The sequence below is a fragment of the Ideonella benzenivorans genome, assembly GCF_020387415.1.
In the GTDB taxonomy this organism is placed as follows: domain Bacteria; phylum Pseudomonadota; class Gammaproteobacteria; order Burkholderiales; family Burkholderiaceae_C; genus Ideonella; species Ideonella benzenivorans.
In genome coordinates, this window is sequence record NZ_JAGWCB010000008.1 from 1 (window position 1) to 56,214 (window position 56,214).

Here is a 56,214-nt window from a genome sequence, read left to right on the forward strand (position 1 = left end):
GCTGTAGCCCTGCTGGCGCAGCGCCGCCAGCGTCACGCGGTCTTCAGCTTGCAGCTGCCTGTATCTCATCTTCATCTTCACACCTTACCGGAGGGGCAAGGTGTTGCACTTCGGATTTGAGAACGCCCCACAAAAAGACAGACCCGCGGCGCGAATCTAGGGATTCGTTTGGCTTGACGGACGGGGAAGCCCTTGTGGTTTAACATGAGGGGTAACAAGACAGCGCCGCCGACTTGGCATCCCCTCGATGGAATGTAGGCCTCTGCGCACTCACGATTGGGAAGGGTGCAGCAGCCTTAGGAACGACCAGTTTAGGAAGATTATGGCTAGGCCTGCTGCTTCCTCTGGACCCTTTGCCAGCGCGGCAGCGTACGCTTGCTTCTGTATGGGCACCCAATTGATCTTCAGTGCGTTCAGCTCTTCAACTGAGAGCTTGTGATCTTCGCGGTGAGCGTAGGCGTTTCGAATGTTGTTCAACGCCTTCGCCGCGCTGACATATGGCGGGGGTAGAACACCAAGAGCATCTGCTAGATCGACCTTCATCTCGAAGGTGACGCGATGGTTGTGGAAGAACTTCTTTGGCTTCTCTAGCTTTCGCGAGACCAACGTCTCTATCGTCCGTTCTATCAAGAGATGGCCGCGCAACACCTTTGACAGCTCTGGCGCTTCTTCAAGCGCGAGTAAGCCCATTCCGTACTCGTCCAGTTCCTCATGAGTTGCCGTGTCGAAGTCAATTGCTCGTGGCTGTCGGCGTGTGCGCATAGAGGTCACCCAGAGGCCTAACGTTTGAGCTCAGGCCGCGGCCCGTCAGGGCCGTCGTGCCTGCAGCGAATTGTTAGGCGAATCCGAACTGCTCTTGGCGCAGCGAACTGAAGATATCAGATTGCCAATTTCATCACCGAAAAGCGCAATGTAGCTATCACTCAACCCTCGCGAACTGCTGGGGTGCGGCAGGGACACGACGCTACACCTCTGAAAGCTCTGGAACCCAACCTTGAATCTGCGGCCAGGAAACTCCTTCTGAACTTTCCGTAGCGGATTGGTCTCCCGGCCTACAATCGCAGAGAACCGAGCCAAGATCGACGAATTCTGCAGAACGTCAATCATTACAGACCCCATGAAGATGATTAAGGCCGGATCCAGCTCCGATATGTGGAATAGGAAGTTATCTACCTGCGCAGGATCAGAGAGCTTGGCGTAATAGCTACCTTCAATGTGGTGGCCCTCCGTATTACACCAGTTGGTCTGCACAATGCATTTCTCAAGAACTCCACCAAGTCCCTCGCGGTTTAGCGGATTCCCCCATAGCTCGAACCACCGATGTATGCGATTGTCATAGCGCCACCCCAATGCGCGATCTCCATGCGCCGGTGTTTTATTTGAGAAGGTTGTCTCCGCATACTTATCAAAAAATGGCGCCGGATTCCCCGCCGCAAAGAGGCGCTGATCATCTAGGCTGAACCCCCACTCGTAGCCGCAGATTAGAATCCCGCGCTTATCGTTGAGCCCAGGGAAGACACTGTTTGCGAGGTTCAGTTCTTTGGCCACCGCAGCCACCTCCAGATTCGCCTAACTAGTTATATACGTCAAAATTGACGGATAACACCCCGACGTGATGGATAACATTCCAGCGCATTGCAGGCCAAGTGCTTGTCGGGATTGATATTTTTCGCTTGCGTGCAGGATAACATTCCACGCAGCGGCGTCAAAAGCGGCGAAATCCCCCCATTTGGGGGTGAGCAGGGGGCACGGCTTGATCGTGTTCTGGCCGCGGCTCGGCCTGCGCCGGCGGTGATGACCACCGGCCGGAGCAGCGTCTTGTGGGAGGAATTTGGGGAGGCGCCTTCCCAGGCGCCCACGGTCACAGCCCCAGCTTCGCCGGATCCCCGCGCCCGGCCCGCACCAGCGCCGGTTCGTCACCGGTCAGGTCGATCACGGTGGAGGGCTGGCCGGGGCAGCCTGGCGCACTGATGACGCCGGCCAGTTGCTTCTCGAAGCGGGTGCGGATCTGGTCCGGGTCGTTCAGGGAGTCGGTCTCGCCCGGGGGGATGAAGGTGGCGGCCAGCAGGGGCTGGCCCAGTTCTTCCAGCAGCGCCTGCATGACCGGGTGGTCGGGCACGCGCAGGCCCAGGGTGCGGCGCGAGGGGTGCGAGAGCCGGCGCGGCACTTCCTTGGTGGCTTCCAGGATGAAGGTGAAGGGCCCGGGCGAGCCCAGCTTCACCAGGCGGAACTGGCGGTTGTCCACCATCGCGTAGGTGGACAGCTCAGACAGGTCGCGGCACAGCAGCGTCAGCAGGTGCTTCTCGTCCATCTGGCGGATGCGGCGCAGCTGGTCGACGGCGTTCTTGTCGTCGAGCTGGCAGACCAGCGCGTAGCTGGTGTCGGTGGGCACGGCCAGCACGCCGCCCTTCTGGATGAGCTGGACGGCCTGCTTGATCAGCCGGGGCTGCGGGTTTTCGGGGTGAATGTCGAAATACTGAGCCATGCCGACATTGTGTCAGCCTGGGGCGCCGCCGGGCGCTGGGGGCTCAGTGCTGGGCCAGGCTGGCTTCGTAGCGTTCGGCCAGCCGGTCGGCCCACAGCGACCAGATCGGCGTGACCTGGCCGGGCAGGTCGGGCAGGGTGCCCAGTTCGACCCGGCTTTCGCCCGGGGCGTGGAAGTCGCTGCCGCGCGAGGCCAGCAGGCCGAATTCACGCGCCATCTCGGCGTACTTGGCCACTTCGTCGGGGAAGTGGCTGGCGCAGGTCACTTCGACCGCCCGGCCGCCGTGTTCCCGGAATTCGGAGAACAGCGCGTACTCGGCCGTGGGGCTGAAGTGGTAGCGCGCGGGGTGGGCGATGGCCGCCACGCCGCCGGCGGCGCGGATCCAGCCCACCGCTTCGCCCAGGCCGGCCCACTTGTGCTCGACAAAGCCGGGCTTGCCTTCTTTCAGGAAACGTTGGAACACCTCCTGCACGTTGGCGCAATGGCCTTGTTCGACCAGGAAGCGGGCGAAATGGGTGCGGGACACCAGCTCCGGGTTGTCCGCGTAGGCGATGGCGCCTTCGTAGGCGCCGGGGATGCCGGCCTTGGCCAAGCTGTCGCCCATGGCCCGGGCGCGGCCTTCGCGGCCGGCGCGCAGCGCGGCCAGGCCTCGAACCAGGCCAGGGTGTTCGGGGTCCACGTCCAGCCCGAGGATGTGCACGGTTTCACCGGCGAAGGTGACGGACACCTCCACGCCGGGCACATAGGCCATGCCCAGCGCCTTGGCCGCGGCGGCGGCTTCGGCTTGGCCGGCCAGTTCGTCGTGGTCGGTCAAGGCCCACAGCACCACGCCACCCTTGCGGGCGCGTTGGGCCAGTTCAGTGGGGCTGAGGCTGCCATCCGAGGCGGTGGAGTGGCAGTGCAGGTCGGCGTTCAGAAGATGCACCCGTGTATTGTAGGAAAACCCTCATCCACGTGCGGGCAGTGGGGTCAAGCCCGGCCGGCCGGGCGTCGGGCCAGGCCGGTGTGGATCAGCGTGGCGTCGTTGGCCCGGAATTGCTGGACCAGGTCGCGGCGGTTCAGGGCCTTCCAGTCTGGGTGGGCCAGGTCGACCACCCACCAGTCCAGCGGCAGGGCCTGGGCCAGCCGGGGCGCCAAGGCCGCGCCCCAGCCCTGTGGCTCGGGCTGCACCAGTGTGCGGGCGCGTTCGATCACCAGCAGGTGCAGGGCCCAGCCTTTGGCTTGGGTGCTTGTCTTGCACCACAGCCAGGCCCGGCCGACCGCATGTTCGCCCTGCAGCAGGGCCTGCACCGGCTGCAGCACCGAGGCGGGCAGGTCCGCCGGTCGCAGCGTCTGTTCGCCGTCGAAGTCGCGCAGCAGGGCCAGGGCGTGGCGGGCTTCGTCTTCCAGGGCGTGCAAGCGGCTGCGGGCGGCCTGCAGGCGAAGGAAGTCCTCGCGCAGCGCCAGTTGCTGCACCAGCAGACGGGCGGCCGGCACCCGCCAGCGGGGATCGGCCGCCAGGGTCTCGGCATAGCTGGCGGATGCGCGGCCCTCGTCGGTCAGGGTCTGCAGCAGCGCCAGGGCTTCGGCCTGCGCGGGGTGCAGCGCCGGCTGGCGCCCCGGGGGCTGCAACGGCGGCTCGCCGGCCAGCAGCGCACGGGCCAGGCCCAGCCGGGCCTCGGCCGGGGCCGCGTGCTGGGCGATGACCTCGCGCCACCGCGCGGCGCTGTCGGCCGGGGCGCGCAGGGCCTGGGTGAGCCGGCCTTGCCACAGCGCCTCGGCCCGGGGCAGGCGGCCGTGCTCGGCGGTGGGGGCGGCAGTGTCCAGCGCGGCCAGCCATTGCGTCTGCAGGCGGTGGGCCTGGTGCTGGGCCAGCCAGTCGTCGGCCACGCGCTGCTGCCAGGCAGCATCCAGCGCCGTGATGGCCGCAGGCAGGGCGGCGCCCAGCAGCACCTCGGCCGCGGCGGCACGAGGCGGCGTGGGCGTGGGGAGGGTCTCCGTCAGGGCTTCCAGGCGTTCGCGCAGGCTGGCCTGTCCTGCCCCGGGGCGAGCCGGGGTGCGCAAGGCCTCCTGCAGCCAGTGCGGGGCATCCGGGTGTTGCAGCGCCTGGCGCAGCAGCACCCGCAGGTCCCGCATCGGCTGGGCCGTGGGGCGGCGTTCGGTGGCGGTGGTGGCCCAGACCTGGGGCCAGAACTGTTGCTGGAGAAATCGTTCCAGCATGGCTTGGGCGAGCAGGCCCTGGGCCAGCTGCTCAGCCCCCGTTGGGCCGGCCCAGCGCGCGGCCCAGGCGTCAGCCGCCAGGCCCTGGGCGCGGGCCAGCACCTGCGCCCGCGCCTGGAAGGGGCGCACCCCGCGGGCAAAGACCCACAGCAACCAGCCGGTGGCGCGCGGTCCGGGGGCGGCCGGCCGTCGGGCTTGCAGCACGGCCTGCCAGCGCGCGTGCCAACGGCAGACCCAGGCGGCCAGCGAGCGCTCTTGCCCCTGGGCGAGCTCCCGGGCCAGCAGCGCGGCCGCCTGCGGGCCGTCCAGCCCCATCAGCAGCGGCAGGCCGATCGACAGACGCGGGCGCCCGCCGCCCAACAGGCCCCACCGGGTGCCGGGGGCCAGGCCCACCGTGGGCGGGTCGGTCAGGCACAGGTCCGGCCGTGTGCGGCTGCCAAGGGCGCTGCCCAGCCGGCGCAGCAGTTCGGCCAGCCGGGGATGCTCGTCGGCCGCCACAGGGATGCCTTCGGCTGGCGGCGCCAGCGGCAGCCAGGCGGCGGCCCCCAGCCACAGCGCGGCCCCGCAGGGCAGGGCGAGCAGCCCCCACAGCGCCGAGCCACCAGCCACCCAGCGCCCGATGGCCCACAGCAGGCCGGCGGCGGGCAGCAGCAGGGCCAGGCCCAGCCCGGCCAGCAGCGCGGCGGCCAGCAGGGCCGTTCCGCGGGTGAAGCGTTGCGGGTGTTGGCGCCAGGCCTGTTCCAGGCGGCTGGCGTGGCGAAGATCGGCGGGCGTGTTCACGGGGTTCCTGTCGGCGTGGTCCGGATTCTCTCTGCAGCCCGGCCCACCTATCATTGGCGGGTCACCACTTGGGGTTTCGTTTCATGCTGCCGCTGTCCCGTCCCGCCACCCAGCAACTGCGCGATGCGCTGGCCGGTGAGCCTGTGCGCCTGGTCGAATGCGTGTTGGGTGATTTCACTTCCGTGGCGCGGGGCAAGCTGGTGCACGCCGATGATTTCGTGGGCCTGGGCGGTTGCCGCCTGCCATCGGTGGTGATGGGGCTGACACTGACCTCGGGCGAGCCGGAGGCCGTGTTCGGCCCCTTGCTGCCGGACACTTACGACGACATGCACCTGGTGCCGGATCTGCACACGCTGGCGCCCCGCCCGGGCCGGCCGTCCGAGCGCACGGTGATCTGCGAGCCCACCGGCCCGCTGCGCACCGCTGCCGGCATGGTCGATGCCTCGGCCTGGTCGCCACGGGCGGCGCTGCGCCGCGTGCTGGCCCGCTATGCCGAGGCCGGCTTGCAGGCCCAGGTGGCGCCGGAGCTGGAGATGTTCCTGCTGACGCGCGACGCGCTGGACGGCACGCTGAAGGCGCCGGCCGGCCACGCCGCCGCGCCCACGCGCGAGCGTGCCTGCGAGGCGCTGTCGCTGGAGCGCCTGTCCCACTTCGAGGCCTATTTCGATGCGCTGTACGCGGCCTGCGACGCGCTGGGCATCCCGGTCAACGGCCATGCCCATGAATCGGCCTTGTCGCAGTACGAGGTCAACTTCCGCCACGGCGAGCCGCTGGCGATGGCCGATGCGGTGTTCCGCTTCAAGCGGGTGGCCCGGGAGATCGCCGCGCGGCACGGCTTCCTGTGCAGCTTCGCGCCCAAGCCCTTCCCGGGCGAGCCGGGCACGGGCATGCACTGGCACTTCAGCGTGCAGCGCCGCGGCGCTGAATGGCCGCATCTGTTCGCTGAGCCCGATGGGCGCGACAGCGTGTCGCTGGGGCGCTTCGTGGCCGGGTTGCAGTCCGAGGCGGCGGGGGCCATGGCCTTCTTCGCGCCGCACGACATGTCTTATGTGCGCATTGCGCTCAGCAATGCCTCACCCTCGCACGCCAGCTGGGGGCCGGAGGAGCGTTCGCTGGCCTTCCGCATTCCGGCGTCCGGCCCGTCCAGCCGCCGGGTCGAGAACCGGCTGCCGGGCGGCGATGCCAACCCCTACCTGACCGTGGCGCTGACGCTGGGCCTGGGCTTGCATGGCCTGCGTTCGGGGCTGGTGCCGCGCGCCGGCGCGGACGAGGACCTGGCGCTGCCGCGCGACCTGCCCAGCGCGCTGGACGCGCTGGCCGGCAGTGCCGTGCTGCGGGAGTTGCTGGGGGCGCCGCTGGTGGACACCTACGTGGCCATCAAGCGGCATGAACATGCCGAGCGGGCGGCGCTGGCCGACCCGCGCGCCGCCTGGGACCTGACCCACCTGCTGGAACTGGCCTGATCAGCCCCAGATCAGCCAGGCCACCACGGCGGCCACCAGGGCCAGCTTGGTCAGCTGATAGACCGTCTTGTTCCAGTTCTTGAAGCGGCGGCGCCACTGGCCCATCACCGCCGAGATGATGAACAGCCGGTTCACCAGGCCGGTCTTGTCGCCCTGCTCGTTGGGCGAGGCGGCGGCGGCCACCAGATGGCGGCCGAACCAGTGGTTGAAGGCGCGGGCGAAGCCCCAGCGCTGCGGCCGCTCGATGTCGGCGAAGAAGATCAGCCGGTTCTGGTCGGTGTTGTTCTCGACGTGGTGGATGTAGCTCTCGTCGAAGATCACGCCTTCACGGTCGCGCCAGCTGTAGCGCTGGCCGTCCACGTCGATGAAGCAGTCGTCGCTGTTGGGCGTGGCGATGCCCAGGTGGTAGCGCAGCGAACCCGCGTACGGGTCCCGGTGCGGGCGCAGCGTGGCGTGCGGCGGCAGCTCGGTGAACATGGCGGCCTTGATCGACGGGATCTGCTGCAGCAGCTCGGTCGTCTTGGGGCACAGGCGCTTGGCCGAGGGGTGGGCGTCGTCGTACCACTTCAGGTAGAAGCGCTTCCAGCCCGACTTGGCGAAGGAATTGAAGCCGGCGTCGTCGTTCTGATCCGGCCGGCGCAGCTTGGTGGCTTCCATCAGCGCCAAGCCTTCGGCCTTGATGATGTCGAAGTTCTTTTCGATCAGTTCCAGCTCGGGGAAGGTGCTGACCGGCAGGTAGGGCTTGTTGGGCACCGCCGACGTGGCATACAGGAACACGTTGACCGGGGCCAGCAGGCCGGAGTGGTCGAAGACCTGCTTCCAGAAGGTGTGGCGCACGCGGCCACGCAGGTGCACCACCAGGATGGAGGCCAGGAAGATGACCGGAATGGCCCACTTGAGCAAGACATGGCTGAGCATCCCGCCATTTTCCCCAAGATGGGCTCAGCCTGCACGCGATGGGGCGGTGGCCTTGATGGCGGTCAATTGCCGGTCGTGCCAGCGCCGCAGCAGCGTCAGTGACAGCAGGGCGCCCAGGCCGGCACAGGCCATGTCCTCTTGCGTGTCCCAGGGGTCGCCTTGGGTGCCCAGGAAGGCATCGGCCCCCTGCTGCAGGGCCACGGCGGCCCCCCATTCAAGCAGCTCGTACCAGGCGCTGATGGCCTCGGCCACGCACAGGCACAGAAAGCCCAGCAGCCAGGGGCCGGCCTGCAGGCCGCGGCGCACCAGGATTTCACGGGCGATCAGCGCCGGCACGAAGCCCTGCGCCAGGTGGCCGATGCGGTCGTAGGGGTTGCGGCTGCCGTCCCACAGCGACTGCAGCCAGTGGCCCAGCGGCACCCGGGCGTAGGTGTAGGCGCCGCCGTAGATCAGGATCAGCGCATGCACCGCGATCAGCGTGGCCAGCAGCGGGGTGAGTGGAAAGCGCCGGTGGGTGGTGATCAGCAGCGGCGCGGCGATCAGCACCGGCGCCACCTCCAGCCACCAGGTGGCGCGGTCGTAGGGCTGCCAGCCCGACACCAGCAGGGCCAGCGCCACCGGCAGCAGCAGCCAGGCGTTGTGGCGCGCCGGGTCGGCGGCGGGCGGCGTGGGGGGCATGGGTTCAGCCCTCCCGCACGTCGCCGATCGGGTTCTGGCCGAAGTTGGGGCGGTCCAGCCAGCTCAGCAGTTGACGGGCGGTGGCGTCCGGGCTGCTCAGCTGGCCGTTCTGCCACAGCGATTCGAAGCGGTTCTGGTCGGGGAACGCGGCCGGGTCGGCACCGCGCAACTGCACCTGCATGTCGGTGTCCACCACGCCGGGGGCCAGCGAGACCAGCCGGGCGCCGTTGGGCTGATTGGCTTCTTCCAGGGCCACGGCGCGGGTGAAGTGGTCCAGCCCGGCCTTGGCGGCGCAGTAAGACGCGCTGCCGGCCATGGCGCGGCGGCCCAGCCCGGAGGAGATGCTCAGCACCTTGCGTGCGGCGCTCCAGTCACGGGTGCCGCGCAGGAACAGGCCGGTCAGCAGCATGGCCGCCTCCAGCCCGACCCGCAGCACCCGGCGGGTGTCGGCCGGCTCGCTGTCGGCCAGCGACTGCGGCGGGGCCAGCGCGCCGGCGTTGTTGATCAGCGTGACCTGGGTGAAGCGATCCAGGGGCTGGGCCTGCAGCCATTCCAGCAGGGCCCAGGCGGCGGGCTCGGGCTCGCTCAGGTCGTGTTCCCACTGCTGCAGCGTGGCGCCCTGGGCGGTGGCGAAGGTGTCCAGGTCTTCGCTGCGGTGGCGGGCGATGCCGATCACCTGGTGGCCGGCCTGCAGGCACTGGGTGGCCAAGGCGTGGCCCAGGCCACGGGACTGGCCGGTGAGGATGGTGAGGGAGGTCATGCGCCAGAGCATACGCAATCCCGCCCGGCACGGCGAGAATCGCGCGCATGACCGATGTTTCCGTCTCCAAACGCGCCCCCTCGTCCTGGTGGCGCAGCCCGCCGATGCTGGCACTGCTGATCACCGTGCTGCTGCTGGCTGCGGCCTTGGCGTGGCCGCTGCTGCGCTGGCGTCTGTCGCCGCCGGCGGCCGTGCCTGCCGAGCAGGGCCTGCCCTGGCAGGTGCGGGCCGATGACGGCGGTGGCAGCACCGTGTTCGGCCTGCACCTGGGCACCGCCACGCTGGCCGATGTGGAGCAGCACTGGGGCCAGGACCTGAAGGTGGCGTTGATCTCGTCGCAGGGCCAGGCGCCGGCGCTGGAAGCCTATGTCGAGAGCTTCCAGGCCGCCTATGTGAGCGGCAAGCTGGTGCTGACGTTGGCGGCCGACCCGGACTGGTGCCGCCGCGCCTGGGACCGTTCCCCGCGCGGCGCGGTGGACGCGGGCCGCGACGCCGCGGTGCGCCGGCGTGAGCTGAGCGCCGAGGACCTGGACCAGGCCCGGCGCCTGCCCATCGCCTCGCTGGCCTTCATTCCGGCGGCCCGGCTGGACGAGGCCACCGTGGTGCAGCGTTTTGGCCCGCCAAGCGAGCGCCACACGGACTCCGACGGGGTGCTGCAGCTCTTGTATGCGGCCCGCGGCGTGGCGGTGGCGCTGCCACCCGCCGAGGGCGACGCTGCACGCGCCAAGTCGGTGATCCAGTACGTGCCCCCGCGGGATTTCGTGCGCCTGCTGCAGGCGCCGCTGCGGGCCGCTTCCGCCCCCTGAGGCGGCGCTGCGCGCCTCAGCGCGCGTCCAGCGGCTGGCCGATGGTCAAGAAGTGGCCGCCGGCCACATGGTGCAGCGTGCGCAGGCCGGCCGGGGCGGCTTCAAAATCCCAGCGACCGTTGCGAAAGACGGCGTCATCGGCCCAGGCGGCCCGCACCTCGCCCAGGAACAGGTCGTAGCGCGCCTCGGTGGCGGGTTCGGGCAGGCGCACGCAATCCAGCCAGGCCACGCAGCCGGCCACCAGCGGCGCCAGGGCCGCCGGCTCGTCGAGCAGTTGCAGGTCCGGCTGGGCGAACTTGTCCACCTCGCGGCCGGTGGTGCTGCCCAGGCGCTGCACCAGGTCGACCTGGGCGGCGCAGGGCACGGCCAGCGCGAAGTGGCCCGAGCCTTCCAGCAACTCGCGGGTGAGGGTGGCCTTGTCCAGAACCACCGCCACCTTGGGCGGGTCGAAGTCCAGCGGCATGCACCAGGCGGCGGCCATCACATTGGCGCGGCCGGCATGGCGGGCGCTGACCAGCACCGTGGGGCCGTGGTTGAGCAGGCGGTAGCACTTGGCCAGTTCGACCGGTTGACGCATGGCGCGGGGGGATCGGTGGAAACCTGGATTGTCGGAGGATCCGGGGCCGCGCTCAAGTTGAAGGCCAGGGTGCCGAAAGTCCCGTTCATGGGGCAAGGCCATGCTGGCCTGCCGTTGCCGATGGGAAAGATCAACAATGAGATTCAGTGCCCGCCTGACCCTCACCACCGTGGTGCCGGCCGTGTTGTTCACCGCCGCCCTGGGGGTGTCGCTGGTCGGCCTGTTCCGTACCGAGCAGACCTATGCGGGGCTGCTGGCCCGCGAGGAGCGCCTGGCCGCCGGCGCCTCCGATCTGTACGCCCAGGGCCTGCAGATGGGCCAGGCCCTGCGCAACATCGCGCTGGATCCGGCGGACCAGAAGGCCCAGGACAACCTGAAAAAGGCCGATGAGGCGTTTGACCAGCGCTACAGGGAATTGGAGCCGCTGGCAGCGGGCACGCCGCTGGCCTCCTTGCTGGGCGAGGTGGCGACCTTGCGGACGGCACATCAGCAGGCCCAGCAGACCGTGTTGGCCGCGGTGGCGTCCGACCCGGCGAGCGCGCCCCAGCTTCTCAAGAAGCAGGAGACCCCGGCCTGGCGGGCCTTGCGGGCCAAGGTGCTGGACCTGGGCACGCAGGCCCAGACGATGCTGACCGACGCCCACGCGCAAGCCCAGGCGGCGGCGACCCGGGCCAAGGCCTGGGCCGTGGGGCTGGCGGGCGTGGCCCTGGTGGCGGCGCTGGCCTTTTTGGTGGTGGCGCGTCGCACCATGCAGCGCGCGCTGGGGTGTGAGCCCGAAGAGGCGAGCCGCATCCTGCGCCGCGTGGCGGGGGGCGATCTGGCCGAGCCGCTGCCGGTGGGGCAGGCGGGCAGCCTGATGCATGAGCTGGGGGCCACCCAGGCCGCGCTGCGACACCTGGTCGGCCAGGTGCGGCAACTGGCCGACGGCATCCTGACCGCCAGTGCCGAGGTGGCCACCGGCAGCCTGGATCTGTCGTCGCGCACCGAACAGGCGGCCAGCCACCTGCAGGAGACGGCGGCCTCGATGGCCCAGATCTCCGGCTCGGTGCAGCAGGGCGTGGCGTCGGCCTCGGAGGCCAAGCGCCTGGCCGGCTCGGCCTCTGAGGTGGCCCAGCGCGGGGGCAGCGCGGTGCAGGACGTGGTGCGTGCGATGGCCGACATCTCCGACCAGTCGCGCCGCATCGGTGACATCACCGGGGTCATCGACGGCATCGCCTTCCAGACCAACATCCTGGCCCTGAATGCGGCGGTGGAGGCTGCACGGGCCGGGGAGTCGGGCCGCGGCTTTGCCGTGGTGGCCAGCGAGGTGCGGTCCCTGGCCCAGCGCTCGGCCGAGGCCGCGCGCGAGATCAAGACCCTGATCGGCACCAGCGTGGAGCGCATCGAGGGCGGCGCCAGCCTGGTGGGCCAGGCGGGGACCACCATCCAGCAGGTGGTGACCCAGGTGGCCCAGGTGGACACGCTGCTGGCCGAGATCACCCACGCCACCGCCGAGCAGGGTACGGGCATCACCCAGGTGAGTGCCGCCGTGAACGGGCTGGACGCGATGACGCAGCAGAACGCGGCCCTGGTGGAAGAATCCAGCGCGGCGGCGGCCACCCTCAAGGGCCAGGCCGAGGCGCTGCAGGCCGCGGTCAGCGCCTTTCGTCTGCCGGCCTAAAACGGCAGCGGGGCGCGCAGCGTGAGCGGCTCGCCACTGACCGGATGGGGCAGGGTGAGCGCTTCGGCGTGCAGCATCAGCCGCGGCGCGGCCGCCACCATCGCCGGTGGGGCGTAGAGCTCGTCGCCCAGGATGGGGTGGCCGATGGCCTGCAGGTGCACCCTCAACTGGTGCGAGCGGCCGGTGATCGGCGTCAGGGCCAGCCGGGCACCGAGCGGATGCTCGTCCAGGCGCTCCCACAGCGTCACCGAAGGCTTGCCCAGCTCAAAACTCACCATCTGCCGCGGCCGGTTGGGCCAGTCACAGATCAGCGGCAGGTCGATGCGGCCGTGGTCTTCCGCCGGCCAGCCGGCCACCAGGGCCTGGTAGCGCTTGCTGGTCAATCGCTGTTCGAAGGCGCGTGAGAGCGCGCGCTGGGCCGCCAGGCCACGAGCGAACACCAGCAGGCCGGAGGTGCCCATGTCCAGCCGGTGCACGACCAGGGCGTCGGCAAAGCGGGCCTGCACCCGGGCGGCGGCGCAGTCGGCCTTCTCGGGGCCGCGGCCGGGCACCGACAGCAGCCCGGCCGGCTTGTCGATCACGACCAGGGCATCGTCCACATGGACCAGGGCCAGTTCGTCGTCGGGCATGGGATGGGCGCACATCAGAAGGCCGGGATGGTAGTGCAGGTCATCCCCGCGGGCCGGGTCAGCCCGCAGACCCCCTGGGTACACTGACGGCCATGATGCAGTGGTTTCCGACGGGCTGGGCCCATTACCTCGTGGGCGGGGTGTTCATCGGGCTGGGGGTGGCGTGGCTGTTTCTGGCCACCGGCCGGGTGGGGGGCATGAGCACCGTGTTCTCCTCGACCTGGTCCTTCGTCTCGCGCCAGGTGTTCTTCCAGCAACCGCGTCTGCTCAACAGCCGGGCCTGGCGCCTGGTCTATGCGCTGGGGCTGATCCTGGGCGCGGCCGTGTGGTGGCTGTTCTGGGGGAATGGCCTGCCGATGCGCAGTGGTCTGCCGGTCTGGCAGCTGTTGTTGGGCGGCCTGTTGGTGGGTTATGGGGCCCGCCGCGGCAATGGCTGCACCTCGGGGCACGGCATCTGCGGCATGGGCTCGTTCCAGCTGCCATCCATGGGGGCGGTGCTGGTGTTCATGGCCACGGCCTTTGCCACGGCCCAGCTGGTGGCGGCGCTTCTGCCGGCGGGAGCCCACGCATGAGCGCGGTTGCCACCTCCACGGCCACTCCGGTGGCCGGCGCCTACCGCCTCACGCTGGCCCGCTTTCTGGCCGTGCTGCTGGGCGGGGCGTTGTTCGGTTTCGGCCTGTCGGTCTCGACGATGATCCAGCCCAAGGTGGTGCTGAGCTTCCTGCGCTGGCAGGACTTCGGCCTGGTGCTGGTGATGGGCGGCGGCGTGGTGCTGACCGCGCTGGCCTATGCACTGGTGCCGCGCTGGCGGGCCGCCCCCTTGCTGGGGGACCGGTTCGAGCGCCATGCCTCGGCCTGGAACCGGGACACGGTGATCGGCTCGGCGCTGTTCGGCATCGGCTGGGGCCTGTGCGGTGTCTGCCCTGGCCCGGCCATTGCCGGCCTGGGGGCCGGCAACTGGGACCTGCTGTGGGCCCTGGCCGGCATCTTCGCTGGTGCCTGGTGGCAAGGGCGCCAAGCCAGCCGGGGCTGAGCCCGGCTCACTCGTGCCGCAGGGCCTCGATCGGGTCCAGCTGCGCGGCCCGGCGGGCCGGGAAGTAGCCGAAGATCACGCCGATGCCGGCCGAGAAGGCAAAGGCCAGCAGGTTCACGCCGGGGTTGAACAGGTAGGGCACGCCCATCAGCGCGGTGATGCCCAGCGAGGCCCCGGTGGCCAGCACGATGCCGACCAGCCCGCCCAGCGAGGACAGCACCACCGCCTCGACCAGGAACTGCAGCAGCACCTCGCGCGCCAGGGCGCCGATGGCCAGGCGCACGCCGATTTCGCGGGTGCGCTCGGTGACGCTGACCAGCATGATGTTCATGATGCCGATGCCGCCCACCAGCAGGCTCACGGCCGCCACCGCGCCCAGCAGCGAGGTCATCAGCTGCGTGGTGCCCGACAGCGTCTGGGCGATCTGGGCGGTGTCCAGCACGTTGAAGTTGTTCTCGGTGCCTTCGGCCAGCTTGCGGCGCTCGCGCAGCAGCGTCGTCAGGTTGGCGGTGATGCGCGCGCTGTCGGCGCCGTCCTGCATCGAGATCAGCAGGGTGTTGATCTTGGTGCTGCCGGTGACCCGGCGCTGCGCGGTGCGCAACGGCACCACCACCGTGTCGTCCTGGTCCATGCCCATGGCGGCCTGACCCTTGGCGTTCAGCAGGCCGATGATCTGGCAGGAGAAGGACTTGACCCGCACCTGTTCGCCCAGCGGGTTGCTGCTGGCGCCAAACAGTTCCCGCCGCACGGTGGCGCCCAGCAGGCAGACGGCGGCGCCGGAGGCCAGCTCTTCGTCGCTGAAGGTGCGGCCAGAGGCCAGGCTCCAGTTGCCGGTGATGAAGTAGGCGTTGGTGGAGCCGGTCACGGTGGTCGACCAGTTCTTGCCATTGGCCACCACGGTGACGGCCGAGCGCACCTCGGGGGCCACGGCCTTGAGGCCGCCGATCTGGGCGGAGATGGCTTCGATGTCCGCCTCCTTGAACGGCGGCGCACCCGCGGTGCCCATGCCGGGGCCCAGGCGCTGGCCGGGGCGCACCTGCAGCAGGTTGCTGCCCAGGCTGCTGATCTGGTCCTGCACCGCGCGGGTGGCGCCGTTGCCGACCGTGACCATGGTGATGACCGCGGCCACACCGATCACGATGCCCAGCACCGTCAGAAAGGAACGCAGCAGGTTGCGGCGGATGGCCCGCAGGGCCAGCAGGATGGAGCTGCCCCACATCAGGCCTTCTCCTCGCTGGGTCGGGCGGCCTGAACCGGCGTCTGGGCTTCGTCACGTTCCAGTTGGCCATCCCGAAAATGCACCACCCGGTGGGCCCAGGCCGCCATGTCGGGCTCATGGGTCACCATCAGCACCGTGATGCCCTGGCGGTTCAGCTCACTCAACAGCGCCATGATTTCTGCGCCGCGGGCGCTGTCCAGGTTGCCGGTGGGCTCGTCGGCCAGCAGCACGGCCGGCTGGGTGACGATGGCGCGTGCGATCGCCACCCGTTGCTGCTGGCCGCCCGACAGTTCGCCGGGCGTGTGGTCCTCCCAGCCGTTCAGGCCAACCTGGGCCAGGGCGGCCCGGCTGGCGGTATGCCGCTCCGCTGCGGGGGTGCCGCGGTAGAGCAGGGGCAGTTCGACATTCTCCTGGGCCGAGGTGCGGGCCAGCAGGTTGAATCCCTGGAACACAAAGCCCAATTGGTGCCGGCGCAGCAGGGCGCGCGCGTCGCGGTCCAGCCGCTCGACGTGGATGCCATCGAAGAGGTATTCGCCGCTGCTGGGCGTGTCCAGGCAACCCATGATGTTCATCACCGTCGACTTGCCCGAGCCACTGGGGCCCATGATGGCGACGAATTCGCCACGCTGCACATCCAGGTCGACGCCGCGCAGGGCCTGGAAGGCGATGGCGCCCTGGCCGTAGGTCTTGGTGACGCCGCGCAACCGGATCAGGGGCTGGCCCGCGGGCGGGGCCTCTGCCGGGGCCGGGCTCACGGCGTGGCTCCGCTCTGCTGCTCGGTGATCACCGCCATGCCAGGGGCCAGGCCGTTGCCGCTCACCTCGGTGAACCGGCCATTGCTCAGCCCCACCTGCACGTCGATGGCGCGCGGCTGGCCGGCTTCCAGCACCCAGACGCGCCGGGTGCTGCCATTGCGGGAATCGGTGCGTGCCGTGCGGCTGGCGGTGTTGGGGGGGCGGGGCATCAGCTTGGACACGATGCTGCCGCCCGAGGCAGACTTGGCGACGGCCGAAGGGCTGAAGTTGAGCGCGCTGCGGGGCACCAGCAGCACGTTCTTGTGCACGGTGGCGGCAATGGCGGCGGTGGCGGTCATGCCAGGGCGCAGCGTCAGGTCCGGGTTGGCCACTTCCAGTTCGGTGGTGTAGGTCACCACGTTGTCGGTGATGGTCGAACCGTAGGCCACGCGGGTCACGGTGGCCGGGTACTTGCGGTTGGGCCAGGCGCTGACGGTGAACTGGGCCTGCTGGCCGTTCTGGACCTGGCCGACATCGGCCTCGTCCACGTTGACCGACAGCTTCATGTGGGTCAGGTCTTCGGCGATGGTCAGCAGCGTGACCGCCTGCAGCGAGGCCGCCACGGCGTTGCCAGGGTCGACCGAGCGGGTGAGCACCACGCCGTCGATGGGCGAGCGGATCGAGGCCTTGTTCAGGTTGGTCTGGTTGGTGCGCAGCGTGGCCTCGGCCTGGACCACCGCGGCGCGGGCGGCGGCCTCGGCGGCCACCGCGCGGTCCATCGTGGCCTGGGCCGCGTCCAGGTCGGTGGCGGCAGGCACCTTGCCGCCGGACAGGCGCCCCACGTCCTTCAGGCGCTGCAGCGCCACGCGGGATTCCTTCACCGTGGCCTGGGTCTGCAGCAGTGTGGCTTTGGCGCTGTCCAGCGCGCCCTGGGACAGGGCGACCTGGTCCTTCAGCTTGGAGGTGTCCAGCTCCACCAGGACCTGGCCCTTCTTGACCCGGTCGTTCACGTCCACCAGCACCCGGGTGACGGTGCCGGAGAGTTCGCTGCCGATGTTGACGGAGCGGGTCGGCTCCAGGGTGCCGTCGGCCGAGACGGTCAGCGACAGATCACCCCGGGCCAAGGTTTCGGTGATGTAGCGGGGCGCTTGCTGGGCGGCGTTGTGGCGCATCCAGACCAGCGCACCGGCCACGGCCAGCACCCCGATACCGATGGCCAGCCAAGTGCTGCGGCGACGCCAGAGGGGCTGGCTGTCGCCTTGCAGCCAAGCGGGCAGGGCGCCCGTCGAGGAAGAGGTCTCGGGCGGGGTGTCGTGGGTCATCGTTCGGTCCGGAACAGGGAAGTCCAGGGAGAGGTCTCGCGGGGCGGCTGGGGTGCGGGCAGGGCAGCCGTCAGGTCGGCCTCGGTCCAGCCGCCCCCCAGGGCCTTGTACAGCCGCACCAGCGACAGGGTCTGGTCGGTGCGGGCGCTGGCCAGCGTGGTCTGCAAGGTCAGCAGGTTGCGTTGGCTGTCCAGCAGGGTGGCGGTGTCGGTCAGCCCGGCCTCATGGCGGTAGCGGTTGGTGTCCACCACCCGCTGGGCGGCCTCGGTGGCCTGCTGCAAGGCCTGGCAGCGGGCCACGCTGTCGCGCGTGGCCACCAGGCTGTCCTCCACATCCTGCACGGCACCCAGCAGGGTCGATTCATAACTGGCACGGGTCAGATCCCAGGCGGCCTTCTGTTCGGCCACCAGGGCTTCGCGCTTGCCGCCTTCCCAGATCGGCCAGTCGATGTTCAGCCCCAGGGCAGCGACCGCCGTGGCGCCGTGGGTGAGGGCGCTCAGGGCGATGGCCTGCAAGCCCAGTGAGCCGGTGATCGCCAGCGTCGGTTCGCCGTCACGCCGGGTCTGCACCATGCTGTACCACTGGGACAGCACCTTGGCTTCGGCCGACCGCAGGTCGGGCCGGCGCCGCAGCAGGTCGGCCGGCACCCCGGCGCGCAGGCGGGCGATCAGCGGATCGGTCGCCGGCCAGGGGGCTTCGCGGGTCAAGCGGTCGTGCAGCTCGACTGGCGTACGGCCGGTGAGCAGCGCCAGCTGATGTTCATACTGAGCCGCTTCGGTGTGCAGGGTGGGCAGGCTGGCCCGGGTCTGTTCGGTGCTTTGCCGGGCCTGGTCCTGGTCGAGCTGGCTCAGCAGGCCGGCCTGGGCCTTCCAATCAATGAGCTGCTGGGTTTCCTGCTGGGATTGCAGGCTGGCTCCGGCAATGCGTTCACGCCACTGGGCGCCGCGCCATTCGAAGTAGGCCAGCGCCACCTCCGAGGTGATGACCATGCGGGTGGTCACCCAGTCGTCGGCCGCGCTGTGCATCGTCGCATCGGCGGCCTTCACGCCGGCGTCGATGGCATGGTTCCAGTCCAGCTCCCAGCTGGCGCTGACGCCCACCTTGTAGAGCCGGCTGGTGTCGCTGTCGATGCGGTTGCGGGTGGCGGACACTGGGGTGGAGAACTGGGGCCGGCCCCCGGCGGCAATCACCGCCCGGCTGGCCCGCGCCTGGGCCAGGGTGGCCTGGGCCGAACGCAGATCGGGGTTGCGCGCCAGCGCCTCCTGGATCAGCCACTGCAACTGGGCGTCATCAAACTGCTGCCACCACTGGGCAAGGGTGTCCTCATCCGCCGACTGGCCCGTGCCGGCATCGGCGCGCAGCCAGGTGCCGGGCAGCGCATCACCCAAGCCCTGGGTGGCGTTGCGGGGATCGTCACCCGCCTGGGCGAAGGCGGTCGTCAGCAACAGACCGAGGAACCAGCCCAGCCGCCTTCGTGAGCGGGCGCTGGTGGCCAGCCGGTGGGGCGACGGGAGCACGACAAGATCCTCGGGGCGGGTCATGCCCCATGATAGTCAGCCTGTCGGGCGGACTCCGGATCCCCGGCGCCTAAAGCAGCCAGGATTGACATCAGTCAATTTTCCGTGGGGCCGTCGCCGAGGCGCCCTGCGGTGCGTCAGGCACGAAAAAGCCGCCCGCAGGCGGCTTTCGTTCTTCAGGTCGGGAAGGATCTCACTGGCTGACAAAGGCCCGTTCGATCACGTAGTCGCCCGGCGTGGTGGTGCTGCCTTCCTTCAGGCCGCGCGCTTCCATCATGGTCTTCAAGTCGCGCAGCATCTCGGGGGAGCCGCAGATCATCACGCGGTCTTCGGCGGCGTTGAGCTGCGGAATGCCCAGATCGTTGGCCAGCTGGCCGTTCTCGATCACGGTCGTCACGCGGCCCTGGTGCTGGTAGGGCTCGCGGGTCACGGTGGGGTAGTAGAGCAGCTGCTTGCTGATCATCTCGCCCAGGAACTCGTGCTGGGGCAGCTCCTGGGTGATGTAGTCGTGGTAGGCCAGCTCGTTGGCATGCCGCACGCCGTGCACCAGCACGACCTGCTCGAACTTCTCGTAGGTGTCCGGGTCGCGGATGATGCTCATGAAGGGCGCCAGGCCGGTGCCGGTGGACAGCAGGTACAGGCGCTTGCCGGGCACCAGGTAGTCGATCAGCAGGGTGCCGGTGGGCTTCTTGCCGACGATGATGGAGTCACCCACCTTGATGTGCTGCAGACGCGAGGTCAGCGGGCCGTCCTGCACCTTGATGCTCAGGAACTCCAGCGTCTCCTCGTAATTGGGGCTGACGATGGAATAGGCGCGCAGCAGCGGCTTGCCATCCACCTTCAGGCCAATCATCGTGAAGTGGCCATTCGAAAAGCGCAGACCGGTGTCGCGGGTGGTGGTGAAGCTGAACAGCCGGTCGGTCCAGTGGTGCACGCTCAGCACGCGCTCTTCGTGGAAGGCACTCATTCTTGTCGGATCCTGGGAGCAAGAGGGAAGTGGGAGGTGTCGGGGTTGCCAAGACGGAAAAGGTCTGCTTGGCAGCAAAGCTCGCATTGTCTCTCAAGCCAAGAGGTCACTTCTGCGCAGGGTCAAGTGCCCTGGGCCTGTCTTGACTTCGGACATGAAAAAGGCTCCCGAAGGAGCCTTGATGCAACCGCCTGACCCAGGCCGTTGCCGGGAGAACGTCGCAGCTTATTGAGCGGCGGAAGCAGCGGCTTCAGAGGCAGCAGCCTTGGCCTTCTTGGCCTTGTGGTGCACCTTCTTGGCCTTGTGAGCAGCCTTGGCCGGAGCAGAAGCCGCAGTGGAGGCAGCGTCAGCAGCAGGAGCCGCGTCGGCAGCAAAGGCACCGATCGCGAACATCGAGGCGGCAAGGGCAGTCAGCAGCTTGGTCATGTGGGTTTCTCCAGAGGAATGAATGAGTGACGACATCGTCACGATGAACAACGAGAAGACTTCCGCTTGGGTTGACGTCGGATTTCAAAAAATTTCTTGGGGATGTGTGGGGCCGCTGGGCACAGGGTTGTGTCCGGACGTCTGCGGGCTCAGCGGTGTAGCCAGTCCTTGATCACATCGCGTGCCTGCTCATCCAGCAGCGGCGGGGCGATGCGGTACTGCACCGGCGTGGCCGACAGGCGGATGGGGTTGGCCACCAGCGGCACCTGGCCGAACAGCGGGTGCGGCATCTCCACCTTCAGCCCTCGGGCCAGCACCTGCGGGTCGGCAAAGACCTCGTTCAGGCGGTTGATCGGGCCGCAGGGCACGCCAGCGGCTTCCAGGGCCGCAATCCATTCGGCGGTGGTGCGCATCACGGTGGCCTGGCGCAGCAGGGGAATCAGCACGGCCCGGTTCGCCACCCGGGCCGGGTTGGTGGCAAAGCGCTCGTCCGAGGCCCATTCCGGATGGCCGGCCACGGCGCAGAACTTGGCGAACTGGCCGTCGTTGCCCACGGCCAGGATCATGTCGCCGTCGGCGGTGGGGAAGTCCTGGTAGGGGACGATGTTGGGGTGGGCATTGCCCATGCGCTTGGGCGCCACACCGCTGGTCAGGTAGTTGGCGGCCTGGTTGGCCAGCGCGGCCACCTGCACGTCCAGCAGGGCTAGGTCGATGTGCTGGCCTTCGCCGGTGGCATCGCGGTGGCGCAGCGCGGCGAGCACGCCGATGGTGGCGTACAGGCCGGTCATGATGTCCACCAGGGCCACGCCCACCTTCTGCGGGCCGGCGCCTTCCTCGTGGTCGGCGCGGCCGGTCAGGCTCATCAGCCCGCCCATGCCCTGGATCAGGAAATCGTAGCCGGCGCGGTGGGCGTAGGGGCCCTCCTGGCCGAAGCCGGTGATGGAGCAGTACACCAGGCGCGGGTTGAGGGCCTTCAGGCTCTCCCAGTCCAGGCCGTAGGCCTTGAGGCCGCCGACCTTGAAGTTCTCCAGCACCACGTCGGCCTGGGCGGCCAGCTCGCGGATCAGGGCCTGGCCTTCGGGCGTGGCCATGTCGATGGCGATGGAGCGCTTGTTGCGGTTGGCACACTGGAAATAGGCTGCCTGCCGGCTGGGTGTGCCTTCGGCAGTGGGCACCCACGGCGGGCCCCAGCTGCGGGTGTCGTCGCCGGCACCGGGGCGTTCCACCTTCACCACATCGGCGCCCAGGTCGCCCAGCAGCTGGCTGGCCCAGGGGCCGGCGAGAACGCGGGAGAGATCGAGGACCTTGAGGCCTTGCAGGGCGGTGGTGTTCATGGCGTGTGGAGAAGTGTTGTCAAGGTTGGCGCGTGCTCGGGGACTCGGGTGGGCCCTTGCACTCATGTCCCCCGGCCTGCGGCCTCCTCCTTGACTTCGTTCCAGGGCCCACCCGAGTCCCCGGCCAGCAGGCGTGGCGCAGTTTCACCCTCCGAACAGCCAAGACGGTGCCCGGTTCGGGAGTCGGGTTGTGTTGCGGAGCGAAGTCAAGGGGGAGGCCGCAGGCCGGAGGACATGAGCGCAGCAACGCAGCCCGGATCCCGAACCTCACACCAAGCGAGCGCGAGGTTTTTCAGCCATCCGATCCAATCAGAACGCCGCAATACCCGTCTGCGCGCGGCCCAGGATCAGCGCATGGATGTCGTGCGTGCCCTCGTAGGTGTTCACCACCTCCAGGTTGACCAGGTGGCGGGCGATGCCGAATTCGTCGGAGATGCCGTTGCCCCCCAGCATGTCACGCGCGGTGCGGGCGATGTCCAGTGACTTGCCGCAGCTGTTGCGCTTCATGATGGAGGTGATCTCCACCGCGGCCGTGCCCTCGTCCTTCATGCGGCCCAGGCGCAGGCAGCCCTGCAGGCCCAGGGTGATCTCGGTCATCATGTCCGCCAGCTTCTTCTGCACCAGCTGGTTGGCGGCCAGCGGCCTGCCGAACTGCTGGCGGTCCAGCGTGTACTGGCGGGCGGTGTGCCAGCAGAACTCGGCCGCGCCCAGGGCGCCCCAGGCGATGCCATAGCGGGCGCTGTTCAGGCAGGTGAACGGGCCCTTCAGGCCGCGCACCTCGGGGAAGGCGTTTTCCTCGGGGCAGAAGACCTCGTCCATCACGATCTCGCCGGTGATGGAGGCGCGCAGGCCCACCTTGCCGTGGATGGCCGGGGCCGACAGGCCCTTCCAGCCCTTTTCCAGCACGAAGCCGCGGATGGCGCCTTCGTCGTCCTTGGCCCAGACCACGAACACGTCGGCGATCGGGCTGTTGGTGATCCACATCTTGCTGCCCGACAGGCTGTAGCCGCCCGGCACCTTCTTGGCGCGGGTGAGCATGCTGGCCGGGTCGGAGCCGTGGTTGGGCTCGGTCAGGCCGAAGCAGCCGATCCACTCGCCGGTGGCCAGCTTGGGCAGGTACTTCTGCTTGGTCTGCTCGTTGCCGAACTCGAAGATCGGCACCATGACCAGAGAGGACTGCACGCTCATCATCGAGCGGTAGCCCGAATCGACACGCTCCACTTCACGGGCCACCAGGCCGTAGCAGACGTAGTTCAGGCCGGCACCGCCGTAGGCCTCGGGGATGGTCGGGCCCAGCAGGCCCAGCTCGCCCATCTCACGGAAGATGGCCGGGTCGGTCTTCTCGTGGCGGAAGGCCTCCAGCACGCGCGGCGCCAGCTTGTCCTGGCAGTAGGCCTGCGCCGCATCCCGCACCTGGCGCTCGTCCTCGGTCAGCTGGTCGTCCAGCAGCAGGGGGTCGTCCCAGTGGAACACGGGCTTGGCGGCGCGGGTGGCGTGGCTCATGGTTTGTCTCTCCAGGGGTGATGTTGTGCTGAAGGGGCATCTTAGGTTGTGGCTTCCTGGCGGACAACCGAGAATTCAGCATTCATTCGTGCGAGAAGCGCACACCGGAGTTGCCATGCGTCGCAAGCTGCCTTCCACCGCCGCCTTGGCTGCCTTTGAGTCAGCGGCCCGTCATCAGAGCTACACCCGGGCCGCGGCCGAGCTGGCGGTGACGCAGAGTGCCATCTGCCGCCAGATCGCTTCGCTGGAGGACTTTCTGGGGGTGAAGCTGTTCCGCCGCAGCCAGCGCGGCGTGGCCCTGACCCAAGCGGGGCAACGCTACAGCCGGCGGGTGGCTGCGCGGCTGGACGAGGTGGAACGCGATGCGCTGGACCTGATGAGCGGGGGCGCGGAGGGCGGGGGCAGTCTGGAGCTGGCGGTGGTCCCCACCTTCGCCACGCAATGGCTGTTGCCCCGCCTGGCGGATTTCCAGCGGGCGCATCCCGGCGCACTGGTGCACTTCACGCCCCGCACGCGGCCCTTTTTGTTTGCCGACACGCCGTTTGACGCGGCCATCCTGCCGGGCAGTGAGCCCTGGCCCGGCACCGAGTCGATCGACCTGATGCCGGAGCCGCTGGTGGCCGTGGCCAGCCCACGGCTGCCCGGGGCGTCGGCCTGCCGCACGGTGGCGGACGTGGCCGCCTTGCCGCTGCTGCAGGCCAGCACCCGGCCCGATGGCTGGCGGCAGTGGTTCGCCTCCCAGGGGCTGTCGGTGGAGCACGACATGGCCGGGTCCCGAATGGAGCTCTTCTCGATGCTTTCCGAGGCGGCGGCCCAAGGCCTGGGCGTGGCCCTGGTGCCCCGCCTGTTGGTGGAAAGCGATCTGGCCAGCGGGCGTTTGATCGTGGTGCTGCCCCACGCGCAGCACAGCGGGCGCATCTATCGCTTCATCGTTCCGCCGCACAAGGCGGATGCGCCCTTGCTGCAGGCCTTCTCGGCCTGGCTGCAGGCCCAGGCGCAGGATTACCTGGCCCAGGCTTGAGGCTGGCTCAGCGGTGGGCGGCCAGCAGCAAGCCACCCGCCCCGGCGAAGAAGCCGCCGGTGGCCTTGTTCAGGCGGCGGGCGCCGCGCGAGGTGGTGATGAAGCGACGCAGCTGCCGGCCACCCGCGCCATAGACCGCGGCGGACACGAACTCGGCCGCCAGGTAGGTGGCGCCCAGCACCAGGAACTGGTGCGCGGCGGGCTTGGCCGGGTTGATGAACTGCGGAAAGATGGCCGCGAACAGCAGCATGGCCTTGGGGTTGCTGATGCCCAGCAGGAATTCCTGCGTGGCCAAGCTGCGCAGCGAGCGCGGCGCAGCCTGAGCCTCGTCGGCCGCCAGATGGCCGGCGTCCTGGCTGTGCCAGGCCTTCCAGCCCAACCAGAACAGGTAGGCCGCGCCGACCCACTTCAGCACGTTGAAGGCGGTTTCGGAGGCCAGCAGCATGGCCCCCAGGCCCACGGCCGAGATGGTCAGGAAGATCGCGAAGGCCAGCACGCGGCCGACGGTGCCGAACAGCGCAGCGCCGACGCCCTGGCGAATCCCGTTGTTGAGCGCGCAGAAATTGTTCGGCCCCGGAGTCAGGGCGATCATCACGGCCAATGGGAAGAAGAGCAGGGCGTCCATGGGGATCACGCAGTGGTTTGTTTGTCGGCTTCGGAGGTGAAGCTGTCGGCGAAGAATTCCTCGGCCGGCAGCCCACATTGGGCCACGAAATCGCGTTGCGCGCTCTCGATCACGATGGGCGCGCCGCAGGCATAGACCTGGTGGCCCGACAGGTCGGGCAGGTCAGCCATCACCGCCTGGTGCACGAAGCCGGTCCGACCGGTCCAGCCGTCGTCCGGCGTGGCGTCCGACAGCACCGGCACGTAGCGCAGCCAGGGCAGGCGCGCGGCGGCGGCTTCCAGCCAGTCGTTGAGGTAGAGGTCGGCCTTGCGACGGCCGCCCCAGTACAGCACGGCCGGGCGCGTGCTGCCCTGGGCCTCCAGGCGCTCGATCAGCGCCTTGATCGGCGCCAGGCCGGTGCCCGAGGCCAGCAGCACCATCGGCTTGTCACTGTCCTCGCGCAGGTAGAAGCTGCCGAACGGGCCTTCCATGCGGACGATGTCCTTCTCCTTCAGCGTGCTGAAGACCTGGTCGGTGAACTTGCCGCCTGGCATGTGGCGGATGTGCAGCTCGATGGCCGGCGGCGTGCCCAGGTTGTGCGGGGCGTTGGCCACCGAATAGGCGCGGCGGGCGCCATCGCGCAGCAGGAATTCGATGTACTGGCCGGCATGGAACTGGAAGTTCTGGTTGGCCGGCAGCTGCACCTTCAGGCGCATCACGTCGTCGGCCAGCCGCTCCAGCGAGAGCACGCGGCCCGGCATCTTCAGCACCGGGAACTGGCCCTCGGCGGCGACGCCGCGGGCTTCCAGCACCACGTCGGTCTGCGGCGTGGCGCGGCAGGTCAGCACCATGCCGGCGGCTTCCTCGGCGGCGCTCAAGGCCTTCTCCTGGTGCGGGCCGTGGACCACCTTGCCTTCGAGCAGCTTGCACTTGCAGGAGCCGCAGGCACCGTCCTTGCAGCCGTAGGGCAGGCCGATGCCTTCGCGGATGGCTGCATTCAACAGGGTTTCATCGGCGCCGACGGTGTAGTGGCGGCCGGAGGGCTGGAGGGTGACGTTGAAGCTCATGGATCGGGGCGAAGGACCAGAAAGGGCCGTGTCGAAAGACGAAAGAGGGGGCGTCAGCGGCATCGCTACACTGCGCGCGAACCTCGATTTTGCCCTGTCCGCCATGAGCCTGCCCGCCCGCTTCCGTCGTACCCGCCTGCTGATCGTCGGCTGTGGCGACGTTGGGCTGCGTGTGCTGCCCCGGGTGACGGGCCGCTGGACGGTCCGGGTGCTCACCTCCCAGCCCGAACGCCAAGCCGCCTTGCGGGCGGCCGGCGCGAGCCCCTTGCTGGGCAACCTGGACGACGCGGACAGTTTGCGGCGCCTGGCCCGGCTGGCGCCGCGGGTGCTGATGCTGGCGCCGCCACCGGCCCAGGGCAGCGCCGATCCCCGGATGACGGCCCTGGCGCGGGTGCTGCGGCGGCCCGGGCCTTCGGGGGCGGTGCGTCGCCTGGTCTACGCCAGCACGACCGGGGTGTACGGCGACGTGGGCGGGGCCTGGATCGACGAAAGCCAGCCCTGCGCACCGCGCACCGACCGGGCCCGGCGGCGGGTGGCGGCTGAACAGGCCGTCCGTTCGCTGGGGGCGGCGGCCGGCTGGTGCGCCAGCATCCTGCGCGTGCCCGGCATCTACGCGGGCGACCGCGAAGGCGGGCCGGCCGCGCGGGTGAGGCGCGGGGCGCCGGTTCTGGTGCCCGCCGAGGACGTCTACACCAACCACATCCACGCCGACGACCTGGCCCGCACTGGCCTGGCCGCGCTGTTTCGGGGCGCGCCACAGCGGGTCTACCACGTCTGCGACGACAGCCAGCGCCGCATGGGCGAGCACTTCGAGGCGGTGGCCGAGGCCTGTGGCCTGCCGCGGCCGCCGCGGATCACCCGGGCCCAGGCGGCCAAGCAGTTCTCGCCGGTGCAGCTGAGCTTTCTGAGCGAATCCCGGCGGCTGTCGAACGCCCGAATGAAAAAGGAGCTGCGTGTGCAGCTCCTTTACCCGGATGTGCTGGCGGCCCTGAAGGCCGGCCGCTGAAGCGGCTTACCAGCGCCGACGGCGCGGGAAGGGCGCCTGGCCGCGCCAGTAGCGGATCATCAGCCAGCCGCCCAGCATGCCGCCCAGGTGGGCGAAGTGGGCCACGCCGGTGGCGCCGGTCACACCCAGGCCCAGTTCCAACAGGCCGAACACCAGCACGAAGGTCCGCGCCTTCATCGGGATGGGCGGGAACAGCGGCATGATGGTCCGCTCGGGGAACAGCATGCCGTAGGCCAGCAGCAGCGCATACAGCGCGCCGGAGATGCCGACGGTGGGCACATACGAACCGAGCAATGCGGTGACGATCAACTGGCACAGCGCGGCCGACAGCACGCCCGCGGCCATGAACTGCAGGAAGCGCTTGCCGCCCCACAGGCGTTCCAGTTCGCTGCCGAACATCCACAGACCCAGCATGTTGAAGAACAGGTGGCCGATGCTGGCATGCAGGAAGGCGTAGGTCAGCACCTGCCAGGGCATGAAGTTGCCGGAGCCCAGCGGCCAGAGCGACAGCCAGCCCGTGACGGGCAGATAGGCATCCAGCAGGGCTTGGACGCAGAACATCGCCGTGCAGATCAGCATCAGCGCCTTGGTCATCGGGGGCATGGGGGGCATGAGCGCTCGCTACGGGTAAAGCGGAAGGAACGCCGCGCAATGCGAGGTCCTGGTGCCCGCGGCCAGACTCGAACTGGCACGCCTTGCGGCGGCGGATTTTGAATCCGCTACGTCTACCGATTTCGTCACGCGGGCAGGGAACGAACCTGGCGGCCAGGGCGGCCGGGGTACGTTGGGGGCGCATTATGGCATGGTGAAAAGCCGGGTCTTCGCACAGGCCGATAATGGCAGGCCTCTGCTGGAAACCGCTTCTCATGCCGAACTACAAAACCCTGGAGGATGCCATCGGCCACACGCCGCTGGTGCGTCTGCAACGCCTGCCTGGCCCGGAGATCGCCAGCCGCGGCAATGTGATTCTCGGCAAGCTGGAAGGGAACAACCCGGCGGGCTCGGTCAAGGACCGGCCGGCCATCAACATGATCCGCCAGGCCGAGCTGCGGGGCGACGTGAAGCCGGGCGACACGCTGATCGAGGCCACCTCGGGCAACACCGGCATCGCGCTGGCGATGGCGGCGGCCATCAAGGGCTACCGCATGGTGTTGATCATGCCGGAGGACCTCTCGATCGAGCGGGCGCAGACCATGAAGGCCTATGGGGCCGAGCTGATCCTGACGCCCAAGTCCGGCGGCATGGAACTGGCCCGTGACCTGGCCGAACAGATGCAACGCGATGGCAAGGGCCGGGTGCTGGACCAGTTCGCCAACCCGGACAACCCGGCCGCCCACTACGACAGCACCGGGCCGGAAGTCTGGACCGACACCGCCGGGCAGGTGACGCACTTTGTCAGCGCGATGGGCACCACCGGCACCATCACCGGGGTGGCGCGCTACCTGAAGGAACAGAACCCGGGCGTCAAGATCATCGGTGCGCAGCCGGCCGAGGGCTCGCGCATTCCCGGCATCCGCAAATGGCCGGAGGCCTACCTGCCCAAGATCTACGAGCCGGCACTGGTCGATGAACTGGTCTCCGTCAGCCAGGCCGATGCCGAGGACATGGCCCGGCGCATGGCGGCCGAGGAAGGCCTGTTCGCCGGCATCTCGGCGGCCGGGGCCTGCTGGGTGGCGTTGCAGATCGCCCGCACGGTGGAGAACGCGACCATCGTGTTCGTGGTGTGCGACCGCGGCGACCGCTACCTGTCGACTGGGGTGTTCCCCGCCTGAGCCGCACCACGGAACATCCGATGAGTGAAGCGCCTGAGTTCCGCTACTGCCCTGTCTGCGCCCACCCGCTGGCCTGGATCTGGGCGCAGGAGGATGGCGGGGCCAAGCAGCGCCTGCGCTGCACAGCCTGTGGCTTCACCCACTGGAACAACCCCACACCGGTGCTGGCCGCGGTGGTGGAGTGCACTGACCGCGGTGGGCAACTGCTGCTGGCCCGCAACGCGGCCTGGTCCGGGCGGCTGTTCGCGCTGATCACCGGCTTCATGGAAGCGGGCGAAAGTGCAGAAGAGGGGATTGGCCGCGAGGTGCTGGAGGAGACCGGTCTGACGGTCGAGTCGACGGCCCTGATCGGGGTCTATGATTTCCAGCGGCTCAACCAGGTCATCATGGCCTACCACGTCCGGGCATACGGCGAGATCCGCCTGTCCCCCGAACTGGCGGAGTACCGGCTGTTCACACCCGAGCAGGTGCTGTGCTGGCCCCAGGGCACGGGGCCTGCGCTGGCCCACTGGCTGCGGCAGCGGGGCATCGAGCCCCGTTTCATGGAATGGCCACAGACGCGCTGAAAGCCGCGACAGCGGGCGCGTTCTCCATAGAATCAAGACCTCGGCGTCTCAAGGACCGGCATGCAACCCGACAAGGAACTCGACACCAGCGGTCTCAGCTGCCCGCTGCCCATTCTGAAGGCCAAGAAGGCGCTGGCCGAACTGCGCAGTGGGCAGTTGCTGAAGGTGATTGCCACCGATCCCAGTTCAACGCGCGACTTCCAGGCCTTTGCCCGGCAGACCGGCCATGAACTGGTGGCGCAGGATGCCGAGGGCGAGAAGCTGGTGCACTGGCTGCGGCGGCGCTGAGCCTCCCGGCTCAGCGGGTCATGCCGACGGCGCTCAGAGGACGAGCGTCTTCAGGTACGCGCGGAAACTTTCGCCCAGTTGCGGGTGTTCCAGCGCCAGTTCCACATTGGCCTGCAGAAAGCCTTCCTTGCTGCCGCAGTCGTAGCGCTGGCCGTCGTAACGGTAGGCGAAGACCTTCTCCCGGCGCAGCAGGTTGGCGATGCCATCGGTCAGCTGAATCTCGCCGCCCACGCCGCGCGGCAGGTTGGCGATCTCGTGGAACACGCCCGGCGTGAGGATGTAGCGCCCGGCCACGCCTAGGTTGGACGGGGCATCTTCGGGGGCCGGTTTCTCAACGATGTGGGTCAGGTCCATCAGCCGGTCGTTGACCTTGGTGCCGGCCACGATGCCGTAGCGCTTGGTGTGCTCGGGCGGCACTTCCTGCACCGCCAGGATGGAGGCGCGCCACTCGTTGAACTGCTCCACCATCTGCTTGAGCACCGGGGGCTTGCCGACCATCAGGTCGTCGGCCAGCAGCACGGCAAAGGGTTCGTTGACCACCACGCACTGGGCGCACAGCACCGCATGCCCCAGGCCCAGGGCCTTGGGCTGACGGATGTAGATGCATTCCATGTCGCTGGGCTTGATGGAGCGCACCACGTCCAGCAGTTCCTTTTTGCCCGAGGCCTCCAGCTCGTACTCCAGCTCGAAGGCGGTGTCGAAGTGGTCCGGAATCGCGCGCTTGTTGCGGCCATTCACGAAGATCATCTGGCGGATGCCGGCCGCGTAGGCCTCTTCGACCGCGTACTGGATCAGCGGCTTGTCGACCACCGGCAGCATTTCCTTGGGCATGGCCTTGGTGGCCGGCAGGAAGCGGGTGCCCAGGCCGGCGACCGGGAAGATGGCCTTGTTGATCTTCTGCATGGATTCCTCTGTGTTGCTGTTCACCCGTAGGATGCCAAAGTTGTCGGCCGTCGGTGTGACCGATGGCCGACAACTGTTTCCTCAAGCGGTGGGAAGCTTGGCCAATTGGGCGCGCAGGCCCTCCAGCGTGCGGCCGAAATCGGCCAGGCGCTGACGCTCCTGGGCCACCACGGCTTCCGGCGCGCGGGCGACGAAGCTCTCGTTGCCCAGCTTGCCCTCGGCCTTGGCGACCTCGCCTTCCAGACGCTTGATCTCCTTGCTCAGGCGCTCGCGTTCGGCGGCGACGTCGATCTCCACCTTCAGCGCCAGGCGGGCCTCGCCCTGCACCAGCACCGGCGCCATCGCGCTGGCTTCGGCGAAGGCGGCCTCATCGGTCATCACCTGCACCTCGCTGAGCTTGGCCAGGGCCTTGAGCACCGGCGCGGCCTGGGTGATGAACTCGGTGTCGCCGAGGGTCAGCAGCGGCACGCGCTCGGCCGGGGACAGGCTCATCTCGCCGCGCAGCGTGCGGCAGGCGCCGACGAAGTCCTTGAGCTTGGCCATCCAGGCGTCGGAGGCAGCGTCCACCTTCTCCAGCTGAGCGACCGGGTAGGCCGCGGTGGCCACGGTGCCGGTGTCGCCCGCCGCCTTGCGGCCGGCCACGGGCGCCACGGTGTCCCACAGCTCGGCGGTGATGAAGGGGGCCACCGGGTGCAGCAGGCGCAGCACGGTTTCCAGCACGCGGATCAGCGTGCGGCGGGTGGCGCGCTGCTGTTCGGGCGTGCCGGTCTGGATTTGCACCTTGGCGATTTCCAGGTACCAGTCGCAGTACTCGTCCCAGACGAACTGGTAGATCGCGTTGGCCACGTTGTCCAGGCGGTACTCGGCAAAGCCCTTGGCGACCTCGGCCTCCACCCGCTGCAGGGTGCTGACGATCCAACGGTCGGCCGGGCTGAAGTCCAGGTAGCCGCCCGGGGCGCAGCTGCCCGCGGGGTGTTCGCCCAGGCCGCAGTCCTGGCCTTCGCAGTTCATCAGCACGAAGCGGGTGGCGTTCCACAGCTTGTTGCAGAAGTTGCGGTAGCCCTCGCAGCGCTTGCTGTCGAAGTTGACGCTGCGGCCCAGCGTGGCCATGGCCGCGAAGGTGAAGCGCAGCGCGTCGGCGCCGTAGGCGGGGATGCCGTTGGGGAACTCCTTCTCGGTGGCCTTGCGCACCTTGGGCGCAGTCTCGGGCTTGCGCAGGCCCAGCACGCGCTTGTCCAGCAGCGGGGCCAGCTCGATGCCATCGATCAGGTCCACCGGGTCCAGCACATTGCCCTCGGACTTGGACATCTTCTTGCCCTGGGCGTCCAGTACCAGGCCGTGGATGTACACGTGCTTGAAGGGCACCTTGCCGGTGAAGTGCTTGGTCATCATGATCATCCGGGCGACCCAGAAGAAGATGATGTCGTAGCCGGTCACCAGCACGGAGGAGGGCAGGAAGAGGTCCTGCTCCAGCGTCTGCTCGGGCCAGCCCAGGGTGGAGAAGGGCACCAGCGCCGAGGAGTACCAGGTGTCCAGCACGTCCTCGTCGCGGGTCAGCGCGCCGGTGTAGCCGGCGGCACTGGCCTTGGTGCGGGCCTCGTCCTCGCTGCGGGCGACGAACAGCTCGCCGTTCGTGCCATACCAGGCCGGGATCTGGTGGCCCCACCAGAGCTGGCGTGAGATGCACCAGTCCTGGATGTTCTTCATCCACTGGTTGTAGGTGTTGACCCAGTTCTCCGGCACGAAGTTGACCTCGCCCGAGGCCACGGCCTCGATGGCCTCGTCGGCGATCGACTTGCCGGCAGCGCCAGGCTTGGTCATTGCCACGAACCACTGGTCGGTCAGCATGGGCTCGATGACCTGGCCGGTGCGGGCGCAGCGCGGCACCATCAGCTTGTGCTTCTTGATCTCGACCAGCAGGCCCTCGGCCTCCAACTGGGCGACGATCTGCTTGCGGGCCGCGAAGCGGTCCAGTCCGACGTAGGCGGCCGGGATCTCGGCCACTTCGGCGTTGCTGACCTTGGCTTCCAGGTCGAAGATGGTCAGCATGGCCAGGCCATGGCGCAGGCCCACCTGGTAGTCGTTCTGGTCATGCGCGGGCGTGACCTTCACCACGCCGGTGCCGAAGGCCTTGTCCACGTAGTCGTCGGCGATCACCGGCACCAGGCGGCCGGTGATGGGCAGGCGCACCTGCTTTCCGATCAAATGGGCGTAGCGCTCATCCTCCGGGTGCACCATCACGGCGGTGTCGCCCAGCATGGTCTCTGGCCGGGTGGTGGCCACCACCAGGGATTCGGTGGAGCCTTCGATGGGGTAGCGGATGTGCCAGAGGCTGCCGTCCTCCTCTTCGCTCTCGACCTCCAGGTCGGAGACGGCGGACTTCAGGATCGGGTCCCAGCTCACCAGGCGCTTGCCGCGGTAGATCAGGCCTTCCTCGTAGAGTCGCACGAAGGTCTCGGTCACCACCTTGGACAGCTTGTCGTCCATGGTGAAGTACTCGTGCGACCAACTCACCGAGTCGCCCATGCGGCGCATCTGCTGGGTGATGGTGGAGCCGGACTTCTGCTTCCATTCCCAGACCCGGGCGACGAAGTTCTTGCGGCCCAGGTCGTGGCGGCTGATCTTCTGTTCCTGCAGTTGGCGCTCCACCACGATCTGGGTGGCGATGCCGGCGTGGTCGGTGCCGGGCACCCACAGGGTGTTGAAGCCGCGCATGCGGTGGTAGCGCGTCAACGAGTCCATGATGGTCTGGTTGAACGCGTGGCCCATGTGCAGCGTGCCCGTCACATTGGGCGGCGGCAGCTGGATGCAGAAGGAAGGCTTGGCCGGGTCCAGCGTCGGTTCGTAGACGCCGGACTGCTCCCACAGAGGGGCCCAGCGGGCTTCGATGTCCTTGGGCTCGAAGGATTTGGCGAGTTCGGTCATGATGACCGATTATCTCCTGCGGGTTTGCAGAGAGCCCAGGGTCACTGGCAGCTGGCCGCCGCATTGGGTGAGAACGTCACCGCACCCGCGTACTGCGGTGGGGTCGGCCCACCCTTCACGGGCTCGTAGCCCTGGTACTGCTGCAGCAGCGGCACCCGTGTCGCCGAGCCGAGCAGCGCCGGCATCTCCAGGCGCGCGTCCTTGTAGTAGGCGGTGGGGTCGAGGTTGTTGTGGTACGCCAGCAGCTGGCACGGGAAGCCTGATCTGGATGTTGCGCTGGTCGTGCCCTTCAAGACGCGCATCTGCATGCCTGCGTTGTGGGCGATCAGCAGCTGATGGTCGCCCAGCCACGAGACCTGGGCATAGGTGGGCAGGGCATTGGGCGAGCTGTCGGCCGAGACCAGGGTCACGGGGGCCGTGAGCCATTGGCTGGTCGCCGCGTCCCGGCGGTTGTAGTAGAGGTTGCCGGCGTCGGTGAAGGTGACGAAGACGTTGCCGCTGGCATCCGTGACCGCACTGAAGTGGCTGGACATGGGGTCCTTGTCCTGCGTGCCCGCGAGGAACAAGCCCGCGCTGTTCCACGGTAGATCGGCGCCGCCCTTGAGCTTGCGCTGAGCCCAGAAGATGTCAGGGCCCACGGTGTAGACCAGGCCGATCCCGTTGGGAATGGTCACCAATCGGGCGCTGTGCTTGGCGAACTGAGGGTCGGTTGGCGGATAGGCGCTGATGTCGCCAATGCTCGGTCCGGCGGCCCAATTCGCCTTGCCCGCGGCACGGCGGTACACCACGATGCCGGCGGTGGTGGTGCGGGTGTCCTCGGCGACGTAGGCGACCCAGGTGTTGCCGTTGGCGTCCACCGTGAAGCTGGGGTTCACAGCACGGATGTCGGCGTTGGCACGGGGCAGCGTGCTGACCGCGAACGAGCTCCAGCTCTGGCTGGCCGGGTCGTAGGTGGCGGTCGCGTAGCGGATGTAGCCCTGGCTGTCCTGGAAGACGGTGGTCAGCGTGTTGCCATTCAAGGCGCTGTCGGAGACGGCGTACTGGTCCGTGTAGCCCAGGTGGCCCTGCTGGGTCCAGGTCACGCCATCACTGGACGACATCAGGTACAGCGTCCCCTTCTTGCCACCTTGGCTACCCAGGTTGGCCAGCAGGTGGTAGCGTCCATCGGGTGTGACCACCATGTGCCGCTGGTGGCGGTAGGAGTAGAGGTAGGCTGTGTCGCTGACCAGGTTGGTGCTCTGTTCTTCCAGGGCCGCGTGGGCGGGTTCGGTCAGTGCGGTCACCAGGGTGACCGCGGTCAAGAAGGCGTGGACATACTTCATTTGACCGATATTGCCCACAGACGCGCCTGTTGGCCACTTTCGATTAGGGATACCGAGGCCGCCTGCCGCGGGGCGCCCCTAGAACATCAGCTGCCCTCATTCGGGCAGGGCCCGCCAGCCGCCTGCGGGCGCGGCTTCGAACAGGGGAATGTGCCCGATGGCATGCACCTTGTCGGGCCAGCCGTCGCCGAGGACGGCCAGGGCCTCGCGCCAGGCCTGGCCTTCGGTCAGCGCGACGACCAGGCCGGCCACGTGGGCGCCCGCCTTGTGCAGCAGGCGGATGGCTGCCAGGGCGCTGGCGCCGGTGTTGATCACGTCGTCCACCAGCACCACGGTTTGCCCTGCCACCCGGTCGAGCAGGGCGGGGTCCAGGTACAGGCGTTTGCTCTGGTCCGGGCTGGTGGAGGAGACCACCGGCTCACTCAGGGCCTCGTCGTACCAGAACTTGCGCGACAGCCCCATGGCTGCGTAGTGCGGCAGGCCCAGGTCACGGGCCACGCGGCGGGCGTAGTCCAGGCCCATGGTGGGTACGGCGGCCACCATCTGCGGCGCCAGGGCCTGGGCCTGGGTCGTCATCAGGCCGGCCAGCACGTCCTCGATGGGGAACGGCGTCTGGTTGGACATCAGCAGCGCGATGGCCTGCTGGCCACCCGGCAGGGCGCGCAAGGGCAGTTTCAGCACACTGCCATCGGTCAGGCGCACGGGGTAGTGGGTGGTGAAGGCCGTCGGGGTGGCTGCGGGAATGGAAACCGTCGCAGGGTGCCAGTGCACCTCGTACGGAGGAAGCGTTGTGGTCATGAACAGAGGGTGGATGGCGTTTCTGCGCCGGAGCCGAGGCGGCAGAAACCAGGGGGAAAGTGGGCGGCCACGCGCTGGAACAGGTCCTCATCCAGGCGGCCCAGGTGCACGTGGCGCACGCGCGAGTGCACGCCGTCCGGGCCGTGCGCCATGTCGGTCGCCAGCAGGGTCTTGACACGCAGACCGGTGCGCTCGTGCAGCCGGCGCCGCCCGTCGTTTTCCAGCTTCTCGCCGATGGTGAACAGCTCCACCACCTCGCCGCCGGCCTGCCGGATGGCCTGCACCAGCGCCACCAGGGTGCCGCCGGTGCTGATCAGGTCGTCCACCAGCAGCACCTGGTCGCCCGGGCGCACGCCGTTCAGGAAGATCTGTGTGCTGCCTTCGGCGATGTACTCGTTGGCCAAGGGCACGGAGATTTCGCCCGGCGCGCCGGAAGGCGTCCAGCGCGCCAGCGTGCGGGGCAGGCGGTATTGGCGCAGCAGGTCGGCGATGATCATCGCGCCGCGGTCTTCCTCTCCGACCCCCAGCGTGGGGGCGGGCGAGGGGGCGATGTGCAGCCGGGCCAGCAGACACACCGCCTCGGAGAGCGCATGCGACAGCGGCGGGATGTTGTCGGTGATGGCGGTCGGGAAGAACTCGAAGCGCTTGCCGCCCATGCCGGTCACCGTGTGGGTGCGGCGCTGGTCGAAGTCCTTCACCAGCAGGGTGATGGCCTCAACCAGCTCGCCCATGTCCTGGGGCAGGGACAGCATGCCTCAGTGCGGCAGCGAGCCGACCACGCCCTGGACCAGCCAGTTCATCTTCAGCTTGTCGGCGTCGGGCAGTTCCTTGCCGGCGGCCACACGGGCGGTGCCGGCCTGGTCCAGCAGCGGGCCGGCGAACACTGGGCGCTTGCCGGAGGCGATGTCCTTGGCGCGCAACTCGACCAGCTTGCGCACGTCAGCGGGCAGCTTGGGGCTGTAGTGGTCGTAATGGATGGCGCCATCCTTCAGGCCCAGCCAGACGTTGCCGGGCTTCCAGCGCTTGGCCAGCACGTCGGCCACCACCTTGTTGTAGTGCACGCTCCAGTCCAGGCGCGAGGCGGCTAACTGCGCATCGCCACCCCACTGGGACATGTCGGTGTCCCAGCCGAAACCGAAGGCGCCGGCCTCTTTGGCCGCCTGCAGCGGCGCGGCCGAGTCGGTGTTCTGCATCAGCACGTCCACGCCCTGGTTGAGCAGGGTCTTGGCGGCCTCGCGCTCCTTGGGCGGGTCGTACCAGGTGTTGACCCAGACGACGCGGGTCTCCACTTTGGGGTTCACGGCGCGGGCGCACAGCGTGAAGGCGTTGAGGTTGCGCACGATCTCCGGGATCGGGAAGGGCGCGACCACGCCCAGCACGTTCTTGCGCGTCATCTTGCCGGCCACGGTGCCGTTCAGGCAGGCCCCTTCGTAGGTGCGGATGTCGTAGATGCCCAGGTTGGGACCGGTCTTGTAGCCGGTGGCGTGTTCAAAGGCCACGCCCGGGTAGTCCGGCGCGGCCTTGGCCATGCCGTTCATGAAGCCGAAGGCGCCACCGAAGATCACCTTGGCCCCCTGACCGGCCAGGTCGCGCACCACGCGCTCGGCATCGCTCTCGGCCACGTTCTCGACGAAGATCGTCTGCACCTGGTTGCCGAACTTCTTCTGCACCTCCTGGCGGGCCAGTTCGTGGGCATAGGACCAGCCGGCGCCACTGGCCGGGCCGACGTAGAGGAAGCCCACCTTCAGCGGATCGGCCGCCACAGCGGAACCGACCGCCGTCAGCAGGGCTGCAGCCCAGGCGCTGCGGCGCAGCAAGGTGGTGCGAGAGGAGGACACAGCAGGACGTTGCATGGGGCGCGATGGGCCAGAGGCCGTGAACGAGGGAATGCCTGCAGCGTAGGCCCATCGCGGCGGCCCCACCATCACACCTTGGTATAGGGTGGTGTGAATCCGGTTGCCCTCAGCGGCTTGGATGCACGGTGGCGGTGCCACTCTGCACCGCATCCAGGCGGGTGATGCAGCGCACCAGCCCGGCCAGGCTGTCCTGGCCCATCTTGCGCATCACCTGGGCGCGGTGCAGTTTCACGGTCACCTCGCTCAGGCCCAGCTCGGCGGCAATCTGCTTGTTCAGCCGGCCGGCGACGATCAACTGAAGCACCTCGTGTTCGCGCGGGGTCAGCGTGGCCCGGCGCTGCCGGGTGTCGGCCAGCTCCCGCCGCAGGCCTTGTTGCTGGCGGTCGCGCGCCAGGGCTTCCTCGATGGCGCGCAGCAGGTCGGCTTCCCGGTAGGGCTTGATGAGGAACTCCACCGCGCCGGCCTTCATGGCCTGCACGCTCATCGGGATGTCGCCGTGGCCGGTCACCAGGATGGCCGGTGGCAGTTCGACATGGCCGGTCCGGGCGGAGGCGCGCAGCAGGTCCAGCCCATTGATCCCGGGCAGGCGCACATCCAGCACCAGGCAGGCGGGGCCAGGATCGGCTGCCTTGGCGGCGCTGGCCAGGAAGGATTCGACACTGTCGTGGCAGCAGACCTGCAGGTCCAGCGAGCGCAGCAGGCTGTCCAGGGCGGTGCGGATGGCAGCGTCGTCGTCCACGACATGGACGGTGCCGGAAAGGGCGGGCATCGGTCAGGACTCCTGGAGGGGCAGCACGACCCGGGCCAGGGCGCCGCCTGCGGGGCCATCATCCAGGTGGATCTGACCCCCATGGGCTTCCACCAGTGTGCGTGCAATGGACAGACCAAAGCCCAGGCCGTCGGGCTTGCTGCTGTGGAAGGGTTCGAACAGATGCGGGCGCTGGCTGGGCGCGATGCCCGGCCCGCTGTCCTGCACGCTGATCTGCAGCGCGGGCACCGGCCCTGTCTGCCGCGCCAGGCTGAGCCGGACCTCCCGGGGCCGGCCGGCGGGCAGATCGCGCACCGCGTCCAGCGCATTGACCAACAGGTTCAGCAGCACCTGCTGGAGCTGGACGCGGTCCGCCAGCACCTCGGGCAGCGGCGCCAGCAGGCACAGCCGCAGCCGGGTGTGCTGGCGTCGGGCCCGCGCGGCCACCAGGGCCAGGCAATCCCAGGCCAGGGGGGCTGAGGCCACCGGTGCCCGCACGGCCGGGGCGCGCTGCAACAGGCCGCGGATGCGGGCCACCACCTGGCCGGCGTGCTCGCCGCTGCGGACGATGCGCTGGGCGGCCGCCCGGGCTTCGGTCAGCTTGGCCGTCGCACCTTCCCGGCCATCAAGCCCGCTGAGCCAGCGCAGGCAGGCATTGGCATCCAGCACCATGGCGGTGAGGGGCTGGTTCACCTCGTGGGCGATGGAGGTCGCCAGCTCGCCCAGCGTGGTCAGCCGGGTCAGGCGCGCCAGCTCGGCCTGGGCCAGTTCGGCCTCTTGTTCCAGGGCCTGGGCGTCGTTCCAGCCCAGGCCGATCTGGGCCGCGACCAGGGCCAGGAAGGCGCGGTAGTCGGCATCCAGGCGCTTGTGCGGATTCAGACCGATCAACAGACCCGCGCTGCGCCGGCCCAGACGTCCGACCGGCACGGGCTGGGCCACCAGCTGCTCGACCGGACGCGTCCAGTGCGGGGTCGGCCAGACCCCGAGGGGCGCGGCGGTGGCTGCGGCGGCGGGCTCGCCCGTGTCGAGGGCCCGCCGGAGCAAGGAGGCGAGTTCGTGATCCAGCGCGTCCAGGCCCAAGGGGGAGGGCCAGGGGGCGTCCGCCGGGCTGGCGGTCTGCAACTGCCAGCTGGCGCCGTCGTCCTCGGACAGGTAGAGCGCGGCCAGCGGCAGGTCCTCGGGGTGGCGGGCCAGGCAGGCGGCCAATGCCGCCAGGAACTGGGTGCGGGTGCGGGTGGCCCGGGTGCTGGCGGCCAGGTCGGCCAGCGTGGCCAGCCGGCGCTCGTTGATGACCCGGCTGGTGGCGTCGTAGATGGGGCAGATCACGCCCTGGACCTGCCCCTGCGCATCCAGCAGCGGGCTGTAGGAGAAGAACTCGTGGATCTCCTCGGTGTAGTCGAGCCGGCGGTAGAGCAGCTGCTGGTTGCTGCGGCTGACCGCCCGGCCGTTGCGCTGGACCGCCTGCAGCAGCGGATGCAGCGTCGGCATCACGTCCGGTTGCACCTGGGCCAGCGGGCGGCCCAGGTCCTGGGGATGCTGGCCCTCGAAGAAATGACGCGCGGCGTCGTTCCAGAAGGTGTGCAGCGCCTCGCCCCAGTAGACGATGTGCGGAAAGTCCGAGTGCAGCGTGATCCGCAGGGTGTCGTGCAGCGCCTGGGGCCAGCCGGCCGGCGGCCCCAGGGCGGTCGTGTCGGCCCGGCCTGAACGCAGATGACGGCCCACCTCACCGCCGTCTTCCAGGTAGCGCAGGGTGTCGTCGACGGCGGGGAGGGGGTTCACGGCGCGGGAACTCGCCTCACATCAGCAGGTGCTCACCCGCGTTCTCGCCGCCCAGGATCACGTAGTTGACCCGCCGCAGGTCGGTCAGCTGCTTGCCACCGGCGTAGCTGATCGAGCTTTGCAGGTCCTCCTGCATTTCGCGCAGCGTGTCGGCCAGCTTGCCCTTGACCGGTTCCAGGATGCGTTTGCCCTCGACGTGCTTGTACTCGCCCTTGTTGAAGTCCGAGGCCGAGCCGTAGTACTCCTTGAACAGCTTGCCGTCGACCTCCACCGTCTGGCCCGGCGACTCCTCGTGGCCGGCGAACAGCGAGCCCACCATCACCATCGCGGCGCCGAAGCGCACGCTCTTGGCGATGTCGCCATGGTGGCGGATGCCGCCGTCGGCAATGATGGGCTTGGTGGCCACGCGGGCGCACCACTTCAGCGCCGAGAGCTGCCAGCCGCCGGTGCCGAAGCCAGTCTTGAGGCGCGTGATGCAGACCTTGCCCGGACCGATGCCCACCTTGGTCGCGTCGGCGCCCCAGTTCTCCAGGTCGATCACCGCCTCGGGCGTGCCCACGTTGCCGGCGATCACGAAGCTGTTGGGCAGCTTCTCCTTGATGTACTCGATCATCCGGTGCACGCTGTCGGCGTGGCCGTGGGCGATGTCGATGGTGATGTAGTCGGCCCCGACGCCGTCGGCCGCCAGCCGGTCGATGACCTCACGGTCGGCCGGCTTCACGCCCGAGCTGATCGACACATAGTGCCCCGCCTTGCGCATGTGGCGGGCGAAGGCCACGTTGTCCAGGTCGAAACGGTGCATCACGTAGAAGTAGCCGTTGGCGGCCAGCCAGGCGGCGATGCGCTCGTCCAGCACCGTCTTCATGTTGGCCGGCACCACGGGCAGCTTGAAGCGGCGCCCGCCGAACGTCATGCCGGTGTCGCATTCCGAACGGCTTTCCACGCGGCACTTGCGCGGCAGCAGCAGGACGTTGTCGTAGTCAAAGATATCCATCTCGAAGCTCCAGGGTGATGACCAGCGCGTTGATCGCAGTGCGCCGGGAGGGGCTGCGAGCGCTTGACCTGGGGTTCCGGTGGTGTCACGAGGGCCGCTTTGCCAGATTTGGCCAGGGACGGTGCAGACACAAAAAACCGGACGCCAGAATTTGGGCCCGGTGACTGATTCTACGGTAGCCGGGGGGGCTCCCTACAATGTGTCGATGCAATTCCCGCAAGACGCGGAGGCCGGGCACGATCCGTCCCTGGTGGACGTGAGCGCGCTGCTGCGTGGCCTCAACCCTGAACAACTGGCGGCCGTGACCCTGCCGGCCGAGCCTGCCCTGATCCTGGCCGGCGCCGGCTCGGGCAAGACGCGCGTGCTGACCACCCGCATCGCCTGGCTGCTGCAGACCGGGCAGGTCTCGCCCGGCGGCGTGATGGCGGTGACCTTCACCAACAAGGCGGCCAAGGAGATGCTGACCCGCCTGGGGGCGATGCTGCCGGTCAACGTGCGCGGCATGTGGATCGGCACCTTCCATGGCCTGTGCAACCGTTTTCTGCGGGCGCATTGGAAGCAGGCAGGCCTGTCGCAGACCTTCCAGATCCTCGACAGCGGCGACAGCCTGTCGGCCGTCAAGCGCGTCATCAAGGCCATGAACCTGGACGAAGAGCGCTTCGTGCCCAAGCAGGTGGCCTGGTTCATCGCCAGCAGCAAGGAAGATGGCCTGCGCCCGAAGGACGTGCCGGTGCACGATGGCCAGACGCAGAAGATGGCCGAGGTCTACCAAGCCTACCAGGACCAGTGCGAGCGCGAGGGCGTGGTCGACTTTGCCGAACTGCTGCTGCGCACCTACGAGCTGATGCGCGACGACCCGCTGCTGCGCGAGCACTACCAGCGGCGCTTCCGTCACATCCTGGTCGACGAGTTCCAGGACACCAACCGGCTGCAGTACCTGTGGCTGAAGATGTTTGCCGGCCCGCACACCGCGGTGCTGGCCGTGGGCGACGACGACCAGAGCATCTATGCCTTCCGCGGCGCCCAGGTCGGCAACATGAGCGACTTCGAGCGCGAGTTCCGCGTCAAGAAGGTCATCAAGCTGGAGCGCAACTACCGCAGCTACGGCAACATTCTGGACGCCGCCAATGCGCTGATCGCCCACAACAGCCACCGCCTGGGCAAGAACCTGCGCACCGAGGCCGGGCCGGGCGAGCCGGTGCGGGTGCAGGAGAACGCCAGCGACTTCAACGAGGCCCAGTGGGTGCTCGAAGAAGCCCAGCAGCTGCACCGCGGCGGCATGGCGCGCCATGAGATCGCCATCCTCTACCGCAGCAACGCCCAGTCGCGGGTGATCGAATCGGCGCTGTTCAACGCCGGCGTGCCGTACCGCGTCTATGGCGGCATGCGCTTCTTCGAGCGGGCGGAAATCAAGCATGCGCTGGCCTACCTGCGCCTGATCGAAAACTGCCACGACGACACCAGCTACCTGCGAGTGGTGAACTTCCCGACCCGTGGCATCGGCGCCCGCACGCTGGAACAGCTGCAGGACGCGGCCCGCCAGACCGGCCGCAGCCTGTGGCAGAGCGTGGGCGCGGTGGGCGGCAAGGGCGGCGCCAACCTGGCCGGCTTCAATGCGCTGATCGATGGCATGCGCAACGAGACCCAGGGCCTGACGCTGCGCGAGATCATTGAGCACATGCTGGAGCGTTCCGGCCTGGTGGACTTCTACCGCACCGAGAAGGAAGGCGCCGACCGCATCGAGAACCTGCAGGAACTGGTGACCGCGGCCGAAGCCTTCGTCACCCAGGAGGGCTTTGGCAAGGACGCGGTGGCGCTGCCAGTGGACGAGCTCGGGCCGGGCCGCATGGCCGCGCCGCGCTCGCCCGATGTGCCCGAAGCGCCAGCCCCGGTGGACCTGACGCCCGACGCGGAGACCGGCGAGATCATGAGCCCGCTGGCCGCTTTCCTGACCCATGCGGCGCTGGAGGCAGGCGACAACCAGGCCCAGGCCGGGCAGGACGCCATCCAGCTGATGACGGTGCACTCTGCCAAGGGGCTGGAGTTCGATGCTGTCTTCATCACCGGTCTGGAAGAGGGGTTGTTCCCGCACGAGAACGCGCTGTCCGACGCCAACGGCCTGGAAGAGGAGCGGCGCCTGATGTATGTGGCCATCACCCGGGCGCGCCAGCGGCTCTACCTCAGCTTCAGCCAGACCCGCATGCTGCATGGCCAGACCCGTTACAACGTGAAAAGCCGCTTCCTGGATGAGTTGCCGGAAAGCGCCCTGAAATGGCTCACACCGCGCACCCAGGGCTTTGGCTCGGGTTTTGCAAGGGACTACCAGGCCGCCTGGCAGCGCGGCAGCGGTCTGGGCTCGATGGTGGGGGCGGGGCGGCGCAACGCCGGCTGGCAGCCTCCCCCCGCCGAGCCCCCGGTGCCCACGGCCATGAAGGCGGCCGCGGCCAAGGCCGCCGGGCATGGCCTGCGGGTGGGCCAGTCGGTGTTCCATGCAAAATTTGGTGAGGGAGTGGTGGTGACCTTGGAAGGATCGGGCCCCGATGCGCGGGCCCAGGTGAACTTCGGGCGACACGGGGCCAAGTGGCTGGCGCTGTCGATCGCCAAGCTGACGCCGATCGACTGAGCTCGGGCGGCCAGCGCGTGGAACCCGGTCTGTGGCCACCGTGAATCACCGTCTGTCGCTGCACGATGGTGGTGCATGCCGCGCCTGGCCACGGAAGGGGCTGGGGCTGGCCTGCCTGCTTCTTGTGCCTGCGTTCACGCCGGCGGCCGCGGTGGAGCCGGTGCTGCGCGAGGGCGACGAACTGGCCCGGCTGGAGTACGAGGCCCGGGCGAAGCCGGAAGAGGCGGTGGCCACACTGGAACAGTGGATGGCCCGCCAACCCGACGACAGCGCCAGGCGTCTGGAGGCCCTGCGGCTGTTGGGTGGGTTGCGCATCACCCTGGGGCAACCCGAGGCGGCCGAGGCTGTGCTGCAGCAGATCCAGGCCCTGGCCCGGGCCGGCGCGACGCCGCTGCGGCGCGATGCCAGCGTGGCGGCCGCCTGCCTGCAGGCCGATCTGATGCGCGATGGCGGCTCGCTGGCCAAGGCCGACGAGCCACTGGAAGAGGCCATGCGGCAGGTCGACGAGCAGACCGCGCTGCCGCTGCACATGTCCTGCCTGGTGATCCATGCGGCGGTCGAGGAGAACCTGGGGCATTTCGATGTGGCGGTGCGCCTGACCCAGGAGGCGCTGCGGCTGGTGGACCGCGGCCAGCCCTGGCGGCGCAGCGCGCTGCTCAACGGGCTGGCCTACACCTACTACCGGGCCGGCCAGCTGACGCGGGCCCGTCAACTCAACGACGAGGCCAAGACGCTGGCCCAGGCCAGCGAGGACTGGGTGTCGCTGGCCGATGCGATGACCGTCGAGAGCATCCTGCTGTCGGCCGCGGGCCAGGAGGGCGCGGCCCTGCAGGCGCTGACGCAGTCGATCGAGTTTGCCCGCCGGGCCGGCGATGCCCGCAGCGAGGCGATGGGCCTGGCCAACCTCAGCGACCACTACCTGCGCCAGGGCAACAACCACCAGGCCTTGCTGCAGTCGCAGCAGGCCCTGCCGCTGGCCCGGCGGCTGCATTCGACCGAGATCGAGCAACTGGCCAATCTCAATGCCGGGCTGGCGCTGATCGCGATGCACCGCAAGGACGAGGGGCTGCCCCGGGTGCGCGAGGTGCTGGACCAGCAGCGCCGGGCCGACGAGGTGGCCTCGCAGGCCGAGGGCCTGGCCGATCTGGCCCACTACCTGGAAAGGGCGGGTTACCTGTCCGAGGCGTTGCAGGTCTACCGCGAGCAGCGCGCCATCGCCGAACAGGCCTTCCAGCGCAGCCAGCAACGGGCCCTGGTGGAGTTGCAGGAAAGCTTCGAGGCCGAACGGCGGCGCCACGAACGCGACCTCCTCACCGATGACAACCAGCTCAAGGAGGAGGCGCTGCGCCAGACCGAGCTGCGCTTCAAGCTGTGGGCCCTGGTGATGGCGGGGGTGGTGATGGCGGTGCTGCTGCTGGCGCTGCTGCACCGGCGCATGCGGGCCACCCAGCAGGCGCTGTCCTCGGTCAACGAGCGGCTCAAGGTGCAGAGCGAGCAGGATCCGCTCACCGGCCTGGCCAACCGGCGCCACTTCCAGCGCCGCATGGCCCAGGGCGAGGACGCCCAGGGCACGCTCTACCTGCTGGACCTGGATCACTTCAAGCGCATCAACGACCACCATGGCCACGCCGGCGGCGACGTGGTGCTGATCGAGGTGGCGCATCGCCTGCAGGCGGTGCTGCGCGAGGAGGATGTGGTGGTGCGCTGGGGGGGGGAGGAGTTCATGATCCTCGTGCCGGGCGAGGGGGGGGAATCCGCCGAGCTGCTGGCCCAGCGGCTTCTGACGGCCCTGGCTTCGGTGCCGGTGATCGTCGGCCCGACCCGGCTGGCCGTGACGGCATCGATCGGCTTTGCCAGCTTCCCCCTGCAACCGCAACAGCTGGAGGTGCCGTGGTCGATGGCGATCGACCTGGTGGATGCCGCGATGTACATCGCCAAGACCCAGGGGCGGCACCGTGCGGTGGGCCTGCGCCGTCTGCCGGCCGCCGATCTGGAGGAGGTGGCGCGGCGGATGAGCGATCTGGAGAAGGCCTGGCGACGGGGAGAGGTCGAGCTCGTCGAGATCCACGGGCCGGATGTGGTGGGGCAGACCCCATGAGCCGGCCGCTGATCCGTCTGGCCGGCACGGCGCTGCTGATCGCCACCCTGCTGCCCTCACAGGCCCAGCCGGTGTTCCCGCCGCCGCAGGCTGGCCTGGGGCAGGCCCTGAGCGATGTGTCCGAGGGCTGGCGTGCGCGTGGCGAGGATGATCCGCAGGCCGTGCTGGCCGAGCTGGCGCAGTCGGCCATGCCCGTGGGCGGGGTGGCCGCGCCGGCCTGGCAACGCATGCGGGCGCGCACACGCGGCCTGGTGGCCGCGCGTTCCGGCTTGCCGGACGACGTGCGCCGGGCCCTGGCCGCGCTGACCGCCTTGGAGACGGACGTTCCGGACGACCCGCGTTGGCGTGCGGGCCTGCAGGGCGATCGCGCCCTGATCCAGGCGCAGTTGCACGACCTGCAGGGCGATTCCGTGGCGGCCGTGCGGTTCGGCCGCGAGGCCGACCAAGCCTACGAACAGGCCTGCGGCTCGCGCCAGCCCGCCGCCGATTGCGACTACCGGGCCTGGTGGGAGGCCCTGCACCTGTTGGCGCAGCGGGCCGACGTGCGGGGCGACCTGGTGGCCGCGTTGAGCCTGGCCGAGCGCGCCCACAGCGTGGCCGGGCGGGCGGCCGACCTGGGGCTGGAGGCCTGGAGCCTGGCCATGCAGGCGGTGTTCCAGCAGGCGCTCAGCCACGACACCCAGGCCCGCACGCTGATGGCGCAGGCCGACCGTCTGGCGCACCGCCAGAACGATGACCGGGCCGAGCTCTGGGTGCGCTTTGCCGAGGCGCGCATGGCCCTGGTCGATGGCGACCCAGCGGCCGCGTTGCGGCTGATGCAGCAGGCCCGGCGTCTGGCCGTGGCCACCGGATCGGCCCGGCTGGAGGCCCAGATCCTGCCCAGCCTGAGCGACCTGCTGCGCCGGACTGGCCACCCCCAGGAGGCCTTGCAGGTGGTGGAGCGGGCCTACCCCGTGCTGCAGCGCCACCATGAGCTGCGGGGCCAGCCCACCTTGCTGCACAACGGGGGCCTGGCCAAGCTGCAGCTGGGGCAGGTGGCCCAAGGGCGTGCCGACCTGGAGCGGGCCCTGCAGCTGTGGCAGACGGCAGGGGCCCGGGGCGCCATGGCCGTGGCGCTGCAGGAGGGCTCCGACGCCCTGGCGGCCTTGGGGGATGTGCGCGGCGCCCTGGATCTGCTGCACCGCAGCCAGGGCCTGCGGGCCCTGGTCAATGCAGACAACCAGACGGCCATCCTCTCGCAGATGCGGGCGACCTACCGCACCGAGTCCGAGCGGCGCGAGCTGGACCTGCTGGAGCGCGAAAACGCGCTGCGCTCCTCGCACCTGCAGACGCAGGTCCTGATTGAGCGGGTCTGGATCGCCGCCATCATCCTGCTGGGGCTGGCGGGCGCCGTGGTGGGGCTGCTGGCGCTGCGCGCCCGCGACGCCACCCGCCGGCTGCGCCACAGCGAGGCCTTGCTGCGGGTGCAGAGCGAGCGCGACCCCCTCACCGGGCTGGCCAACCGCCGCCACTTCCGCGAGGTGCTGGCCACCCAGGGCGCCTGCTTCCAGGGCGCGCTGATGCTCGTGGACATCGACCACTTCAAGCGCATCAACGATGAGTTCGGCCATCCCGCCGGCGATGCGGTGCTGGTGGAGGTGGCGCGGCGCCTGGGCAGCTCGGTCCGGGCCGGCGATCTGGTCTGCCGCTGGGGCGGGGAGGAGTTCCTGATCTACGCCCCCGACCTGCAGGGGGAGGCCCTGGATGCCCTGGCGCTGCGGGTCTTGCGGGCCTTGGGCGACGAGGCCGTCCCTCTGGGGGAGAAGCGGGTCCTGCCGATCTCGGCCTCGCTGGGCTACGCCGCCTTTCCGCTGCCGGCGCATGCGGTGGCGCTGGGCTGGGAGCGGGCGGTGAACCTGGTCGACATGGCGCTCTACACCGCCAAGTCCATGGGCCGGGACCGGGCGGTGGGCCTGCAGTCCGTGCGCGCCGCCGACAGCGCCGCGCTGGAGACCGTGGAGGCGGATTTCGAGGCGGCCCGGCTGGCCGGGGATGTCTCGCTCAGCGTCACCCTGCGCTGGGGCGCTTGAGAGGCCCGCCTCGGGGCCGTGCGTCCGTCAGGGGGTCTTGTCGCTGCTGCCGGTGGCGGCATCCACGGTGGCGCCCACCACCTTGCCGGTGACTTCGACCCCGGTGCTGACCACGGCGGCGCCGACCGAGATCACCGCGCCGGTGGCGGCCCCGGCCACCTCGACCACGGCGCAGCCCGTCAGGGCAGAGGTCCAGACCAACAAGGCCAGACCGGTCAGCGGCAGGGGGCGGGGCAGGCGCATGCGGGGCTCCAGTCAGGGCGAAGGGGGGAGGGTGGGGTCCTGTTCCGGCGCTTCCGGCTGGCCAAAGCTGTCGCGGAAGGTGAAGAACAAGGACGCATAGTAGGCCGAGGTCAGCACCAGGGCCAGCGGCATCGTCAGCAGCCCCAGCAGCGAGCTGCCGCCCAGCAGGCCGACCAGCAGGCTCAGCACCAGCCCGGTGGCCATCATCAGGCCCATCCAGGCCAGGCCGTAGACCAGCATCGCCGCGCGGGTGTGCCACAGGGCCAGCACGCTGGAGAACATGGCCTGGGCCGGCCGCTGTCCGGCCCAGCACACCAGGGCCGGCGCATGCCAGAAGGGCAGGCTCAGCAGCAGCGTGACCGAGACCCGGGCCAGCACGCCGGCCATCACCCCGGGGGCATCGGCCAGGCGGGCCACCTCGTCGGGATCCGGGTTGTTGGCGGTCAGAGCCTGCATCAGGTCCTCCACGCCACCGTGGTCGATCAGCTTGCAGGCCATCAGCAGCAGCAGGGTGCCGAAGGCATAGCCCAGGCTCAGCGTGAGCAGGCCGCGCCGGCGCTCCGAGGGCAGGTGGCGCCAGGGGGCGAAGAACACACCCAGCTGCGGGCGCACACCGCGCTGGCTGGCGGCCGTGGCCATCATGTAGGCCAACGTCAGCAGCGGGATGCCGGCCAGCACCAGCAGCTCACCGAAGCCGGGCAGCAGAGACAGCACCGCGCCGGCCAGCATGAAGGCCACGAACAACGCGCTGTAGCCCAGCGGGTGGCGGAAGAACTCCCGCACCCCTTGGCGCACCCATTGAAGCCCCTGTGCGGCGGGCACCGTCTTGAGTGTGAGTTTCATGCGCTCAGACCTGGGCGTGCCAGGGCCGCTCGGCGGCGTCGCGCAGCACCCGCTCGAAGTGCGACGGATCCTTGGGCTGCAGCAGGCTGGCCTCGCGTGGCAGATGCCAGTCCGCCAGGCGCGAGAGCCAGAAGCGCAGCGCCGCGGTGCGGCGCATCGAGGGCAGCAGCCGCAGCTCGGTGCCCGACAGTGGGCGCTCGGCCTGGTAGGCGGTCATCAGCGCCTCGGCCCGGGGAAGGTCCAACTGGCCGCTCTCCAGGTCCACGCACCAGTCGTTGAGCACCACCGCCAGGTCGAACATGAAGGTGTCGGTGCCCGCGAAGTAGAAGTCGAACACGCCGCTCAGCCGCTCGCGACCGGGCAGGCCGTGGAACATCGCGTTGTCGCGGAACAGGTCGGCGTGCACCGCCCCCTGGGGCAGGCTCTGGTAGGCCGCGCTGGCATGCACCTCGCGCTGGTGGGCCATCTCCTGGTCCAGCAGCGCGGCGTCGGCGGCCGACAGGTGCGGGCGCACCACCGGCGCGGTGGCCTCGCGCCAGGGCAGACCGCGCAGGTTGGGCTGCTGCAGCGGGAAGTCCGCCACGGCCCGGTGCATGCGGGCCAGCACCCCGCCCAGCTCGCGGCAGTGGTGCAGGTCCGGCGCCTCCAGGCTTTCGCCCTGCAGGCGGTTCACCAGCGCGGCGGGCTTGCCCGCCACGGTCTGCACCAGTTCGCCCTGCAGATTGGGCCGGGGCTCGGGTACCGGCAGGCCGCGCTGGGCCAGGTGCTGCATCAACCGCAGGTAGAAGGGCAGTTGTGCGTGCGACAGGCGCTCGAACAGCGTCATCACCCACTCGCCTTCCGGCGTGGTGACGAAGTAGTTGGTGTTCTCGATGCCGCTGCCGATGGGCTGCAGCGCGCGCAACGGGCCCAGCCCCAGCTGCTGGAGCAGGGTGCCGGCCTGTTCGGCGCTGACCTCGGTGTAAACCGCCATGAATGTTCGAAGAAAAGAGGGGGAGAAGGAGGAGGCGGTGCGCCGCCGGGCTCAGAAGTCCAGCTTGAGCCAGACCCGCTGGCCGGCGGCCTTGTCGTCCTGCGGCAGCTTGCCCCCTTGCGGCGGCACGATGTCGTAGGCCGGCATGCCGGGGATCTTGGGGTGCACCGTCAGGCGCTGGGTCTGGCCGCGCACGCGCACTTCCTCGATGCGGATGTGGTCGTCCTCCGTGTCCACGTGCAGCACCTGGGGTTCAGGCACCTTGCTGGCCGGCGGCGGGGTGTCCGTGGCCGGCAGAGCTGCCGGGGTCGACGCCGCCGGGGCCGGGGCGACCGGGCTGGCGGTCTGGGCCAGGCTGGCGCCACCAAGCAGCAGGCCCGCAAGCAGGGTGGTCAGGGAGGGGGCGTTCATGGGGCGGATTCTACGGAAGCACGCACAATCGGCCCCCATGAGCGAGAAGATCCTCCTGCTGGTCGATGGTTCCAGCTACCTGTACCGGGCATTCCACGCGATGCCCGACCTGCGCAGCCCCGACGGCTTCCCCACCGGGGCCATCCACGGCATGGTCAACATGATGAACTGGCTGCGCGAGCATGTGCCGGCCGAACATGCCGTCTGTGTGTTCGACGCCAAGGGCCCGACGTTCCGCGATGCCTGGTACCCGGCCTACAAGGCGCAGCGCGCGCCGATGCCCGACGAGTTGCGGGCCCAGATCGAGCCCATCCACGAGGCGGTGCGCCTGCTGGGCTGGCCGGTGCTGGAGGTGCCCGGCATCGAGGCCGACGACGCCATCGGCACGCTGGCCCGGGTGGGCGCCGAGAGTGGCCACACCGTGGTGATTTCCACCGGCGACAAGGACCTGGCCCAACTGGTGACGCCGCAGGTGACGCTGATCAACACCATGGCCAAGCCGCCCGAGCGGCTGGACGAGGCCGGCGTGGCCGCGAAGTTCGGCGTGCCGCCGGACCGCATCATCGATTACCTGACCCTGATCGGCGACACGGTGGACAACGTGCCCGGCGTGCCCAAGGTCGGGCCCAAGACCGCGGTCAAGTGGCTGCAGGAGCATGGCTCGCTGGAGGGCGTGATGGCCGCCGCGGACCAGATCAAGGGCGTGGCCGGCGAGAACCTGCGCGCCACGCTGGACTGGCTGCCGACGGGCCGCCGCCTCATCACCGTCAAGACCGACTGCGACCTGGGCGAGCAGGTGCCGGCCTGGCCGGCGCTGGAGGCGCTGGCGCTGCGCGCGCCCGACCACGACGGGCTGGTCGATTTCTACACGCGCTACGGCTTTCGCACCAGCCTGCGGGCCCTGGGGACGCCGGTGACTGAGGGCGCTGCGGCTGGCGAGGCGCCGAGCCCGGATGGCGTGGCCCCTGCTGGAGCCGCCCCGTCGCGGGTGCTGGCCCGGGACTATGAAACCGTCACCACCTGGGACGCGCTCGACACCTGGATCGCCCGCCTGAAGGCCGCGCCGCTGGCCGGGCTGGACACCGAGACCGATTCGCTTGATGCGATGCGCGCGCGCATCGTCGGCATCAGCTTCGCGGTGGAACCCGGCCATGCGGCCTATGTGCCCACCGGCCATGACTACCCCGGCGCGCCGGACCAGTTGCCGCTGGACGAGGTGCTGGCGCGCCTGCGGCCCTGGCTGGAGGACGCTGCCGCGCCCAAGCTGGGGCAGAACATCAAGTACGACCTGCATGTGTTCGAGAACCACCGCATCCGCGTGCGGGGCTATGTGCACGACACGCTGCTGGAAAGCTATGTGCTGGAGGCCCACAAGCCGCACAGCCTGGAGAGCCTGGCCGACCGCCACCTGGGCCGCCACGGCCTGAGCTACGAGGACCTGTGCGGCAAGGGCGTCAACCAGATCCCGTTCTCACAGGTGGATGTCGAGCGGGCCAGCACCTACAGCGGCGAGGACAGCGAGATGTGCGTGCAGGTGCACGAGACGCTGTGGCCGCAGTTGCAGGCCGAGCCGGGGCTCAAGCGCGTCTATGCCGAGATCGAGATGCCCACCGTGGCGGTGCTGCAGCGCATCGAGCGCCACGGGGTGCTGATCGACCCGGTTCGGCTGGCCGCGCAGAGCCAGCAACTGGCCGAACGGATGATCGCGCTGGAGCAGGAGGCCTACGCCATCGCCGGCCAGCCCTTCAACATGGCCAGCCCCAAGCAGATTGGCGAGATCCTGTTCAACCGCCTGGGCCTGCCGATCAAGAAGAAGACCGCCACCGGCGCCCCGTCGACCGACGAAGAGGTGCTGCAGGAGCTGGCGGCCGACTACCCGCTGCCGGCCAAGCTGCTGGAGCACCGCGGCCTGGCCAAGCTCAAGAGCACCTACACCGACAAGCTGCCCGGCATGATCAACCCGGCCACCGGGCGGGTGCACACCAACTACGCGCAGGCGGTGGCGGTGACCGGCCGGCTGTCCAGCAACGAGCCCAACCTGCAGAACATCCCGATCCGCACGCCCGAGGGCCGCCGGGTGCGCGAGGCCTTCATCGCCCCGCCCGGCCATGTGATCGCCAGCGCCGACTACTCGCAGATCGAGCTGCGCATCATGGCCCACATCAGCGGCGACCCGGGCCTGAACAAGGCCTTTGCCGAGGGCATGGATGTGCACCGCGCCACCGCCAGCGAGGTCTTCGGCATCCCGCCCGAGGCGGTCACGCCCGAGCAGCGCCGCTATGCCAAGACCATCAACTTCGGCCTGATCTACGGCATGGGCGCCTTCGGCCTGGCGCAGAGCCTGGGCATCGACCAGAAGGCGGCCAAGAACTACATCGACCGCTACTTCGAGCGCTTTGCCGGCGTGAAGCGCTACATGGAGGAAACGAAGGAGCGGGCCCGCGAGCGTGGCTATGTCGAGACCGAGTTTGGCCGCCGCATCGTGCTGCCGGAGATCAAGGGCGGCAGCGGCCCGCGCCGCGCCGGCGCCGAGCGCCAGGCCATCAACGCGCCGATGCAGGGCACCGCGGCCGACCTGATCAAGCTGGCGATGATCGCGGTGCAGCGGACCCTGGACGACGAGGGCCGCGCCACCCGCATGGTGATGCAGGTGCACGACGAACTGGTGTTCGAGGTGCCCGAGGCCGAGGTGGACTGGGCGCGCGAGGCCGTGCCGCGCCTGATGGCCGGCGTGGCGTCCTTCAGCGTGCCGCTGGTGGCCGAGGTGGGCTTCGGGCCGAGCTGGGAAGCGGCGCACTGAGCCCATCGACCGCGCCCGGCCGTTGACTGGGCGCGACGTTCGATTCCGCGCCATCCGGCCGGAAATCGAACGCCTGCGGCGGCGTCGTTCGGCGCTGCTGCGGCGCAGCAACCCTCGGGGTCTTCACCAGGGGCGCTGAACAAAATCAAGCACTTGGCACGGGGCCGCCGGGAGGCGGGCCGCCGTGGCATGGGCACTGCAATGACTTGCACGAGACCAGCGCATGGTCTCCGGCGACCGGACCACCGGCGCCGCATCCCAACGATGGAGACAAGCTCATGCAAGTGCAGCAATCCAAGGTGCAGGTGATGGGCATCGATGCCGGGGGCACGATGACCGACACCTTCTTCGTCCGCGAGGACGGCCGCTTCGTGGTCGGCAAGGCCCAGAGCAACCCGGCCGACGAATCGCTGGCCATCTTCAACTCCTCGCGCGACGCGCTGGCCCACTGGCAGCGCGATGTGGACGACGTCTACCCCGAGCTGGTGACCTGTGTCTATTCCGGCACCGCCATGCTCAACCGGGTGGTGCAGCGCAAGGGGCTGGACGTGGGCCTGATGGTCAACAAGGGCTTCGAGCATGTGCACTCGATGGGCCGCGCCATCCAGAGCTACCTGGGCTATGCGCTGGAAGAGCGCATCCACCTGAACACCCACCGCTACGATGAGCCGCTGGTGCCACTCAAGCGCACCCGCGGCGTGACCGAGCGCACCGATGTGCAGGGCCAGGTGGTGATCCCGCTGCGCGAGCCCGAGGTGCGCCAGGCCACCCGCGAGCTGGTGGCCGCCGGCGCCAAGGCCATCGTGATCTGCCTGCTGCAGTCGCACAAGAACGGCACCAGCGAGCAGCGCGCACGCGATGTCTGCCGCGAGGAGCTGAAGGTCCTGGGGGCGGACATCCCGGTGTTCGCCTCGGTGGACTACTACCCGCAGCGCAAGGAAAGCCACCGGATGAACACGACCATCCTGGAGGCCTATGCGGCCGAGCCCTCGCGCCAGACGCTCAAGAAGGTCAGCGACCGTTTCAAGAAGCACGGCGCCAAGTTCGACCTGCGGGTGATGGCCACGCACGGCGGCACCATCAGCTGGAAGGCCAAGGAGCTGGCCCGCACCATTGTGTCCGGCCCGATCGGCGGGGTGATCGGCTCCAAGCTGCTGGGCGAGGCGCTGGGCGACGAGAACATCGCCTGTTCCGACATCGGCGGCACCAGCTTCGACATGGCGTTGATCACCAAGGGCAGCTTTGCCATCGCCTCCGACCCGGACATGGCCCGCCTGGTGCTTTCGCTGCCGCTGGTGACCATGGACTCGGTGGGCGCGGGCGCCGGCAGCTTCGTGCGGCTGGACCCCTACAGCGGCGCCATCAAGCTGGGGCCGGACAGCGCGGGCTACCGCGTGGGCACCTGCTGGCCCGAAAGCGGGCTGGACACCGTCTCGGTCTCCGACTGCCACGTGGTGCTGGGCTACCTGAACCCCGACAACTTCCTGGGCGGCGCCATCCAGCTGGATGTGGAGCGCGCCCGCCAGCACATCCAGGCCCAGATCGCCGACCCGCTGGGCCTGTCGGTGGAGGACGCCGCGGCCGGGGTGATCGAGCTGCTGGACCTGCAGCTGCGCGAGTACCTGCGCTCCAACGTCAGCGCCAAGGGCTACAGCCCGACCGACTTCGTCTGCTTCAGCTACGGCGGCGCCGGCCCGGTGCACACCTACGGCTACACCGAGGGCCTGGGCTTCAAGGACGTGGTGGTGCCGGCCTGGGCCGCGGGCTTCTCGGCCTTCGGTTGCGCCTGCGCGGACTTCGAGTACCGCTACGACAAGAGCGTGGACCTGGCCGTGCCGCAGGACGCCAGCGATGGTGAGAAGGCCCAGGCCTCGGCCACCATCCAGCAGGCCTGGGCCGAGCTGGCCGGCAAGGTCATCGAGGAGTTCCGCATCAACGGCTTCGAGGCCAAGGACGTGATCCTGCGCCCGGGCTACCGCATGCAGTACATGGGCCAGCTCAACGACCTGGAGATCGACTCGCCGGTGTCCTCGGCCGCCACGGCCGAGGACTGGGAGAAGATCGTCACCGCCTTCGAGACCACCTACGGCCGGGTCTATGCCAGCTCGGCCCGCTCGCCGGAGCTGGGCTTCTCGGTCACCAGCGCCATCATGCGCGGCATGGTGGTCACGCAGAAGCCGGTGCTGCCGGAAGACCCGATCGGCGAGGCCACGCCGCCCGCCGCCGCCCGCCTGGGCACCCGCAAGCTCTACCGCCACAAGGCCTGGTACGAGGCGGTGATCTGGAAGATGGAAGCGCTCAAGGCCGGCAACGAGATCTTCGGCCCGGCCATCATCGAATCGGACGCCACCACCTTCGTCGTGCCCAAGGGCTTTGCGACGACGCTGGACAAGCACCGCCTGTTCCACCTGCGCGAAGTCGGCCACGACGGCCAGACCCTCTGACGCCCAAGGAGACACACCATGAACATGATGACGCAACGTGAACTGGGCCGGGCCGACCTGCTGGGCACCGGCCAGACACTCAAGGAATTCCGCGACGGCATCCTGGCCCGCACCGCGGCCACCGGCCACTACAACGGGCTGGAGCACCTGGAACTGCGCGAGCGCGACCCCATCGGCTACGAGAAGCTGTTCTCCAAGCTGCGCGGCGGTCTGGTGCATGCGCGGGAGACGGCCAAGAAGATCGCGGCCAGCCCCATCGTCGAGCAGGAGGGCGAGCTCTGCTTCACCCTCTACAACGCCGCGGGCGACTGCATCCTGACCTCCACCGGGATCATCATCCACGTCGGCACGATGGGCGCGGCGATCAAGTACATGATCGAGAACAACTGGGAGGCCAACCCCGGCATCCACCCGGGCGACATGTTCACCAACAACGACTGCGCGATCGGCAACGTCCACCCCTGCGACATCGCCACCATCGTGCCGATCTTCCACGATGGCAAGCTGATCGGCTGGGTCGGCGGCGTGACCCACGTGATCGACACCGGTGCGGTGACGCCGGGCTCCATGTCCACCGGCCAGACCCAGCGCTTCGGCGACGGCTACATGATCACCTGCCGCAAGACCGGGGTGAACGACACGCCGCTGCGCGACTGGCTGCACGAGAGCCAGCGTTCGGTGCGCACGCCCAAGTACTGGATCCTCGACGAGAAGACCCGCATTGCCGGCTGCCACATGGTGCGCCAGCTGGTGGAGGACACCATCGCCGAGGAAGGGCTGGAGACCTACGAGAAGTTCGCCTACGAGGTGATCGAGGAGGGCCGGCGCGGCCTGGCCACCCGCATCAAGGCCATGACGCTGCCGGGCATCTACCGCAAGGTGGCCTTCGTCGACGTACCCTACGCCCACCCGGACGTGCAGACCTCGAACGCCTTCGCCAAGCTCGACTCCATCATGCATGCGCCGGTGGAGATGGAGATCCGCCGCGACGGCAGCTGGCGGCTGGACTTCGAGGGCGCGAGCCGCTGGGGCTGGCACAGCTACAACGCCC

50 protein-coding genes and 1 tRNA gene (1 of these 51 only partly in view) are annotated in these 56,214 nt (G+C 69.2%); 16 read left to right on the plus strand and 35 right to left on the minus strand.

Features of this window, described 5'->3' with window-relative positions:
- Positions 1–270: 270 nt before the first annotated feature.
- From KGA65_RS05725 to KGA65_RS05745, 5 genes are all read right to left on the minus strand, one after another.
- Complete coding sequence (locus tag KGA65_RS05725; protein WP_225862195.1) at positions 271–690, minus strand: hypothetical protein; 420 nt, start codon at positions 688–690, stop codon at positions 271–273.
- 117 nt (positions 691–807) lie between these two features.
- Positions 808–1,548, minus strand: coding sequence for a hypothetical protein (locus KGA65_RS05730; RefSeq protein WP_225862196.1), 741 nt, complete (start codon positions 1,546–1,548; stop codon positions 808–810).
- A 313-nt stretch (positions 1,549–1,861) separates the two neighbouring features.
- Positions 1,862–2,485 (minus strand): L-threonylcarbamoyladenylate synthase, encoded by a 624-nt coding sequence (locus KGA65_RS05735; protein WP_225862197.1) that lies wholly within the window; start codon positions 2,483–2,485, stop codon positions 1,862–1,864.
- A 43-nt stretch (positions 2,486–2,528) separates the two neighbouring features.
- Entirely contained in the window at positions 2,529–3,410 is an 882-nt protein-coding gene (locus KGA65_RS05740) for a 3',5'-nucleoside bisphosphate phosphatase (protein ID WP_225862198.1), read from the minus strand.
- A gap of 44 nt (positions 3,411–3,454) precedes the next feature.
- The gene (locus KGA65_RS05745) at positions 3,455–5,464 is read right to left on the minus strand and encodes a M48 family metalloprotease (RefSeq protein WP_225862199.1); all 2,010 of its coding nucleotides are present in this window, start codon (positions 5,462–5,464) and stop codon (positions 3,455–3,457) included.
- A gap of 83 nt (positions 5,465–5,547) precedes the next feature.
- On the opposite strand from KGA65_RS05745, the gene KGA65_RS05750 reads away from it, so the two are divergent.
- Entirely contained in the window at positions 5,548–6,927 is a 1,380-nt protein-coding gene (locus KGA65_RS05750; protein WP_225862200.1) for a glutamine synthetase family protein, read from the plus strand.
- Here the strand turns inward: KGA65_RS05750 and KGA65_RS05755 are convergent, their stop codons facing one another.
- From KGA65_RS05755 to KGA65_RS05765, 3 genes are read right to left on the minus strand one after another with little or no spacing between them, the layout of a single operon-like run.
- Entirely contained in the window at positions 6,928–7,830 is a 903-nt protein-coding gene (locus KGA65_RS05755) for an aspartyl/asparaginyl beta-hydroxylase domain-containing protein (RefSeq protein ID WP_225862644.1), read from the minus strand.
- A 39-nt stretch (positions 7,831–7,869) separates the two neighbouring features.
- Positions 7,870–8,523, minus strand: coding sequence for a DUF2238 domain-containing protein (locus tag KGA65_RS05760; RefSeq protein WP_225862201.1), 654 nt, complete (start codon positions 8,521–8,523; stop codon positions 7,870–7,872).
- A 4-nt stretch (positions 8,524–8,527) separates the two neighbouring features.
- Entirely contained in the window at positions 8,528–9,283 is a 756-nt protein-coding gene (locus tag KGA65_RS05765) for an SDR family NAD(P)-dependent oxidoreductase (protein ID WP_225862202.1), read from the minus strand.
- Between the two features lie 47 nt (positions 9,284–9,330).
- Between KGA65_RS05765 and KGA65_RS05770 the strand changes: the two genes are divergently transcribed.
- Positions 9,331–10,089, plus strand: a complete 759-nt coding sequence (locus KGA65_RS05770; RefSeq protein ID WP_225862203.1) for a hypothetical protein — start codon at positions 9,331–9,333, stop codon at positions 10,087–10,089.
- Between the two features lie 16 nt (positions 10,090–10,105).
- On the opposite strand, the gene KGA65_RS05775 is transcribed toward KGA65_RS05770, so the two are convergent.
- Positions 10,106–10,666 carry a flavin reductase family protein gene (locus KGA65_RS05775; RefSeq protein WP_225862204.1) on the minus strand — a complete coding sequence of 187 codons (561 nt, stop codon included), beginning with the start codon at positions 10,664–10,666 and terminating at the stop codon, positions 10,106–10,108.
- Positions 10,667–10,802: 136 nt separating this feature from the next.
- Between KGA65_RS05775 and KGA65_RS21045 the strand changes: the two genes are divergently transcribed.
- Positions 10,803–12,326, plus strand: coding sequence for a methyl-accepting chemotaxis protein (locus tag KGA65_RS21045; RefSeq protein WP_310740942.1), 1,524 nt, complete (start codon positions 10,803–10,805; stop codon positions 12,324–12,326).
- Here KGA65_RS21045 and KGA65_RS05785 read toward each other — a convergent pair.
- The gene (locus tag KGA65_RS05785) at positions 12,323–12,955 is read right to left on the minus strand and encodes an RluA family pseudouridine synthase (RefSeq protein WP_225862205.1); all 633 of its coding nucleotides are present in this window, start codon (positions 12,953–12,955) and stop codon (positions 12,323–12,325) included. The genes KGA65_RS21045 and KGA65_RS05785 overlap by 4 nt on opposite strands.
- A gap of 92 nt (positions 12,956–13,047) precedes the next feature.
- Between KGA65_RS05785 and KGA65_RS05790 the strand changes: the two genes are divergently transcribed.
- Complete coding sequence (locus KGA65_RS05790; RefSeq protein WP_225862206.1) at positions 13,048–13,527, plus strand: YeeE/YedE family protein; 480 nt, start codon at positions 13,048–13,050, stop codon at positions 13,525–13,527.
- On the plus strand, positions 13,524–13,988 hold the full coding sequence (locus KGA65_RS05795) for a DUF6691 family protein (RefSeq protein WP_225862207.1): 465 nt from the start codon (positions 13,524–13,526) through the stop codon (positions 13,986–13,988). Before KGA65_RS05790 ends, KGA65_RS05795 begins: the two co-directional genes overlap by 4 nt.
- 7 nt (positions 13,989–13,995) lie before the next feature.
- On the opposite strand, the gene KGA65_RS05800 is transcribed toward KGA65_RS05795, so the two are convergent.
- The 8 genes from KGA65_RS05800 to KGA65_RS05835 form a co-directional block, all read right to left on the minus strand.
- On the minus strand, positions 13,996–15,207 hold the full coding sequence (locus tag KGA65_RS05800) for an ABC transporter permease (protein ID WP_225862208.1): 1,212 nt from the start codon (positions 15,205–15,207) through the stop codon (positions 13,996–13,998).
- Entirely contained in the window at positions 15,207–15,962 is a 756-nt protein-coding gene (locus KGA65_RS05805) for an ABC transporter ATP-binding protein (RefSeq protein ID WP_225862209.1), read from the minus strand. The genes KGA65_RS05800 and KGA65_RS05805 overlap by 1 nt, the downstream gene beginning before the upstream one ends.
- Complete coding sequence (locus tag KGA65_RS05810) at positions 15,959–17,263, minus strand: efflux RND transporter periplasmic adaptor subunit (RefSeq protein ID WP_225862210.1); 1,305 nt, start codon at positions 17,261–17,263, stop codon at positions 15,959–15,961. The genes KGA65_RS05805 and KGA65_RS05810 overlap by 4 nt, the downstream gene beginning before the upstream one ends.
- Positions 17,260–18,780 (minus strand): efflux transporter outer membrane subunit, encoded by a 1,521-nt coding sequence (locus KGA65_RS05815; RefSeq protein ID WP_225862211.1) that lies wholly within the window; start codon positions 18,778–18,780, stop codon positions 17,260–17,262. Before KGA65_RS05815 ends, KGA65_RS05810 begins: the two co-directional genes overlap by 4 nt.
- 193 nt (positions 18,781–18,973) lie before the next feature.
- Positions 18,974–19,747 carry a ferredoxin--NADP reductase gene (locus KGA65_RS05820; RefSeq protein ID WP_225862212.1) on the minus strand — a complete coding sequence of 258 codons (774 nt, stop codon included), beginning with the start codon at positions 19,745–19,747 and terminating at the stop codon, positions 18,974–18,976.
- A 225-nt stretch (positions 19,748–19,972) separates the two neighbouring features.
- Positions 19,973–20,173: a hypothetical protein gene (locus KGA65_RS05825; protein WP_225862213.1), complete on the minus strand. Its 201-nt coding sequence runs from the start codon at positions 20,171–20,173 to the stop codon at positions 19,973–19,975.
- A gap of 149 nt (positions 20,174–20,322) precedes the next feature.
- Positions 20,323–21,507 carry a CaiB/BaiF CoA transferase family protein gene (locus tag KGA65_RS05830; RefSeq protein ID WP_225862214.1) on the minus strand — a complete coding sequence of 395 codons (1,185 nt, stop codon included), beginning with the start codon at positions 21,505–21,507 and terminating at the stop codon, positions 20,323–20,325.
- Between the two features lie 309 nt (positions 21,508–21,816).
- The gene (locus KGA65_RS05835) at positions 21,817–23,010 is read right to left on the minus strand and encodes an acyl-CoA dehydrogenase (RefSeq protein ID WP_225862215.1); all 1,194 of its coding nucleotides are present in this window, start codon (positions 23,008–23,010) and stop codon (positions 21,817–21,819) included.
- Positions 23,011–23,125: 115 nt separating this feature from the next.
- On the opposite strand from KGA65_RS05835, the gene KGA65_RS05840 reads away from it, so the two are divergent.
- Entirely contained in the window at positions 23,126–24,031 is a 906-nt protein-coding gene (locus tag KGA65_RS05840) for a LysR family transcriptional regulator (RefSeq protein WP_225862216.1), read from the plus strand.
- Between the two features lie 7 nt (positions 24,032–24,038).
- On the opposite strand, the gene KGA65_RS05845 is transcribed toward KGA65_RS05840, so the two are convergent.
- Positions 24,039–24,656 (minus strand): LysE family translocator, encoded by a 618-nt coding sequence (locus KGA65_RS05845; RefSeq protein WP_225862217.1) that lies wholly within the window; start codon positions 24,654–24,656, stop codon positions 24,039–24,041.
- Between the two features lie 5 nt (positions 24,657–24,661).
- Positions 24,662–25,702, minus strand: coding sequence for a CDP-6-deoxy-delta-3,4-glucoseen reductase (locus tag KGA65_RS05850; protein WP_225862218.1), 1,041 nt, complete (start codon positions 25,700–25,702; stop codon positions 24,662–24,664).
- A gap of 103 nt (positions 25,703–25,805) precedes the next feature.
- Here KGA65_RS05850 and KGA65_RS05855 point away from each other — a divergent pair, with 103 nt between their 5' ends.
- On the plus strand, positions 25,806–26,708 hold the full coding sequence (locus tag KGA65_RS05855) for an SDR family oxidoreductase (protein WP_225862219.1): 903 nt from the start codon (positions 25,806–25,808) through the stop codon (positions 26,706–26,708).
- Positions 26,709–26,714: 6 nt separating this feature from the next.
- Here the strand turns inward: KGA65_RS05855 and KGA65_RS05860 are convergent, their stop codons facing one another.
- Together KGA65_RS05860 and KGA65_RS05865 are read right to left on the minus strand one after the other, a co-directional pair.
- A complete protein-coding gene (locus KGA65_RS05860; RefSeq protein ID WP_225862220.1) occupies positions 26,715–27,320 on the minus strand; it encodes a rhomboid family intramembrane serine protease in 606 nt (201 codons plus the stop codon).
- Between the two features lie 50 nt (positions 27,321–27,370).
- Positions 27,371–27,455, minus strand: a tRNA-Leu gene (locus KGA65_RS05865).
- 119 nt (positions 27,456–27,574) lie between these two features.
- Between KGA65_RS05865 and cysM the strand changes: the two genes are divergently transcribed.
- From cysM to KGA65_RS05880, 3 genes are read left to right on the plus strand one after another with little or no spacing between them, the layout of a single operon-like run.
- On the plus strand, positions 27,575–28,480 hold the full coding sequence (gene cysM / locus KGA65_RS05870) for a cysteine synthase CysM (protein ID WP_225862221.1): 906 nt from the start codon (positions 27,575–27,577) through the stop codon (positions 28,478–28,480).
- Positions 28,481–28,500: 20 nt separating this feature from the next.
- A complete protein-coding gene (locus KGA65_RS05875) occupies positions 28,501–29,046 on the plus strand; it encodes an NUDIX domain-containing protein (RefSeq protein ID WP_225862222.1) in 546 nt (181 codons plus the stop codon).
- A 60-nt stretch (positions 29,047–29,106) separates the two neighbouring features.
- The gene (locus KGA65_RS05880; RefSeq protein ID WP_225862223.1) at positions 29,107–29,334 is read left to right on the plus strand and encodes a sulfurtransferase TusA family protein; all 228 of its coding nucleotides are present in this window, start codon (positions 29,107–29,109) and stop codon (positions 29,332–29,334) included.
- 33 nt (positions 29,335–29,367) lie between these two features.
- Here the strand turns inward: KGA65_RS05880 and galU are convergent, their stop codons facing one another.
- From galU to KGA65_RS05925, 9 genes are all read right to left on the minus strand, one after another.
- The gene (gene galU, locus KGA65_RS05885) at positions 29,368–30,237 is read right to left on the minus strand and encodes a UTP--glucose-1-phosphate uridylyltransferase GalU (protein ID WP_225862224.1); all 870 of its coding nucleotides are present in this window, start codon (positions 30,235–30,237) and stop codon (positions 29,368–29,370) included.
- 81 nt (positions 30,238–30,318) lie between these two features.
- Entirely contained in the window at positions 30,319–33,162 is a 2,844-nt protein-coding gene (locus tag KGA65_RS05890) for a valine--tRNA ligase (protein WP_225862225.1), read from the minus strand.
- 41 nt (positions 33,163–33,203) lie between these two features.
- Positions 33,204–34,484: a hypothetical protein gene (locus KGA65_RS05895; protein WP_225862226.1), complete on the minus strand. Its 1,281-nt coding sequence runs from the start codon at positions 34,482–34,484 to the stop codon at positions 33,204–33,206.
- Positions 34,485–34,580: 96 nt separating this feature from the next.
- Positions 34,581–35,282, minus strand: coding sequence for a phosphoribosyltransferase (locus KGA65_RS05900; RefSeq protein ID WP_225862227.1), 702 nt, complete (start codon positions 35,280–35,282; stop codon positions 34,581–34,583).
- Positions 35,279–36,034 (minus strand): phosphoribosyltransferase family protein, encoded by a 756-nt coding sequence (locus tag KGA65_RS05905; protein WP_225862228.1) that lies wholly within the window; start codon positions 36,032–36,034, stop codon positions 35,279–35,281. Before KGA65_RS05905 ends, KGA65_RS05900 begins: the two co-directional genes overlap by 4 nt.
- 3 nt (positions 36,035–36,037) lie before the next feature.
- On the minus strand, positions 36,038–37,135 hold the full coding sequence (locus KGA65_RS05910) for a BMP family ABC transporter substrate-binding protein (protein WP_225862229.1): 1,098 nt from the start codon (positions 37,133–37,135) through the stop codon (positions 36,038–36,040).
- A 109-nt stretch (positions 37,136–37,244) separates the two neighbouring features.
- Positions 37,245–37,907, minus strand: coding sequence for a response regulator transcription factor (locus KGA65_RS05915; RefSeq protein WP_225862230.1), 663 nt, complete (start codon positions 37,905–37,907; stop codon positions 37,245–37,247).
- 3 nt (positions 37,908–37,910) lie between these two features.
- On the minus strand, positions 37,911–39,665 hold the full coding sequence (locus tag KGA65_RS05920; RefSeq protein ID WP_225862231.1) for an ATP-binding protein: 1,755 nt from the start codon (positions 39,663–39,665) through the stop codon (positions 37,911–37,913).
- A 16-nt stretch (positions 39,666–39,681) separates the two neighbouring features.
- A complete protein-coding gene (locus KGA65_RS05925; RefSeq protein WP_225862232.1) occupies positions 39,682–40,659 on the minus strand; it encodes a GMP reductase in 978 nt (325 codons plus the stop codon).
- A gap of 205 nt (positions 40,660–40,864) precedes the next feature.
- On the opposite strand from KGA65_RS05925, the gene KGA65_RS05930 reads away from it, so the two are divergent.
- The 3 genes from KGA65_RS05930 to KGA65_RS05940 all read left to right on the plus strand — a co-directional run bounded on the left by KGA65_RS05930 (position 40,865) and on the right by KGA65_RS05940 (position 47,449).
- Complete coding sequence (locus KGA65_RS05930) at positions 40,865–43,282, plus strand: UvrD-helicase domain-containing protein (protein ID WP_225862233.1); 2,418 nt, start codon at positions 40,865–40,867, stop codon at positions 43,280–43,282.
- A gap of 124 nt (positions 43,283–43,406) precedes the next feature.
- On the plus strand, positions 43,407–45,380 hold the full coding sequence (locus tag KGA65_RS05935) for a diguanylate cyclase domain-containing protein (protein ID WP_225862234.1): 1,974 nt from the start codon (positions 43,407–43,409) through the stop codon (positions 45,378–45,380).
- Complete coding sequence (locus KGA65_RS05940) at positions 45,377–47,449, plus strand: GGDEF domain-containing protein (RefSeq protein ID WP_225862235.1); 2,073 nt, start codon at positions 45,377–45,379, stop codon at positions 47,447–47,449. Before KGA65_RS05935 ends, KGA65_RS05940 begins: the two co-directional genes overlap by 4 nt.
- 27 nt (positions 47,450–47,476) lie before the next feature.
- On the opposite strand, the gene KGA65_RS05945 is transcribed toward KGA65_RS05940, so the two are convergent.
- From KGA65_RS05945 to KGA65_RS05960, 4 genes are read right to left on the minus strand one after another with little or no spacing between them, the layout of a single operon-like run.
- On the minus strand, positions 47,477–47,692 hold the full coding sequence (locus KGA65_RS05945; protein WP_225862236.1) for a hypothetical protein: 216 nt from the start codon (positions 47,690–47,692) through the stop codon (positions 47,477–47,479).
- Between the two features lie 12 nt (positions 47,693–47,704).
- The gene (locus KGA65_RS05950; protein ID WP_225862237.1) at positions 47,705–48,535 is read right to left on the minus strand and encodes a BPSS1780 family membrane protein; all 831 of its coding nucleotides are present in this window, start codon (positions 48,533–48,535) and stop codon (positions 47,705–47,707) included.
- Positions 48,536–48,539: 4 nt separating this feature from the next.
- Positions 48,540–49,508: a homoserine kinase gene (locus KGA65_RS05955; RefSeq protein ID WP_225862238.1), complete on the minus strand. Its 969-nt coding sequence runs from the start codon at positions 49,506–49,508 to the stop codon at positions 48,540–48,542.
- Positions 49,509–49,559: 51 nt separating this feature from the next.
- Complete coding sequence (locus KGA65_RS05960) at positions 49,560–49,919, minus strand: hypothetical protein (protein ID WP_225862239.1); 360 nt, start codon at positions 49,917–49,919, stop codon at positions 49,560–49,562.
- Between the two features lie 37 nt (positions 49,920–49,956).
- Between KGA65_RS05960 and polA the strand changes: the two genes are divergently transcribed.
- The 3 genes from polA to KGA65_RS05975 form a co-directional block, all read left to right on the plus strand.
- Positions 49,957–52,719, plus strand: coding sequence for a DNA polymerase I (gene polA, locus KGA65_RS05965; RefSeq protein WP_225862240.1), 2,763 nt, complete (start codon positions 49,957–49,959; stop codon positions 52,717–52,719).
- Positions 52,720–52,997: 278 nt separating this feature from the next.
- Entirely contained in the window at positions 52,998–55,163 is a 2,166-nt protein-coding gene (locus KGA65_RS05970; protein ID WP_225862241.1) for a hydantoinase/oxoprolinase family protein, read from the plus strand.
- An 18-nt stretch (positions 55,164–55,181) separates the two neighbouring features.
- Positions 55,182–56,214, plus strand: the 5' portion of a protein-coding gene (locus KGA65_RS05975) for a hydantoinase B/oxoprolinase family protein (protein WP_225862242.1). The gene runs 1,292 nt beyond the window's last position; 1,033 of the gene's 2,325 nt are visible here — the first part of the coding sequence; the start codon lies at positions 55,182–55,184; the stop codon falls past the right edge of the window.

Coding starts and splice junctions, on each gene's coding strand:
- KGA65_RS05875 (WP_225862222.1), top strand. CDS start 28,501: ATGAGTGAAGCGCCTGAGTTCCGCTACTGCCCTGTCTGCGCCCACCCG.
- KGA65_RS05940 (WP_225862235.1), top strand. CDS start 45,377: ATGAGCCGGCCGCTGATCCGTCTGGCCGGCACGGCGCTGCTGATCGCC.
- KGA65_RS05840 (WP_225862216.1), top strand. CDS start 23,126: ATGCGTCGCAAGCTGCCTTCCACCGCCGCCTTGGCTGCCTTTGAGTCA.
- KGA65_RS05905 (WP_225862228.1), bottom strand. CDS start 36,034: ATGCTGTCCCTGCCCCAGGACATGGGCGAGCTGGTTGAGGCCATCACC.
- KGA65_RS05930 (WP_225862233.1), top strand. CDS start 40,865: ATGCAATTCCCGCAAGACGCGGAGGCCGGGCACGATCCGTCCCTGGTG.
- KGA65_RS05785 (WP_225862205.1), bottom strand. CDS start 12,955: ATGCCCGACGACGAACTGGCCCTGGTCCATGTGGACGATGCCCTGGTC.
- KGA65_RS05750 (WP_225862200.1), top strand. CDS start 5,548: ATGCTGCCGCTGTCCCGTCCCGCCACCCAGCAACTGCGCGATGCGCTG.
- KGA65_RS05850 (WP_225862218.1), bottom strand. CDS start 25,702: ATGAGCTTCAACGTCACCCTCCAGCCCTCCGGCCGCCACTACACCGTC.
- KGA65_RS05855 (WP_225862219.1), top strand. CDS start 25,806: ATGAGCCTGCCCGCCCGCTTCCGTCGTACCCGCCTGCTGATCGTCGGC.
- galU (WP_225862224.1), bottom strand. CDS start 30,237: ATGCAGAAGATCAACAAGGCCATCTTCCCGGTCGCCGGCCTGGGCACC.
- KGA65_RS05890 (WP_225862225.1), bottom strand. CDS start 33,162: ATGACCGAACTCGCCAAATCCTTCGAGCCCAAGGACATCGAAGCCCGC.
- KGA65_RS05915 (WP_225862230.1), bottom strand. CDS start 37,907: ATGCCCGCCCTTTCCGGCACCGTCCATGTCGTGGACGACGACGCTGCC.
- KGA65_RS05820 (WP_225862212.1), bottom strand. CDS start 19,747: ATGAGTGCCTTCCACGAAGAGCGCGTGCTGAGCGTGCACCACTGGACC.
- KGA65_RS05970 (WP_225862241.1), top strand. CDS start 52,998: ATGCAAGTGCAGCAATCCAAGGTGCAGGTGATGGGCATCGATGCCGGG.
- KGA65_RS05860 (WP_225862220.1), bottom strand. CDS start 27,320: ATGCCCCCCATGCCCCCGATGACCAAGGCGCTGATGCTGATCTGCACG.
- KGA65_RS21045 (WP_310740942.1), top strand. CDS start 10,803: ATGAGATTCAGTGCCCGCCTGACCCTCACCACCGTGGTGCCGGCCGTG.
- KGA65_RS05925 (WP_225862232.1), bottom strand. CDS start 40,659: ATGGATATCTTTGACTACGACAACGTCCTGCTGCTGCCGCGCAAGTGC.
- KGA65_RS05790 (WP_225862206.1), top strand. CDS start 13,048: ATGATGCAGTGGTTTCCGACGGGCTGGGCCCATTACCTCGTGGGCGGG.
- cysM (WP_225862221.1), top strand. CDS start 27,575: ATGCCGAACTACAAAACCCTGGAGGATGCCATCGGCCACACGCCGCTG.
- KGA65_RS05880 (WP_225862223.1), top strand. CDS start 29,107: ATGCAACCCGACAAGGAACTCGACACCAGCGGTCTCAGCTGCCCGCTG.
- KGA65_RS05775 (WP_225862204.1), bottom strand. CDS start 10,666: ATGCGTCAACCGGTCGAACTGGCCAAGTGCTACCGCCTGCTCAACCAC.
- KGA65_RS05960 (WP_225862239.1), bottom strand. CDS start 49,919: ATGAACGCCCCCTCCCTGACCACCCTGCTTGCGGGCCTGCTGCTTGGT.
- KGA65_RS05835 (WP_225862215.1), bottom strand. CDS start 23,010: ATGAGCCACGCCACCCGCGCCGCCAAGCCCGTGTTCCACTGGGACGAC.
- KGA65_RS05900 (WP_225862227.1), bottom strand. CDS start 35,282: ATGACCACAACGCTTCCTCCGTACGAGGTGCACTGGCACCCTGCGACG.
- KGA65_RS05945 (WP_225862236.1), bottom strand. CDS start 47,692: ATGCGCCTGCCCCGCCCCCTGCCGCTGACCGGTCTGGCCTTGTTGGTC.
- KGA65_RS05810 (WP_225862210.1), bottom strand. CDS start 17,263: ATGACCCACGACACCCCGCCCGAGACCTCTTCCTCGACGGGCGCCCTG.
- KGA65_RS05735 (WP_225862197.1), bottom strand. CDS start 2,485: ATGGCTCAGTATTTCGACATTCACCCCGAAAACCCGCAGCCCCGGCTG.
- polA (WP_225862240.1), top strand. CDS start 49,957: ATGAGCGAGAAGATCCTCCTGCTGGTCGATGGTTCCAGCTACCTGTAC.
- KGA65_RS05770 (WP_225862203.1), top strand. CDS start 9,331: ATGACCGATGTTTCCGTCTCCAAACGCGCCCCCTCGTCCTGGTGGCGC.
- KGA65_RS05800 (WP_225862208.1), bottom strand. CDS start 15,207: ATGTGGGGCAGCTCCATCCTGCTGGCCCTGCGGGCCATCCGCCGCAAC.
- KGA65_RS05765 (WP_225862202.1), bottom strand. CDS start 9,283: ATGACCTCCCTCACCATCCTCACCGGCCAGTCCCGTGGCCTGGGCCAC.
- KGA65_RS05950 (WP_225862237.1), bottom strand. CDS start 48,535: ATGAAACTCACACTCAAGACGGTGCCCGCCGCACAGGGGCTTCAATGG.
- KGA65_RS05955 (WP_225862238.1), bottom strand. CDS start 49,508: ATGGCGGTTTACACCGAGGTCAGCGCCGAACAGGCCGGCACCCTGCTC.
- KGA65_RS05825 (WP_225862213.1), bottom strand. CDS start 20,173: ATGACCAAGCTGCTGACTGCCCTTGCCGCCTCGATGTTCGCGATCGGT.
- KGA65_RS05845 (WP_225862217.1), bottom strand. CDS start 24,656: ATGGACGCCCTGCTCTTCTTCCCATTGGCCGTGATGATCGCCCTGACT.
- KGA65_RS05795 (WP_225862207.1), top strand. CDS start 13,524: ATGAGCGCGGTTGCCACCTCCACGGCCACTCCGGTGGCCGGCGCCTAC.
- KGA65_RS05760 (WP_225862201.1), bottom strand. CDS start 8,523: ATGCCCCCCACGCCGCCCGCCGCCGACCCGGCGCGCCACAACGCCTGG.
- KGA65_RS05725 (WP_225862195.1), bottom strand. CDS start 690: ATGGGCTTACTCGCGCTTGAAGAAGCGCCAGAGCTGTCAAAGGTGTTG.
- KGA65_RS05910 (WP_225862229.1), bottom strand. CDS start 37,135: ATGCAACGTCCTGCTGTGTCCTCCTCTCGCACCACCTTGCTGCGCCGC.
- KGA65_RS05830 (WP_225862214.1), bottom strand. CDS start 21,507: ATGAACACCACCGCCCTGCAAGGCCTCAAGGTCCTCGATCTCTCCCGC.
- KGA65_RS05895 (WP_225862226.1), bottom strand. CDS start 34,484: ATGAAGTATGTCCACGCCTTCTTGACCGCGGTCACCCTGGTGACCGCA.